General features: G+C 70.8%; 50 protein-coding genes, 2 tRNA genes and 1 pseudogene (2 of these 53 running past the window's edge). 14 read left to right on the plus strand and 39 right to left on the minus strand.

The window, feature by feature from the left end; all coding sequences use genetic code 11:
• Nucleotides 1–820 carry the 5' portion of a WD40/YVTN/BNR-like repeat-containing protein gene (locus ACIGJO_RS16875; RefSeq protein ID WP_399958543.1) on the minus strand. 326 nt of this gene lie to the left of the window's left edge, so the window shows 820 of its 1,146 coding nt (coding positions 1–820); it begins with the start codon at nt 818–820; its stop codon lies off the left edge, out of view.
• Nucleotides 821–1,004: 184 nt separating this feature from the next.
• Between ACIGJO_RS16875 and ACIGJO_RS16880 the strand changes: the two genes are divergently transcribed.
• The gene (locus tag ACIGJO_RS16880; protein ID WP_399958546.1) at nt 1,005–1,421 is read left to right on the plus strand and encodes an SsgA family sporulation/cell division regulator; all 417 of its coding nucleotides are present in this window, start codon (nt 1,005–1,007) and stop codon (nt 1,419–1,421) included.
• Nucleotides 1,422–1,479: 58 nt separating this feature from the next.
• Here the strand turns inward: ACIGJO_RS16880 and ACIGJO_RS16885 are convergent, their stop codons facing one another.
• Nucleotides 1,480–1,884: an ATP-binding protein gene (locus ACIGJO_RS16885; RefSeq protein ID WP_399958549.1), complete on the minus strand. Its 405-nt coding sequence runs from the start codon at nt 1,882–1,884 to the stop codon at nt 1,480–1,482.
• A gap of 219 nt (nt 1,885–2,103) precedes the next feature.
• Between ACIGJO_RS16885 and ACIGJO_RS16890 the strand changes: the two genes are divergently transcribed.
• The 4 genes from ACIGJO_RS16890 (at nt 2,104) to ACIGJO_RS16905 (ending at nt 6,775) form a co-directional block, all read left to right on the plus strand.
• Entirely contained in the window at nt 2,104–2,955 is an 852-nt protein-coding gene (locus ACIGJO_RS16890; protein WP_399958552.1) for a Scr1 family TA system antitoxin-like transcriptional regulator, read from the plus strand.
• Between the two features lie 11 nt (nt 2,956–2,966).
• The gene (locus tag ACIGJO_RS16895; RefSeq protein ID WP_399958555.1) at nt 2,967–3,158 is read left to right on the plus strand and encodes a hypothetical protein; all 192 of its coding nucleotides are present in this window, start codon (nt 2,967–2,969) and stop codon (nt 3,156–3,158) included.
• Nucleotides 3,159–3,330: 172 nt separating this feature from the next.
• Nucleotides 3,331–5,670 carry an ATP-binding cassette domain-containing protein gene (locus ACIGJO_RS16900; RefSeq protein ID WP_399958557.1) on the plus strand — a complete coding sequence of 780 codons (2,340 nt, stop codon included), beginning with the start codon at nt 3,331–3,333 and terminating at the stop codon, nt 5,668–5,670.
• Nucleotides 5,671–5,800: 130 nt separating this feature from the next.
• On the plus strand, nt 5,801–6,775 hold the full coding sequence (locus ACIGJO_RS16905) for an acyl-ACP desaturase (protein WP_399958560.1): 975 nt from the start codon (nt 5,801–5,803) through the stop codon (nt 6,773–6,775).
• 102 nt (nt 6,776–6,877) lie between these two features.
• Here ACIGJO_RS16905 and ACIGJO_RS16910 read toward each other — a convergent pair whose 3' ends face one another.
• The 13 genes and pseudogenes from ACIGJO_RS16910 to ACIGJO_RS16970 form a co-directional block, all read right to left on the minus strand.
• A complete protein-coding gene (locus ACIGJO_RS16910) occupies nt 6,878–10,261 on the minus strand; it encodes a hypothetical protein (protein WP_399958563.1) in 3,384 nt (1,127 codons plus the stop codon).
• Between the two features lie 92 nt (nt 10,262–10,353).
• A pseudogene (locus ACIGJO_RS16915) lies at nt 10,354–11,752 on the minus strand (SDR family oxidoreductase).
• Nucleotides 11,753–11,768: 16 nt separating this feature from the next.
• Nucleotides 11,769–11,841: transfer RNA gene (locus ACIGJO_RS16920), tRNA-Ala, on the minus strand.
• 18 nt (nt 11,842–11,859) lie between these two features.
• Nucleotides 11,860–11,931 (minus strand) — tRNA-Trp (locus ACIGJO_RS16925).
• 94 nt (nt 11,932–12,025) lie between these two features.
• Nucleotides 12,026–12,280 (minus strand): WhiB family transcriptional regulator, encoded by a 255-nt coding sequence (locus ACIGJO_RS16930; RefSeq protein WP_266925784.1) that lies wholly within the window; start codon nt 12,278–12,280, stop codon nt 12,026–12,028.
• Nucleotides 12,281–12,403: 123 nt separating this feature from the next.
• Nucleotides 12,404–13,204, minus strand: a complete 801-nt coding sequence (locus tag ACIGJO_RS16935; protein WP_399958566.1) for a VOC family protein — start codon at nt 13,202–13,204, stop codon at nt 12,404–12,406.
• 409 nt (nt 13,205–13,613) lie between these two features.
• Nucleotides 13,614–14,687, minus strand: coding sequence for an LLM class flavin-dependent oxidoreductase (locus ACIGJO_RS16940; RefSeq protein WP_399958569.1), 1,074 nt, complete (start codon nt 14,685–14,687; stop codon nt 13,614–13,616).
• 5 nt (nt 14,688–14,692) lie between these two features.
• A complete protein-coding gene (locus tag ACIGJO_RS16945; RefSeq protein WP_399958572.1) occupies nt 14,693–15,586 on the minus strand; it encodes an ABC transporter substrate-binding protein in 894 nt (297 codons plus the stop codon).
• The gene (locus tag ACIGJO_RS16950) at nt 15,587–16,381 is read right to left on the minus strand and encodes an ABC transporter ATP-binding protein (RefSeq protein WP_399958575.1); all 795 of its coding nucleotides are present in this window, start codon (nt 16,379–16,381) and stop codon (nt 15,587–15,589) included.
• Nucleotides 16,378–17,205 carry an ABC transporter permease gene (locus tag ACIGJO_RS16955; protein WP_399958578.1) on the minus strand — a complete coding sequence of 276 codons (828 nt, stop codon included), beginning with the start codon at nt 17,203–17,205 and terminating at the stop codon, nt 16,378–16,380. Before ACIGJO_RS16955 ends, ACIGJO_RS16950 begins: the two co-directional genes overlap by 4 nt.
• A complete protein-coding gene (locus ACIGJO_RS16960; RefSeq protein WP_399958581.1) occupies nt 17,202–18,221 on the minus strand; it encodes an NrtA/SsuA/CpmA family ABC transporter substrate-binding protein in 1,020 nt (339 codons plus the stop codon). The genes ACIGJO_RS16955 and ACIGJO_RS16960 overlap by 4 nt, the downstream gene beginning before the upstream one ends.
• Entirely contained in the window at nt 18,218–19,306 is a 1,089-nt protein-coding gene (locus tag ACIGJO_RS16965; protein WP_399958584.1) for an ABC transporter substrate-binding protein, read from the minus strand. The genes ACIGJO_RS16960 and ACIGJO_RS16965 overlap by 4 nt, the downstream gene beginning before the upstream one ends.
• Nucleotides 19,307–19,632: 326 nt before the next feature.
• Entirely contained in the window at nt 19,633–19,749 is a 117-nt protein-coding gene (locus ACIGJO_RS16970; protein ID WP_399958587.1) for a putative leader peptide, read from the minus strand.
• A 185-nt stretch (nt 19,750–19,934) separates the two neighbouring features.
• Here ACIGJO_RS16970 and ACIGJO_RS16975 point away from each other — a divergent pair, with 185 nt between their 5' ends.
• Complete coding sequence (locus tag ACIGJO_RS16975) at nt 19,935–20,717, plus strand: IclR family transcriptional regulator (protein WP_399958589.1); 783 nt, start codon at nt 19,935–19,937, stop codon at nt 20,715–20,717.
• Between the two features lie 13 nt (nt 20,718–20,730).
• Here the strand turns inward: ACIGJO_RS16975 and ACIGJO_RS16980 are convergent, their stop codons facing one another.
• Nucleotides 20,731–21,777, minus strand: a complete 1,047-nt coding sequence (locus ACIGJO_RS16980; protein ID WP_399958592.1) for a multicopper oxidase domain-containing protein — start codon at nt 21,775–21,777, stop codon at nt 20,731–20,733.
• 284 nt (nt 21,778–22,061) lie between these two features.
• Between ACIGJO_RS16980 and ACIGJO_RS16985 the strand changes: the two genes are divergently transcribed.
• Both ACIGJO_RS16985 and ACIGJO_RS16990 read left to right on the plus strand, forming a co-directional pair.
• Nucleotides 22,062–24,500 (plus strand): ThuA domain-containing protein, encoded by a 2,439-nt coding sequence (locus tag ACIGJO_RS16985; protein WP_399958997.1) that lies wholly within the window; start codon nt 22,062–22,064, stop codon nt 24,498–24,500.
• Nucleotides 24,497–26,734, plus strand: coding sequence for an OmpL47-type beta-barrel domain-containing protein (locus tag ACIGJO_RS16990; RefSeq protein WP_399958595.1), 2,238 nt, complete (start codon nt 24,497–24,499; stop codon nt 26,732–26,734). The genes ACIGJO_RS16985 and ACIGJO_RS16990 overlap by 4 nt, the downstream gene beginning before the upstream one ends.
• Before the next feature lie 356 nt (nt 26,735–27,090).
• Here the strand turns inward: ACIGJO_RS16990 and ligD are convergent, their stop codons facing one another.
• On the minus strand, nt 27,091–28,146 hold the full coding sequence (ligD, locus tag ACIGJO_RS16995; protein WP_399958598.1) for a non-homologous end-joining DNA ligase: 1,056 nt from the start codon (nt 28,144–28,146) through the stop codon (nt 27,091–27,093).
• Nucleotides 28,147–28,222: 76 nt separating this feature from the next.
• Here ligD and ACIGJO_RS17000 point away from each other — a divergent pair, with 76 nt between their 5' ends.
• A complete protein-coding gene (locus ACIGJO_RS17000) occupies nt 28,223–29,284 on the plus strand; it encodes an ATP-dependent DNA ligase (protein WP_399958601.1) in 1,062 nt (353 codons plus the stop codon).
• Here ACIGJO_RS17000 and ACIGJO_RS17005 read toward each other — a convergent pair.
• From ACIGJO_RS17005 to ACIGJO_RS17085, 17 genes are all read right to left on the minus strand, one after another.
• The gene (locus ACIGJO_RS17005) at nt 29,273–30,475 is read right to left on the minus strand and encodes a lytic murein transglycosylase (RefSeq protein WP_399958604.1); all 1,203 of its coding nucleotides are present in this window, start codon (nt 30,473–30,475) and stop codon (nt 29,273–29,275) included. The two genes, ACIGJO_RS17000 and ACIGJO_RS17005, sit on opposite strands and share 12 nt — an antisense overlap.
• Before the next feature lie 20 nt (nt 30,476–30,495).
• On the minus strand, nt 30,496–31,200 hold the full coding sequence (locus tag ACIGJO_RS17010) for a hypothetical protein (protein ID WP_399958606.1): 705 nt from the start codon (nt 31,198–31,200) through the stop codon (nt 30,496–30,498).
• Between the two features lie 37 nt (nt 31,201–31,237).
• Nucleotides 31,238–31,768, minus strand: coding sequence for a hypothetical protein (locus ACIGJO_RS17015; RefSeq protein ID WP_266925754.1), 531 nt, complete (start codon nt 31,766–31,768; stop codon nt 31,238–31,240).
• A gap of 58 nt (nt 31,769–31,826) precedes the next feature.
• Complete coding sequence (locus ACIGJO_RS17020; protein WP_399958608.1) at nt 31,827–32,474, minus strand: hypothetical protein; 648 nt, start codon at nt 32,472–32,474, stop codon at nt 31,827–31,829.
• Between the two features lie 23 nt (nt 32,475–32,497).
• Entirely contained in the window at nt 32,498–33,010 is a 513-nt protein-coding gene (locus ACIGJO_RS17025) for a hypothetical protein (RefSeq protein ID WP_399958611.1), read from the minus strand.
• Nucleotides 33,007–34,263, minus strand: coding sequence for an MCE family protein (locus tag ACIGJO_RS17030; RefSeq protein WP_399958614.1), 1,257 nt, complete (start codon nt 34,261–34,263; stop codon nt 33,007–33,009). The genes ACIGJO_RS17025 and ACIGJO_RS17030 overlap by 4 nt, the downstream gene beginning before the upstream one ends.
• On the minus strand, nt 34,260–35,423 hold the full coding sequence (locus ACIGJO_RS17035) for an MCE family protein (RefSeq protein ID WP_399958617.1): 1,164 nt from the start codon (nt 35,421–35,423) through the stop codon (nt 34,260–34,262). The genes ACIGJO_RS17030 and ACIGJO_RS17035 overlap by 4 nt, the downstream gene beginning before the upstream one ends.
• Entirely contained in the window at nt 35,420–36,577 is a 1,158-nt protein-coding gene (locus ACIGJO_RS17040) for an MCE family protein (RefSeq protein ID WP_399958620.1), read from the minus strand. Before ACIGJO_RS17040 ends, ACIGJO_RS17035 begins: the two co-directional genes overlap by 4 nt.
• A 1-nt stretch (nt 36,578) precedes the next feature.
• Complete coding sequence (locus tag ACIGJO_RS17045) at nt 36,579–37,598, minus strand: MCE family protein (protein ID WP_399958622.1); 1,020 nt, start codon at nt 37,596–37,598, stop codon at nt 36,579–36,581.
• The gene (locus ACIGJO_RS17050) at nt 37,595–38,626 is read right to left on the minus strand and encodes an MCE family protein (RefSeq protein ID WP_399958624.1); all 1,032 of its coding nucleotides are present in this window, start codon (nt 38,624–38,626) and stop codon (nt 37,595–37,597) included. The genes ACIGJO_RS17045 and ACIGJO_RS17050 overlap by 4 nt, the downstream gene beginning before the upstream one ends.
• Nucleotides 38,623–39,936, minus strand: a complete 1,314-nt coding sequence (locus ACIGJO_RS17055) for an MCE family protein (RefSeq protein WP_399958627.1) — start codon at nt 39,934–39,936, stop codon at nt 38,623–38,625. Before ACIGJO_RS17055 ends, ACIGJO_RS17050 begins: the two co-directional genes overlap by 4 nt.
• Complete coding sequence (locus ACIGJO_RS17060) at nt 39,936–40,739, minus strand: ABC transporter permease (protein WP_266925736.1); 804 nt, start codon at nt 40,737–40,739, stop codon at nt 39,936–39,938. The genes ACIGJO_RS17055 and ACIGJO_RS17060 overlap by 1 nt, the downstream gene beginning before the upstream one ends.
• A 3-nt stretch (nt 40,740–40,742) precedes the next feature.
• Nucleotides 40,743–41,609, minus strand: coding sequence for an MlaE family ABC transporter permease (locus tag ACIGJO_RS17065; protein ID WP_399958629.1), 867 nt, complete (start codon nt 41,607–41,609; stop codon nt 40,743–40,745).
• Nucleotides 41,606–42,592: an ATP-binding cassette domain-containing protein gene (locus ACIGJO_RS17070; protein ID WP_329946724.1), complete on the minus strand. Its 987-nt coding sequence runs from the start codon at nt 42,590–42,592 to the stop codon at nt 41,606–41,608. Before ACIGJO_RS17070 ends, ACIGJO_RS17065 begins: the two co-directional genes overlap by 4 nt.
• Nucleotides 42,593–43,212: 620 nt before the next feature.
• Nucleotides 43,213–44,670 carry a DUF6801 domain-containing protein gene (locus ACIGJO_RS17075; protein WP_399958632.1) on the minus strand — a complete coding sequence of 486 codons (1,458 nt, stop codon included), beginning with the start codon at nt 44,668–44,670 and terminating at the stop codon, nt 43,213–43,215.
• Nucleotides 44,671–45,049: 379 nt separating this feature from the next.
• A complete protein-coding gene (locus ACIGJO_RS17080; protein ID WP_399958634.1) occupies nt 45,050–45,721 on the minus strand; it encodes a hypothetical protein in 672 nt (223 codons plus the stop codon).
• A gap of 535 nt (nt 45,722–46,256) precedes the next feature.
• The gene (locus ACIGJO_RS17085) at nt 46,257–47,189 is read right to left on the minus strand and encodes a hypothetical protein (protein ID WP_399958636.1); all 933 of its coding nucleotides are present in this window, start codon (nt 47,187–47,189) and stop codon (nt 46,257–46,259) included.
• Nucleotides 47,190–48,035: 846 nt separating this feature from the next.
• Between ACIGJO_RS17085 and ACIGJO_RS17090 the strand changes: the two genes are divergently transcribed.
• From ACIGJO_RS17090 to ACIGJO_RS17105, 4 genes are all read left to right on the plus strand, one after another.
• Nucleotides 48,036–49,250 carry a helix-turn-helix domain-containing protein gene (locus ACIGJO_RS17090; protein ID WP_399958638.1) on the plus strand — a complete coding sequence of 405 codons (1,215 nt, stop codon included), beginning with the start codon at nt 48,036–48,038 and terminating at the stop codon, nt 49,248–49,250.
• Nucleotides 49,251–49,451: 201 nt separating this feature from the next.
• Nucleotides 49,452–49,718: a hypothetical protein gene (locus ACIGJO_RS17095; protein ID WP_266925722.1), complete on the plus strand. Its 267-nt coding sequence runs from the start codon at nt 49,452–49,454 to the stop codon at nt 49,716–49,718.
• Between the two features lie 152 nt (nt 49,719–49,870).
• The gene (locus tag ACIGJO_RS17100; protein ID WP_399958643.1) at nt 49,871–50,698 is read left to right on the plus strand and encodes a hypothetical protein; all 828 of its coding nucleotides are present in this window, start codon (nt 49,871–49,873) and stop codon (nt 50,696–50,698) included.
• Between the two features lie 55 nt (nt 50,699–50,753).
• Nucleotides 50,754–52,844 (plus strand): MDR family MFS transporter, encoded by a 2,091-nt coding sequence (locus ACIGJO_RS17105; protein WP_399958645.1) that lies wholly within the window; start codon nt 50,754–50,756, stop codon nt 52,842–52,844.
• Between the two features lie 2 nt (nt 52,845–52,846).
• Here the strand turns inward: ACIGJO_RS17105 and ACIGJO_RS17110 are convergent, their stop codons facing one another.
• The 5 genes from ACIGJO_RS17110 to ACIGJO_RS17130 form a co-directional block, all read right to left on the minus strand.
• Nucleotides 52,847–53,434 carry a GNAT family N-acetyltransferase gene (locus ACIGJO_RS17110; RefSeq protein ID WP_399958647.1) on the minus strand — a complete coding sequence of 196 codons (588 nt, stop codon included), beginning with the start codon at nt 53,432–53,434 and terminating at the stop codon, nt 52,847–52,849.
• 43 nt (nt 53,435–53,477) lie between these two features.
• Entirely contained in the window at nt 53,478–53,924 is a 447-nt protein-coding gene (locus ACIGJO_RS17115) for a YchJ family protein (RefSeq protein ID WP_399958649.1), read from the minus strand.
• A 114-nt stretch (nt 53,925–54,038) separates the two neighbouring features.
• Nucleotides 54,039–54,848, minus strand: a complete 810-nt coding sequence (locus ACIGJO_RS17120) for an SAM-dependent methyltransferase (RefSeq protein ID WP_399958651.1) — start codon at nt 54,846–54,848, stop codon at nt 54,039–54,041.
• Nucleotides 54,849–54,930: 82 nt separating this feature from the next.
• A complete protein-coding gene (locus tag ACIGJO_RS17125; protein WP_266925713.1) occupies nt 54,931–55,167 on the minus strand; it encodes a DUF397 domain-containing protein in 237 nt (78 codons plus the stop codon).
• Complete coding sequence (locus tag ACIGJO_RS17130) at nt 55,167–56,027, minus strand: helix-turn-helix domain-containing protein (protein WP_399958654.1); 861 nt, start codon at nt 56,025–56,027, stop codon at nt 55,167–55,169. Before ACIGJO_RS17130 ends, ACIGJO_RS17125 begins: the two co-directional genes overlap by 1 nt.
• 205 nt (nt 56,028–56,232) lie before the next feature.
• On the opposite strand from ACIGJO_RS17130, the gene ACIGJO_RS17135 reads away from it, so the two are divergent.
• Nucleotides 56,233–56,436: the beginning of an anti-sigma regulatory factor gene (locus ACIGJO_RS17135; protein ID WP_266925709.1), read on the plus strand. Its footprint extends 255 nt past the window's final position; only the first 204 of its 459 coding nucleotides appear in the window; its start codon is at nt 56,233–56,235; its stop codon lies beyond the right edge, outside the window.

Genomic DNA, 56,436 nt, shown 5'->3' on the forward strand with positions numbered 1-56,436 from the left:
GGAAGGCGACGCCGAAGACGCCTCGCGCCGGGTCCCCCGCCGGGATGGCGGACTCGGCCGCCGTCCAGGTCCGGCCGCGGTCCCCGGAGTGCAGCACCCGTGCGGTGGCCGCGCCGCCGGTGGTCAGCCAGACGTCCTTGGGGCCCGAGCTGACCAGGCACTGGCCGCTCGCGGCGAAGCCCGCCTCGCCCGGCTGGGCCGCGGGCATCCCTGCGGAGGGCAGGACCTTCCAGTTGCGTCCGCCGTCCGCCGTGGACAGGATGCGGAACTTCCCGTCCACCGGGTCGCTCATCGCCAGGCCGTGCCGGCTGTCGAAGAACGTCATGCAGTCGTAGAAGGCGCGGGGGTCGGCGTTACGGAACGACTCCGTCCAGGTGGCTCCGCCGTCATCGGTGCGCAGGACCCGGGACGCGTCGCCTTCGCCGATGGCCAGCACCACCGCGCGGCGGCTGTCGAAGGCCTCGATGTCGCGGAATTCGAGGTCCGCCGCGCCGGGCGGCGACACGGTACGCCAGTTCCGGCCGCCGTCCGCCGTCCGCAGGACCGTCCCCTTCGTTCCCGCGACCCAGGCGGTGTCGCGGCTGACAGCGGCGAGCCCGCGGAAGCGTGCGTCGGTTCCGGTGCTCGTGAGCCGCCAGCCCCGTGCCGCTCGCGCCGCCTGTGCCTGTGGTGATGCCTGTGCCGCGTGGGCTGTTGGCCCCGCAGGCAGCGTCTGTGCTGTCGGTGCCGCCTGCGCTGTCGGCACCGCCAGTGCGGCGGTCACTGCCGCCCCGCACATCGCCAGCGACATCAGCCGTCTCGTCTTCCCCATGGCCCTCATGGCGCTGGAAGTTAACCCACGGGCGGCGGTCAGTCCAGGGTGCGGCACCCGGAACCGCGCGCCCGCACGGCGGCGTCGTGTTCGGTGACGCAGCTCACGCCACCCGCCAGTGCACGGATCCCGGAGTTCCGTCGTCTACTCCAATGCCGGGAGCCGTTCACCCAGCAGCGAGAGGGAGCAGGTCTTGTCCAGCGTTATCGAGCAGTCCGTGCAGGCCCGCATGGTCGCATCCGCTCCGCAGATGGAGACCCTGCCCGCCACCTTGCAGTACGACCGCAAGGACCCGTTCGCCGTACGCATGGCCTTCCCGGCCCCGGCGACCCTGGGAGGTACGGAGGTGTCGTGGGAGTTCTCCCGTGAACTGCTCGCCACGGGCGTGGACGCACCGGCCGGTGTCGGGGACGTACGGGTACGGCCGTTCGGTTACGAGCGGACGGTGCTGGAGTTCCATGCCGTCGAGGGCATCGCGATGGTGCATGTGCGCACGGCCGAGCTCCGGCACTTCCTCAAGCGGGCCCAGGACATGGTGCCGGCCGGTGACGAGCACCGGTTCCTGGACCTCGACCGCAGCCTCACCGATCTGCTGGGCGGTGCCTGCTGACACCCGGCGCGGGTCGGCGCCCGGGTCACAGCGGGTGACCTTTCTCCTCCGCAGGGCGCTAACGGTGAAGTAACGCCCAGGTCTTGGAACCGCCCGAGGGAGTCATCGCGGGGGCCAGCCCCCAGTCCCCGCCGCGCTCGTCCACGGCTGCGGCCAGCAGCCACATGCTCTCGCTGCGACGCTGACGGCATTTCTCGTGGCGCTCGGCCACGTCGTGCGCCGGGTGCTGGTCGTAGAGGGTGATGCGCAACGCGTCGAACTGCCAGTGGACCTTCAGTACCATCTCGCGGTCGGGCGTGAACCGGTAGGCCGCCGCGACCAGTTCGGACGCCGCCAGGACCGCCGTCTCGCACAGGTCGGCGAGTCCATGTCTCTCCAGCAGTTCACGCACCGCGCCGCGGGCCAGCCCCGCGCAGTACGCACCGCCCGGCAGGGCGAAGGAATAGCTGAGATTGTCCGGCACCGGTGGGCGGGGTCCCTCGGGAAGGGAGGCCGGGAGGCCACGGAGTGCGCCCTTCATCCAGATACTCACATTTCTCGTACATGTGGGGGGCGATCACACACAGGCACGGTCGCCCCGTGTGAGACTTGCGCTACCGACCGTAGCTCACACCGGAGCACAGTGCTACTACTTGTGTGGTTCCGGTCATTTCGCCGATCCCTCACCCGGAAGGACCTCACCGTGCCGCCCAGGAGCACCCCGACGGCCAGACAGCAACGCCTCGGCTACGAGCTGCGCAAGCTGAGGGAACAGTCCGGGATGTCGGTCCAACAGGCCGCCGCCCTGCTGGGAGTCGACCGCACCCGCATCCCGAACATCGAGTCGGGGCGCTTCGGCATAAGTTCCGAACGGGTACGGACCCTGGCCTTCAATTACGGCTGTCCCGACTCCGGACTGGTGGACCTGCTCGCCGAGATGGCGCAGGAACGGGCCAGGGGGTGGTGGGAGGAGCACCGCGGACTGCTCCTTCCGGGCCTCCTCGATATCGCCGAACTCGAATACCATGCAGTGGAGTTGAACACATCGACCACAACCCACATCCCCGGCCTGCTGCAGACCGAGGAACACGCGCGGGCGGTGTTCGACACCGCCGATCCCCAGCTGCCGGGACCGGACCTGCTCGCCCGGCTGTCGCTCCGGCTGCGCCGACAGGAGGTGCTGGTGCGGGAACGTCCCCCGCTGTACGAGGCGGTGATCCACGAAGCGGCGCTGCGCATGCAGTTCGGGGGTCCCAAGGTGAGCGGCGCCCAACTGGCGCACATCCTGGACCAGTCGGAGCGGGACCGGATCACCGTCCGGGTGATCCCCTTCACGGCAGGCGGTTTCCCCGGAGCCGGGCAGTCCTTCACCTACGTCGGCGCCGCGGTCGCGCACCTCGACACCGTGCAGCTCGATTCCTCGCACGGCTCGATGCTGCTGGACTCCGATATGCAGCTACGCCGCTACCGGGGCCTCCTGGACCGGCTGCGCTCGCTCGCTCTGCCCGTCCAGGAGTCACGCGACTTCATCAGATGCATAGCCCAGGACCTCTGAGGAGAGAGACCATGACCGAAATCAGCTGGGACGAAGCCTTCTGCAGCGAAGGCGCGAACTGCTTCCGCTTCGGCCGGGACGACCAGGGAAGGGCCTACATCGGGTCCACCACCGACACCGGTACATACGTCAGCGACTCCATGGAGGCGCTGCACGCCCTGATCGCCGCGGTGAAATCCGGCGCCGCGGACCATCTGCTCTGATCCGCCCCATCCCCCCACCGCTCACCACCGCGAACGCCCCGTGCCCCGTGCGACGCTGCTCCGAGTACGCCGACAGCTCTGAGCAGCCCCCCACCGGGGGTCCGCCGGTGCCGGCCGCCGCCCTGATAAATCCCGACAGAAGTTGTCCGGTACCCCGGTTAGCTTCGCGGGCATGGAACAGAAAGCGGACCGGAACATCATCATCACCGGGGCGCGCGAGAACAATCTCCGCGATGTCTCCCTCACCCTCCCCAAGGGCCGTATCACGGTCTTCACCGGGGTCTCCGGCTCGGGCAAGTCCTCCGTCGTCTTCGACACGGTCGCCGTCGAATCGCAGCGGCAGCTGAACGAGACCTTCACCTGGTTCATCAGGAACCGGCTGCCGAAGTACGAACGGCCGCATGTCGAGTCCGTCGAGAACCTGTCGGCGGCCATCGTCGTCGACCAGAAGCCGCTGGGCGGCAATGTGCGCTCCACCGTCGGCACGATGACCGACATCTGGTCGGTCATCCGGGTGCTGTTCTCCCGGCACGGCACCCCGAGCGCCGGTGAGGCGACCGCGTACTCCTTCAACGACCCCCACGGGATGTGCCCTCGGTGCGACGGGGTGGGACGCACGGTCCGCCTGGACCTCGACCGCGCCGTGGACCCGTCGAAGTCACTGAACGAGGGGGCCCTGCTGCTGCCCGGACTCTCGGTCGGCAGCTGGGAATGGAATCTGTACGCCGGATCGGGGCGCTTCGACAACGACCGGCCGCTCGGGGAGTACACCGAGGAGGAACGCCGGCTCCTCTTCCACGGAGCGGGGTTCAAGGTCCGCCTGGATCTGCGGACGGGCTCGGCCGACATGCGGTTCGAGGGCATCGTGGACCGCTTCAACCGGCTCCACCTGAACCGGGACACCGGGTCGCTCTCCGAGAAGCGGCGCGAGGCCGCGCGCCGCTTCACCGTCGAGGCGGTGTGCGACTCCTGCGGCGGCGCCCGGCTCAACGCGGCCGCGCTCGCCACCCGTATCGACGGGCTCTCCCCGGCCGACTACGGGAGGATGGAGGTGGACGACCTCATCGGCGTACTGGCGAGGATCGAGGACCCGGTGGCGGCACCGGTCGCCCGTGCCGCCCGCGAGCGCCTGGAGCGGCTGGCCGGGATCGGGCTCGGCTATCTCAGCCTGGACCGGGAGACCACCACACTGTCGGGCGGCGAGGGGCAGCGCCTCAAGATGGTGCGCCATCTGGGGAGTTCGCTCACCGGTCTGACGTTCATCTTCGACGAACCGAGCGTCGGTCTGCACCCGCGCGATGTCGGACGGCTCAACGACCTGCTGGTACGGCTCCGCGACAAGGGCAACACCGTACTGGTCGTCGAGCACGACCCGGATGTGATGGCCGTCGCCGATCATGTCGTGGACATGGGTCCGGCGGCCGGTGCGGAGGGCGGGCACGTCGTCTTCGAGGGGACCTTCGAGCGGCTGCGGGCGGCCGACACCCTCACCGGCCGGTGCCTGCGCCGCCGCATGCCGCTCAAGGAGACCGTCCGCTCCCCCGTCGGGTGGCTGCCGGTGTCCGGCGCCGCCCTGCACAACCTCAAGGGCCTGGACGTGTCGTTCCCCGCGGGCGTGCTGACGGCGGTGACCGGGGTGGCCGGTTCCGGCAAGTCCACCCTGGTCTCCGAGGTGTTCACGGCGGCGTACCCGGAAGCGGTGGTCATCGACCAGAGCGCCATCACCGCCTCGTCCCGCTCCACCCCGGCCTCGTACATCGGCGCGCTGGACACCATCCGCAAGGTCTTCGCCAGGGAGAACGGAGTCGACGCGGGACTGTTCAGCTTCAACTCCTCCGGGGCCTGCGCCGAGTGTGCCGGGCGCGGCCTGATCTTCACCGACCTCGCGTTCATGGACCCGGTCACCACGGTCTGCACGGTGTGCGAGGGACGCCGGTTCCACGACGACGTGCTCGGGCACCGGGTCGGTGGCAGGTCCATCGTCGACGTACTGGACATGACGGCGTCCCAGGCCATGGAACTGTTCGAGGATCCGGCGCTGCTGAGGAGACTGCGGACGCTCGACGAGGTCGGACTCACCTACCTCACCCTGGGCCGGCCCCTCGGTTCGCTCTCGGGCGGCGAGCGCCAGCGCATCAAGCTGGCGACCCGGCTGCACCGCACCGGCAGCGTGTACGTCCTGGACGAGCCCACCACCGGTCTGCACATGGCGGACACCGGCGTCCTCGTGGACCTGCTGGACCGGCTGGTCGACGCGGGCAACACCGTGATCTGCGTCGAGCACAGCATGGATGTGGTCAAGCGGGCGGACTGGGTGATCGACCTCGGCCCCGACGGCGGCAGGAACGGCGGCGAGCTGGTCTTCGAGGGCACCCCGGCGGCGCTGTCGGCGCACCCCACCTCGTTCACCGCGGCCTGTCTGCGCCGGGACACGGACGGCGAAGCGGGCAGCGAAGCGGGCAGCGGACAGCCGGCCGGCATCAGCGGAACCGGGCTCCGTGCCCACCTGTGACCTGCACACATAACGGTACGTAAGCGGACGCCCCCGGGGACGGGCTTGGCTTCGGCCTTAACGTCGCTTTAACCTACGGTCACGTAACCTACGAAGCCGTAGGTAATTCTCCCGTCCCCAGGAGCTCCCCGTGACGATCACCTCTCCCCACCTCGGCAGTTCGAAGGCGTGGACCGACGCCCAGCTGCTGTACGCGCTGGAAGAGGTGGTGGAGAAGGAACTCAACCGCCATCTCAAGGTGGCCAAGGACTGGATGCCCCACGAGTACGTCCCGTTCTCGGACGGCCGGAACTTCCCCGGTGTCTTCGAGGACGGCGACCCGTGGGCACCGGACCAGTCCAAGGTGACCGACATCGGCAAGATCGCGTTGGTGGTGAACCTCCTGACCGAGGACAACCTCCCCAGCTACCACCACGAGATCGCCTCCCTCTTCGGCCGCGACGGCGCCTGGGGCACCTGGGTGCACCGCTGGACGGCGGAGGAGGGCCGGCACGGGATCGTGATGCGTGACTACCTGCTCACCTCGCGCGCCGTCGACCCGGACAAGCTGGAGCAGTTCCGCATGGCGCACATGGCGGAGGGCTTCGAGTCGGACAACCGCCACTCGATGCTGCACTCCGTCGCGTACGTCGCCTTCCAGGAGCTGGCGACCCGGGTCTCGCACCGCAACACCGGCCACCAGTCGGGCGACCCGGTCTGCGACCGGATGCTGGCCCGGATCGCGACCGACGAGAACCTTCACATGGTCTTCTACCGCAACCTGCTGGGCGCCGCGTTCGAGCTCGCCCCGGACCTGACCATGCAGGCCGTGCGCGATGTCGTCGTGAACTTCCGGATGCCCGGACACGGCATGCCCGGCTTCGAGCGGGCCGCCGCGCAGATGGCGATCGGCGAGATCTACAACATGCGCATCCACCACGACGACGTGATCCAGCCGGTCCTGCGCTTCCTGAAGGTCCTCGACATCGACGGGCTCGGCCCGGAGGGGCTGAAGGCGCAGGAGGAACTGGGCCTGTACATGGGCGGACTGGACGTCGAGGCGTCGAAGTTCGACGAGAAGCTCGCCGCCCGCAAGGCGCGGATGGCCGCACGCGGCCGGTCCTGACCACTACCGACCGGTCCTGACCGCTCCAGGCCCGGTCCGCCGAGCGCCGGACGCCCCGCACCGCGGGGGCGTCCGGCGCTCGCGCCGTTTTCCCCCCGCCCGTCATTCCGGTGCGGTCACCTCCGCGTACGCCACGTCCCGTACATCGGCCGCCGGGTGCTGGCGCAGCATGCGCAGCCGGGTGCGCCAGGGGCCCGTCCAGCCGGTGCGCCGGCCGCCGGCCACCGTCAGTTCCGCGGCGAACAGCCCCTCGGCGGTGTCGCCGCTCTCCGTGAGGCGTGCGGCGACGACGAGCAGGGTGTCGAGGTCGCCGGACGGCGCCGTGTCCGGAGCCGCCGTCCGCCGGCCGAGGGTGCGCGCGGTACGGGCGGCGAGCACCGGACGCCCGTGGTGCAGCGCGGCGAGCCGGACCAGCGCGGAGTGCACCGGCTCCGCCTCCGCGTCCAGGTCCACGGCGTGCGCGAGCAGATCGGCGGCCTGCGGCACGAGGTCCCGGTAGGCGGCGAGGACCTCCCCGGCGGCGCTGAGCACCGGCCGTGTCCGCCCGCGCCGGGCCGCGGTCCGCCGGCCGAGCGTCTCGGCCAGGTACACCACCCGCTGCCGGGCGGGCCTGTCCCGCTCCGCGCCCGCCTCGTCGGCCGTGTCGTCGGTGGCCAGTGCCGTCAGTACCCGGTTGAGCGCGTCCGCCGCCTCCGGGGCCTCCCCGGCGGCCCCGATCAGCGCGTCGGCCGCGGACCGCCAGGTCCCGCGCCGGTCCAGGAAGGCGATCGTGTCCACCAGGAGGCCGCATGCCTCGGGCGCCCACGGCAGCCAGCGGGCGAGCGCGTGGTGGCCCCGGGCGGCGAGTTCCTCGTCGTCGGTGTCGCAGACCCGCCGGACCAGCCGGGCGTACCGCTGCCGGTGCCCGGCGGCCAGTTCCGCCGGATGTGCGCGCAGCACGGCGGAGCGCAGCGCGCGGTCGCCGCCCGCCGCGTCGGTCATCACCTCCCACATGCGCTCGTCGTCGAGCAGTGCCGTACCGGACGCCACGCAGGCGGCCCGTACATCGGGGTGCTGGTCGGGAAGCCCGTACGCGTGGGCGAGCAGCGCCGCCGCGCGCGCGGTGGGCAGCCGGGCCGCCGCCAGCCGCACCACTTCCTTGCGGCTGGTCACCTTGCCGGTGCCGGGCGCCATGTGCGCGGCCAGCAACTCCTCCAGCCGGGACGGCCGTACGAGGAGGGCGGCCCGGCCCGCCGCGTGGACCGCGACACGGGCGCGGTCGTCCCCGGCGTGCGCCAGCAGGCCGGGCAGCACCTCGGCCGGGCTGTCGGTACGGGCGAGGGCGGCGAGCGCCGCCTCGGCGAGCACGACGGTGGGCGAACCGGTCCAGGGGCGCAGGGCATCGGCGCCGATCCCCGGCAGACCGGCCAGCTGCTTGATGGCCACCGCCCGGGACCACAGCGGCAGTCCCTCGTCCCGGGCGGTCCGTTCCAGGTCCCGCGCGGCCGCCCGGTGCTGACGCGGCACCCAGCGGACCGCGTCGGCGCCCACGGGTACGGTCCAGGGGGTGGCGCGCCCGAGGAACCGTCCCCAGGGCGGTGTCTCCCCGAGGAAGCGGTCGAGCAGATCGGTACGGCGTCCGGTGAGCACCCGCTGCACGGCGGGCAGGGCCGCCGCCGAGGGGTCGCGGTCCAGGACGCGTTCGACACGCTCGTCCTGGGGCGCGGACGGCTCCAGCCACAGCCCGATGGCGGCGCGGGCGCCGGAGTCGTCGCCGTACAGGACGGCCTGCCGGAGCAGTTCCTGGAGGCCGGGCATGGCGGCGGCGCGGCGTCCGACGGCCCGGGTGAGGGCCAGGACGAGCCCGTAGTCCGACCGTTCGGCCCCCGCTTCCAGCCAGGGCCGCAGGGCCTCGAACACGGTGTGCTCCTGGCCTCGGCGCAGGGTCCGGTCGAGCCGGCCGAGATCGGCGCTGCCGCTGTTCCCGGTGATCCGGACCAGGGTGCGCAGGGCCCAGTTGAGCAGGGCGCGCTGCCCGGTGACCGCGTGTTCGCGCAGGACCGCCACGGCGAAGGCGCTGAGCGCCGACCGGGTCGCCGCCGAGGAGTCACGGGCCTCCACCGCGTCGGCGGCGATCCGGTCCAGCAAAGGTTCCACGGCGTCCGTGCAGAGCGCGGGCGGGGTGGCGAGCAGGGCGCGCAGCGCGGCGGAGCGGACCGGGTCCTGTTCGTTGCGCAGCCGGAGCATGTCGTCGAGGACGGTGGCGACGGCGGCCGGGTCGGCGGAGCGGCCCGCGTTGCGTATGAGCAGCGACCAGCCTTCGGCGCGGTCGTCGGCGGCGGGCGCGCGGGTCGCGGCCAGCAGCCGTTCGCGTACCTCCGCGACCGGCAGATACGACTCGGCGAGCAGCACCGTGTTCCGGTCGGCGCCCCGGTCCCGGGCCCGCGCGGCCATCCGGCGGGCCACGGCCGCCACATGGCTCCGGGGCAGCACGTCCAGCAGCGTGGTGTCGACGGTCCGGGCCGTCCCCTCGCCCCGGCTGCCGAGGACCTCTTCGCAGAACGCGCCGCGGCGGCCCGGCGGCAGGGCCAGGATCAGCCGGGCGAGCAGATCCCCGGAGTCCGCCGCGGTCCGGCCGAGTTCGACGAGGAGCGCGTCGGGGACCGTCCGGGCGAGGCGGCGCAGCAGGACCCCGCTGAACACTCCGCGCGGGGGCAGCGCGAACCCGTCGGGTCCGAGGAACAGCCGTACGAACCGGACCGGGTCGGCGGCGAGGAGCCCGCCGAGCCCGCGGCGCACCGGGAGTGCGGAGGGCCCGTGGAGCTCCAGGAGGCCGAGGACCCGGTGCGGGAGGTGCGCCGCGGCGGCGGTCACCCCGCGGTCGTGGCCGTACCACTGCCACCATGCCTCTCGCCGTGTCCCGGACCGCGCCGCCAGGTCGCGTTCCGCGGCGTCGAGGAAGGGGCGGGGGTGGCGGGCGCCGAGCGAGCTCCAGCAGCTCACGGAGCGGAACAGTCCGGGCAGCAGGCGGTCCACCACCGCGGCCGAACAGCCGGGCAGCAGACGGGCGGCCTCGGTGTCGCCCCAGGTCTCCCGCAGGGGGCCTATCAGCCGGTCGGCGAGGCCGGTGCGGCGGTCGGCGACGATCGCCCGGATCAGATGACGGCGTACGGCGGCCGGCGCGTCGTCGAGCGCCGCCTCGTAGGCAGCGTCCGGTACACCGAGGCTGCGCGCCACCCGCAGCGCCACGCCCCTGACCCGCGGATCCCCGTCGGCGATCCTCGCCCCGATCCACCCGGCGTCGCCGCCCGCGGCCGCCGCGACGACGGCGAGATGACGCTCGTACGGATCGCCGCCCTCCAGCTCCTCCAGGACCGGCCGCAGCACCCCGTCGGCGGCCAGGCGCCGTGCGCGCACGGCGAGTTCCCGCATCCGCCGCGGATAGGGCAGGGGTTCCAGGGCGTCGAGGAGAGTGCAGGCCAGGACGAGGGGCTGGGCGTCGGTCATGGGGTGATTCTGCCGTGCCGGACAGGATCACCCCAGAGGTTTACGCACCGTATCCACAAGCCGCCCCGTCCCTCGGGACGGGGTCCCGGGGGTCACCACGCCGCCTCCTCGTAGTCCTTGAGGAAGACACCGGACAGAGGCGATCCGGCCTCGCCCCGCACGATCGGGTCGTAGACCCGGGCCGCTCCGTCGACGATGTCCAGCGGGGTACGGAAGCCTCCCGCGGCGAGCCTGCGCTTCTTCGGCGCCGGGTTCTCGTCCGTGATCCATCCGGTGTCCACGGCGCACATGTGCACGCCCTGCGCGGCGAGTTCGGCACCGCTGGTGCGGGTGAGCATGTTCAGCGCGGCCTTGGCCATATTGGTGTGCGGATGCCCGCCCGTCTTGTTGCGCACCGCGAACCGCCCTTCCACCGCCGTCACGTTGATGATGTAGCGGCGGGGCGCCGGCGCGGCCAGCAGCAGCGGCAGCAGCCGGTCGCAGAGCAGCGCGGGTGCCAGCGCGTTGACCAGCTGGGTCTCCAGGAGTTCGGCGGGGTCGAGCGAACCGATGCGCGCGGACCAGGAGTTGACGGGTGCGGTGTCCGGCAGCAGCCCGGCCTCGTCGGCGTCGGGCAGCAGGAGGGCGAGGGCGCCGCGGGCGGACGGGCCCTCGACGGCGGACATCGGCGCGTAGCCGGGCGCGCCGAGCACACCGGGCGGCAGTTCCCCCCGCTCCCCCGCGGTGAGCAGGGCGTAGGCCCCGGGGGGCCGCCGTACGGTCTGCGCCGCGTTGTTGACCAGGATGTCGAGCGGTTCACCGGCTTCCCTGAGGCGCTCGCAGAGACCGAGGACCTGGCGCGGGTCGCGGAGGTCCACGGCGAGCACGGTCAGCCGGCCGAACCATTCCGGGCTGTCGTCCACGGCCCGGAACCGGCGCAGCATCGTGCGGGAAGCGGGTGGTGACGAGGAGTTCGGCACCGTCCCTGAGCATCATCAGGGCGAGCTGGAAGCCGATCTTGACGCGGCCTCCGGTGAGCAGGGCCCGGCGTCCGGACAGGTCGGTGGAGAGCCGCCGGCGGGCCCGGTTCCGCGCGGAACAGCCGGGGCAGAGGCGGTGGTAGAAGGAATCGACCTGCCGGTAGGGCGACTTGCAGATGTAGCAGCGGTGCGACCGGTTCAGGACACCCGCGGGAGCGGAGTCGTCGGGCGGCGTGGCGAGCGGTGCGTCCTCACGCCGTCCGAGGGCGCCCGTGGCGGTGGCCGAGACGACGGCGGCGTCCGCCTCGGCACTCCGGGCGCCGAGCGCCTTGCGGCGTTTGACCCGGCCGTCACGGGTGAAGGAGGCGGCGATCTGCTCGGCGCGGAGCCGGACCGGGTCATCGGCGGGAAGCGCGCGGAGCCGCCCGACGAGCCGGCTGAGGTCCGCCAGCTCCTGATCGGTGACCCGCGTGCCGGTGCGAACGTCCTCGTCCGCGCGGTCACGGTCCCGTGCCGCCGCGTGCGGATCCATCGTCCTGCTCCCCCCGTGACCCCCGCCGGATTCGAACCGGCGTCCTTCCGTATGCCATACGGACGCGTCTGCCTCTGCGCTACGGGGCCCCGAGGGGAGCCGGTCTGCCCGGACAACCGGATTCGAACCGATGTGTCCGGTTCTGGAGACCGGTGCGCCTGCCTCTGCGCTACATCCGGGCATGGGGCAGATACTAACGAACAGTTACCGCCGCGTCCTCATGATTATGTCCATGGGTACGGGATACGTACGGGGATACGCACGGGGGCGGGGTCAGGCCCTGTCGCGCCCGACTCTGCGCAGGTGCTCGCGCTCCTTCTCGGAGAGGCCGCCCCAGACGCCGAACCGCTCGTCGTTGGCGAGTGCGTACTCCAGGCAGGCCACCCGTCCCTCGCAGGCGTTGCACAGTTGCTTGGCCTCGCGCGTCGAGCTGCCCGGGGCCGGGAAGAAGAACTCGGGCCCGGCCTGCGCGCACAGCGCGGTCTCCTGCCAGGCGAGCGCGTCGTCGGTCACGGTGTTGATCAGCATGGGCCTCACGGTGCCCGGTCGCGATAAACGACCGATCAACGATTCATCAATCCGGGTGACGGCACGGGCGGAACGGGCCCGCCAGGGGCGTCCGGTGCGCGCCCGCCCCTGTGTCCCGGACGGTCAGCCCGCCTGCCTCGGCTCGGGCTTCATCACCGCGAAGACCGCACCGTAGGGGTCGGCGAGATTCGCCATCCTCCCCACCTCCGGTACGTCCATGGCCGCCAGGGTCTCCCTGCCGCCGAGCCGCGCGGCCTCGGCCACCGTGGCATCGACGTCGTCGACCGTGAAGTACGGCAGCCAGTGCGGGCCCAGCGCCGCCTGGGCCGGTGAGTCCGCGAAGGGGACCAGGCCGCCGAAGCCCAGGTCGGGTCCGGTGCCGGCGGTGCGCAGGACGGTGTACGCGTAGTCGCTGCCCTCGAACGGCATCTTCTCGGTCTGCCAGCCGAAGACCTTGCGGAAGAACGCGGCCGCGGCGGGCACGTCCGGGGTGTAGAGCTCGGCCCAGAGGAAGGAACCCGGGTCCCCGATGACACCGAGTCCGGGATTCTCCTTCGGCTGCCAGACACCGAAATACGCCCCGGCGTTGTCGTTGAAGCCGGCCATGCGGCCGAACTCCATGACGTCCATCGGCTCGAACGGCACGGTGCCGCCCGCCTGCTCGACCTTTCGGGCCGTGGCGGAGGCGTCGGAGGTCTGGAAGTAGACCGACCACGCGCTCTTCGACTCGCTGTCGGGGACCGTCATCACACCGGCGGCCGTACGGCCGCCCAGCATGTACATCCCGTAGCCGCCCGTCTCGGGGCCGCCGGGGAGCAGGTCCCAGCCGAACAGGCCGCGGTAGAAGGCGGTGGCGCCGTCGAGATCGGGCGTGCCGAGGTCGATCCAGTTGGGGGCGCCGTCGACGAACGTCGGACTGGACATGTGTGCTCCTTCAGCGAGTCCCGTTGTCCCGCTTGTCCTCCTGCGCGGTCTTGTCCCTGACTCTCCGAGTCTGGCACCGGACACGGACGGCCGCAGTCCGCGCGGGGCCGGGGGCACCGCGCGGACCCCGGGGGCGGGGAGCGGCGCGAAAGGCGCGGGCGCCCCGGCGCAGGGCCGACTCCGGCCCCGCGCCGGAGGGTGGAAGCACTCGGCCGATGGGGTGAGGAGCTGCCCCCGGGCCCCCGCGCGGGCCGGTGTCACGACCGTGCCGGGACGGTCCGGGCCGTCCGGACACGGTCGTGATGATCGCGTGTACGCCATGCCGGCCAGCGTAGGGGCGGCCGTCCGGGGCGGCCGAGGCGTTGCGGCGGCGCGTCGCCCTCCTCTTCGGCTCAGCGGCTCTTCGGGCTCAGCGGCGTACGCCGAGGGCCGGGAGCACCGTCTCCGCGACCCGGTAGGCCTCCTCCAGCAGCGGGTTGCCCGAGAGGATGAAGGTGTCGGCCCCGAGGTCCTGGAACTCCCGCAGCCGTTCGACGACCTGCGCCGTCGACCCGACCACCGCGGTTCCGGGACCCGGACGGAACAGGCTCATGCCCGGCCACATATTGGGGTGGACCTCCAGTTCCCGGGCCCTGGCGGGCACCGTGCCGCCGTGCTGGCGGAACTGGCGCTGCCAGCCGACCCCGTCCTCCCCCGCCCGGTCGCCGAGCTGCCGTGCGTACGTCGCCTCGCTGGTGACGTCCAGGAGCCGGTCGGCCGCCGCCCAGGCCTCGTCCTCGGTGTCACGGACGATGAGGTGGAGCCGCAGACCGATGCGGAGCGTGCGGCCGTACGCGGCGGCCCGTGCGCGCACCCGGTCCAGCTTCTCCTTGAGCAGGTGCGGAGGCTCGCCCCAGGTGAGGAACACATCGACGTGCTCGGCCGCCATCTCGATGCCGGGCGCGGAGGAGCCGCCGAACCAGAGCGGGATGTGCGGGTCCTGGACGGGCCTCAGCTCACGGAAGGAGGCGCCCGCGTTCTTCAGGTCGTAGAAGCGCCCCTGGTGGTCGAAGACCTCGCCCGCGGTCAGCCGCTTCACGATCGACCAGTACTCGGCGCTCAGCGCGTACCGCTCGTCGTGCTCCACATGGAGTCCGTACTCCTGGAGGGACTTGGTCGAGCCGTTGACAACATTGAAGCGCAGCCTGCCGCCGAACAGCGTGTCGAAGCTCAGGGCCATCTTGGCCAGCAGGGTCGGTGAGATCAGGCCCGGGTGGACGGCCAGCAGCGGCTTGAACCGGGTGCTGGTGGAGGCGGCGAGCGCGCTGCCGAGGGGCCAGACGTCGTACAGGTCGGTGGCGAGCAGCGCACCGCTGTAGCCGAGCTGTTCGACCGTACCGGCGAGCCGGCTCAGATAGCCGAGGTCGACGGGCCGGCGCCCGGCGGGCTCCCAGGGGTAGGCGCCCTCGCGCGGGATGATGTACCAGAGGACTTCGGTCGGCATGGTGCTCAGGCCGCCTTCGTCGCGGAGCCGGACGGGCGGGCGACGGCCGTGGCCACGGTCACGGGCCGCTCGATGAAGCCGGTGCGGTGGAAGATGTCGGCCGCCTCCTGCTGCTCGGCGAGGAATTCCTCCGTCACCGCCTCGATCCGCCAGGGCAGCGCACGCAGCGCGCTCTCCCAGTCGTCGGCCTCGCCGCCCAGGTCGGCGGCGGCGATCTCGGCGGCCCGGCGCGGGTGGGCGGCCGCCCAGTCGTCCGCGCGCTGAAGGGCCCGGCCGAGCGCCTCGACGACCTCGGGCCGGCTCTCCGCGAAGCCGCGGCGGGTGAAGAACACCGACCGGTCGGTGATGACGTCGCCGGTCCGCACGAGGGTGCGCAGCCCGCCGGTGCGGCGCGCGGCGGCGAGCTCGGCACCCTGGGCGACCCACGCGGTGATGTCCCCGGTGCGGAGGAGCTGTTCGCTGTCCGGCGAGCTCCGTACGGCGGTGATGTCGTCGGCGTACGAGAGACCGGCGTCGTCCAGCGCCTTGGCGATGAGGTGGGTCTGCCAGGAGCCGACCGCCAGGTGGACGACCGCCCCCTTGAGGTCGGCGACGGTACGGAGCGGGCTGTCCTCGGGCACGAGCAGGGCGCCGTGCTCGGGGCGCGGGGCGGAGACGGCGGTGTAGACGAGGTCGTGGCCCGCCGCCTGGGCGGTGACGGGCGGGGTGGAGCCGGTGCCGCCGAAGTCGATGACGCCCCGGGTGAGGAGTTCGCCGGTGCGGACGCCGTTGCTGTACGGGTGGAAGACGACGCTCTCCCCGAGCGGGGCCAGCTCCTCCTGGGCGAAGCCCAGCCGGGAGAGGTGGTACAGGTGGAACAGGGACGGGTTGCTGCTGTGGACACCGATGGTGACGGTCATTCAGATCACTCCGATTTCGGTACGTTCGGGAGCCGGTGCGGGACCGGCGGCGGGCGCGGAGGGCGGGGCCGGGGACGTGGCCGGGGGCGTTTCGACCCCGAGGTCGTGGAGCAGGCGTCTGCGCAGCGCGACGAACGCGGGGTCACCCGGATCGCGCGGCCGGCCGACGGCGACCGGTTCGTCCGTGACGAGCCGCCCGTCGCGCAGGACGGCGACCCGGTCGGCCAGCCGTACCGCCTCGTCGACGTCGTGGGTGACGAACAGCACGGCGGGGCGGTGCCTGCGGCACAGTTCACCGACCAGGTCCTGCATCTTCAGCCGGGTCAGCGCGTCGAGTGCGGCGAACGGTTCGTCCAGCAGCAGCAGTTCGGGCTCCCGGACCAGGGCGCGGGCGAGCGCGACGCGCTGGGCCTCACCTCCGGAGAGGGTGGCGGGCCAGGCCTCGGCGTGCCGTTCGAGGCCGACTTCGGCCAGCGCCCGCAGGCCGTCGGCGGAGCGGCCGCGCGGCAGGGCGACGGTCACATTGGCGAGGACCTTCTTGGACGGTACGAGGCGGGGTTCCTGGAAGACGACGGTGCGGGCCTCGGGGACCAGCACCTCTCCCCCGTCCGCGCGGTCCAGGGCCCCCAGGATGCGCAGCAGGGTGGTCTTCCCGCTGCCGCTCGCCCCGAGCAGTGCGACGAACTCGCCCCGGGCGATGTCCAGTTCCAGGTCGTCGAGGACGGCGCGGGCGCCGAAGACCCGGCGCAGTCCCCGTACGCGTACGGCGGGCGCGGTCGTCGCGTGGCCGGTCATCGGGAGGCTCCCCGGGGGGTGCGCCACGGCATCAGGACACGTTCCAGCAGCCGTACGGCGATGTCGGCACTCAGGCCCAGCAGGCCGTAGACGAGGATGCAGACGGCGAGGATGTCGGTGCGCGCGTAGCTCTGGGCCTGGGACATCAGATAGCCGATGCCCTCGGTGGCGTTGATCTCCTCGGCGGCGATGAGCGCGATGACACTGAGGGTCATCGACAGGCGCAGTCCGGCGAGCAGGGACGGCAGGGCGCCGGGCAGGACGACCTCGCGGACGATGCCGAGGCGGCTCATGCCGAAGCTGCGCATCGCCTCGATGAGCTTGGGGTCGGTGTCGCGCACGCCGCTCGATGCCGACACGTACATCGGGAAGGTGGTGGCGACGGCGATGAGCAGGATCTTGGCGGTCTCGTTGATGCCGAACCAGACCATGAACAGCGGCACCAGGGAGAGGAACGGGATGGTGCGCAGGGTCTGGAGCGAGGAGTCGAGCAGCTCGTCACCCAGCCGGGTGAATCCGGTGGTGATGCCGAGGGTCAGCCCGGCGGCCAGTCCGATGAGCAGGCCGAGACCCGAGCGGGTCAGGGAGGTGGTGAGCGCGTCGGGCAGCTGTCCGTTGCCCCACAGCTCCCCCACCGCGCGGACGACCTCGGCGGGCGATGCCAGCACGTCCGCGGTCAGGACTCCGGTCGCCGATGCCGTCCACCACAGGGCGAGCAGGGCCACGGGGCCCAGTGCGCGGACCGTCAGGGAGTGGACGCGGCTGCGGGGCCGGCGCACCTGCGGGCGCGGGGTGACGAGGGAGGCGGTCGCGGTGTCGCTCATGTCAGCTTCTCGATGTCGAGGAGATGGGCGGCGACGTCGACCTCGGTCCTGGTGACCTTCTGTTCGGCGTAGAAGGCGGCGACGTCCTTGAAGCGGGTGATGTCCTCGGGGCCGATCGGGTCGACCGTGCCGCCCTGGGCGGTGAAGCCGGTCTGGACCTCCTTGGCCCTGCCGGTGACGGCGGTGGGGCCGACGTCGGTGAAGACGTTCAGATAGGCGGCCGGGTCCCGCTTCTCCTTGGCGCTGGCCTCGTGGAGGTAGCGGTAGAGGGCCCTCACGACGTCGGGGTGCTGTTCGGCGAAGTCCGTACGGACGGCGTTCAGGCTGTAGTTGTCGGAGCCGATGGCGGTGCCGTCGGCGACGAAGTGGGCCTTGCCGCTGCCGATCTCGGCGACCGCGTAGGTGGCCCAGACGGCCCAGGCGTCGACCTTGCCCGCGTTGAAGACGGCGGCGGTCTGGTCGGGGCGCAGATAGACGCGCTCCACCCCGTCGGCCGGGATGCCCGCCTTGGCGAGGGCCTTGAGCAGCAGGTACTCGCCGGTGCCGCCCTGGTTGACGGCGACCTTCCGGCCGACGAGGTCGGCGACGGTCTCGATGCCGGAACCGTCGCGGACGAGGATGCCCTCGCCCGCCGCGTCCGGGTCGACGGCGGTGAAGAACGTGAAGCCGGGGCGCTGGGCGAGCGAGGTGATGCCGGAGGTGATGGAGCCGGTGGCGATGTCGAGCTGGTCGGCGTTCATCGCCTGGGCGGCCGGGGCGAAGGGGCCGGCGCTGCCGGTCCACCGCACCTTGGCGCCCACCTCGCCCAGCGCCTTGTCGAGGCTGCCGTCCTTCTTGCCGAGGGCGAGGACTCCGGAGTTCCCGGGGTCGGGGATGCGCACGGTGACCGTGCCGCCCGCACCGGAGCCGGTGGCGCCGTCGCCCCCGGATGTCCCGCATCCGGTGAGCGCGAGAAGCGCGGTGGCCGTGAGCAGGGCGGGGAGTGCGGCCTTGCGGAGTGGTCGGGTCATGTTCATGTGGCGGGAGTCCTCGGGGATCGGGAGGCGGGAGGAGTTCGGATGCCGGGGGTGCCGGCCGGGGCGGTGTCCGGACCGGCGGGGGCGGGGCGCGCGCCGTTCAGGGCGGCGGCTCGGCGGAGCGGTCCGGGGTCGGCCCAGGCGGCGATGTCGACACGGCCGTGCAGGAATCCGTGGGCGTGCAGCGCGGTCTCCTGCTGGGCGAGCAGGGCGAGGCGCCGCGGTGAGAGATCGGGGTGGAGGGCGAGGTGGGTGCCGGGGCGGTAGGCGCCCGCGACACCGTCGGCACCGGCCCCGGTCTCGGCGCCGAGGATCCGGGCCACATCGTCCGGCCGGCCGGTGGCCCAGTCGGCGGCCCTGAGCAGGACGGCGAGGAACCGGTCGACGAGGCCGGGGTGCTCGTCCAGAAGGTCCTGGTGGACGGTGATCGGACGGGGGGTTCCGTTGTTGACCCGGAAGTGGCGGTCGGGCAGTTCGTCGAGTTCGACGGCGACCTCCGCACCGGAGCGCCGGGCCGCCTCGACCGCGAGTGCGCCCTTCACGTACACCGCGTCGACGTCCCCGCGCCGCAGCGCGGCGAGCTCGGCGGCCCACTGCCCCTCGTGCCCGTCGGCCGGGACGTCCACGGGTACGGCGTCCGCGAGGCCCAGTCCGACGGAGGCGAGCGCGCCCTCGAAGCCGCGCAGGGCCATGGCCCGCCAGAAGTCGATGGCGATGCGGTGCTTCGGCACGGCGATCCGCAGTCCGCGCAGCGCCTCGGCGCCCCGGATGCCGGAACCCGGCGCGACGAGCACGCTCTGGCGCTCCTCGATCCAGGTGAGCCCGATCAGCCGGGTCCGCTCGCCCCGTGAACGTGCCCACAGGGCGGGCACATTGCCGCCTTCGCGGAACAGCGCGGAGTGCTCGTGGGTGAAGTGGGCGGCGCGGTCCGCACCGGGGGCGACGTCCTGGAGCGAGCGCACCTCGATGCCGTCGGGGGCGAACTCGTCGCCGAGCCAGCGGAGATCGGCGGCGACACCGGTGGCGGTGGGTACGGGACAGCGGGTGAACCAGAGTGTCCGGGGCCGGACGGCGGCATGCGTCATGGGGTCATCCCGGAGGGTCGGAGAAGGTCGGGGTCGGGCCGGGTGCGCCCGACCGGACCGGTCGGGCGCCGCGCCGCGTGCAGGGCGCGGGAAGGGAAGGGGAAAGGGGCAGGGCGGGGTACGGGCGGGACATCACCCGTGGCGCCGCGGCCGGGCCCCGGGGCGGCCGGATCACCCGCGGACGGGCGCACGGCCGTCGCGGGGGCGCGGCGGGGGCGGTCAGGGGGCCCGTGGGAGCCCCGGGGTTTCCGGCGCGTCCCGGGGAGAATCCGGGAGGGGCCGGGAGTACCCGGGCGGGCCAGGAGGTTCCGGAAGGGGTCCGGAGGTCAGCGACAGACCGCGCTGGAGACACGCGCCAGGTCGATATGACGGCGCAGTGTGAGAGCGAGCGGCACCGGAACGGCGGTGGCGGGGGCGGGTATCGCTCTGCGTCGGCCGGCCATGGCGCTGCTCCTTCCGGCTCGTCGGTGGTGGTGGCCGAAGCCTGCCACGGATGCGAGCACCCCGACAACTCGCTTCCCATGATGTGGGATTACATATGAACAGAGTGTTTCGTGACTCTGTCGGCAGGTCATTCGGCTCCCGTAATGTGGCAAGCACCATCCGAGGAGCGGAGAGTGGACCCGAGATGACCGAGGCCGCGGCAGTACGTGCTCCGGGCGGAGCCCAGGCGGTCCGGCGCGCGCTGGACGTCCTGCACTGTTTCCACGACAACGGCCCCGACCTCAGCGCATCCGATCTGGCCCGCCGTCTGGAGCTGTCGGTGTCCACGGCCCACCGGCTGGCCCGTACGCTGCTGGGCGCGGGCTTCCTGGAGCAGGACCCCCGCACGTCCCGGTACCGGCTCGGCCCCGCGGTGACCGAGCTGGGCCGGCTCTCGTACCACCAGCGCGGGCTGCACCTGGCCGCCCCCGAACTGGCCGATCTGGCCGAACGCACGGGCGCCACGGCCGATTTGGCGCTGCGCAGCGGTCCGCACGCGGTGATCGTGGCGGGCGGTTCGGTGGCTCCGAGGGTGGGGCTGCGCAGACCGCTGCACTCCACGGCGCTGGGCAAGGTACTGCTGGCGTGGGCGCGGCCCGGCGAGGGCGGCCCCGGCTCACTGCCGCCGCTGCCCGCCTTCACCGACCGTACGATCGTCGATCCCGCCGCGCTGCGCGACGAGTTGGCTCGCGTCCGGGCCGATGAGTACGCGCTCAACGACGGCGAGTCGGCGTACGGGGTACGGACGCTGGCGGTTCCGGTGCTGGACGGCGCGGGGCACGCGCGCTTCGCCCTGGCCGTACGGGCCACGCCCGCGGTGATCACCCCGGAGCGGACCGGCCGGCTGCTGGCCCAGGCCCGGTCGTGTGCGCGTGCCCTGGAGGTGCTGCTGCTGTCCCCGGCCGAGCGGCGGCCGGCCGGGGAGTGACCCCTGACCCGGCTCAGTGCCGGTGCGGCTCCCCCTCCGCCTTGCCGGTCCCGCCGGTCCCACTGGTCTCATCGGCCTTGTCGGCGGGGCTCTTCGCGCTCGGGGTGTGATGCGGTTCGTACCCCGGGATCGTGCCGTCCGGCTTGGCGACCAGCAGCAGTCCGGCCATGCCCATGTCGGAGTGGCTCTGGACATGGCAGTGGTACATCCAGGCACCCGCACCCACGTGTTCGCCCGCGAGGATCTGGAAGCCGAAGGAATCGGCGGGACCGCAGATCTTCGTGTCCACCACCCGGCTGGGGTCGTCCGGACCGGTGAGCAGCCCGGTCCGGTTGTCCGCCCAGCGATGACCGTGGATATGGAAGGTGTGGTAGTACTCGCCGTGCGTGATCATCACGACCTCGACCCGGTCCCCCACCGTAACCTCGAAGTTCGGGCTCTCGTGGGCGGCCTTGTTGTTGATCGTCATGTCGTTGAAGACGATCGTGATCGTCCTGTCCGGCAGGATGTCGCCCTGCCGCCGCACGACCAGCGGCCCGTACAGCCCCTTGCGGATGCCGCCCGTGCCGTGGTCCGTGCCCACGACATGGTCGTGATAGTGCCAGTAGCCGGCGCTGCCCGGCCGCCAGGTGCCGTCCTTGCGGCGGCCCGGGGCGTGGGTGCGCCAGGTGTAGGTGCGGGTTCCGCCCGGCTCGACATGACTCCTGTTCATCCGGGTGCCGTCGCTCGCGATGTCGTAGTCCACGCCGTGGACATGGAGGCTGGCGTCGGCGTCCGTGGTGTTCTCGAACTCGATGTGCAGGGTGTCGCCCTCGTTGATCTCGATGAGCGGCCCGGGGACCGTCGCCTTCCCCTTCTCGAAGCCGTAGCCGAGGGAGCCGTCCGCCAGCTTCTCGGCGTACATCTTCAGCCGGCGCACCACACCCCCGGCCGGGGCCGTCCTCGGCGGGTTCTCGGCCGAGGACGCCTCGACAGCGCCCAGCGACAACGATGTCACCCCGGTCGCCGCCGCCGCCGCGCCGCCCACCAGCATCCGCCGGCTGAAGGTCCTTCGATCCATGCCGAACTCCCCAATGCGTGAAGGAAATTGCTGAGGCCCAGAGTCCTGTGGGGCACGGGAGACCCCCGGGACGGCCCATACCGTAGCCGGGGGATCATCGTTTATCCACACCCAGGACAAAGTTAGTGCGAATGCCGCCATAGCTATTGGCGTGCCACGAAAAGAGGTCTAGCTTCATGCGCTGTTGCAGTGACCGAAGAGTTGCAGTGACCAAGAGGGTGGGTGACCACATGCAGCGCACACCGCACCACCGGTCCAGATCGCGACGCGGTTTCGCGGCGGTCCTGGCGACCGGCGCACTGACCGCGTCCCTGCTGGGCGGCAACGCCGCCGGCGCCAGTCCCGGTCCGGAGCCGGCGGACAGGCTTCCGACAACGTTGTCCCTTCCGTCACCACCTGGCGGGGCCAACGTCAAGGTGCTGGTGTTCCACGCATCGGCGGGCGACGAGTCGCCGACCGTGGACGCCGGTATCGCGGCGATCGAGAAGATCGGGCTGAGCGGTCCGGAGGCCGGACGTTTCCGGACCGTCGCCACGGACGACGCCGGGGTGTTCACCAACGCCAAGCGGCTCGGCACGTTCAACGCGGTCGTCTTCCTCACCGGCGGCGGCGATGTCCTCGACCCGGAGCAGGAGGCCGGTCTCGAGGCGTACATGGAGGCGGGCGGAGGGTTCCTCGGCATCCATGACGCGGCGCGTACCGAACCGTACTCGGACTGGTTCACCGGTCTGGTCGGGGCCCGGCCGGCCGCGAACAGCCCCACCGCCGTGCAGCGGGCGACGGTGGAGACCGGGGACCGGAGCCATCCGGCGACCAAGGGTCTGCCGCTGGAGTGGAAGCGTCCCGACAAGTGGCTGAACTGGACGAAGAACCCGTCCGGCGATGTGCACACCGTGGCCCGGGTCCGCGAGCTCACCTACAAGCCCGGCGCGAGCGCCAACGGCTGGGACCACCCGGTCTCCTGGTGCCGCGACTACGACGGCGGCCGGTCCTTCTACACCGCGATGGGCGGCACCGCCGACAGCTTCGCCGAGACGGACTTCCGCGACCATCTGCGGGGCGCGCTGGCCTGGACGTCCCGGCTCTCCCGGGCCGACTGCACCGCCACGATCAACAGCAACTACAAGGCGGAGCGCCTCACCCAGCCCAACCAGCCGGGTCGCAACGACCAGATCGGTGAGCCGCACGGGCTGGTCACCGCCGCCGACGGGCGGGTCTTCTACATCGGACGCGGCGGTGCCGACAGCAGCCGGCCGGTCGTCATCGACTGGAAGGACCCGGACATCGGCAAGGGTCTGGGCGAGATCCACGTCTACGACCCGAAGACCGGGAAGGTCACGCTCGCCGGTGCGCTGACCGTGTTCGGGAACAAGGGCGGCGGCGACGAGCTGGTCAAGGTCGAGGAGGGGCTGCTCGGCATCGAGCTGGACCCGGACTTCGCGTCCAACGGCTGGGTGTATCTGCACTACACACCGCACGCGAAGATCGACCGCGACAAGCGGATGGCGGTACGTCAGGTCTCCCGCTTCACCTTCGATCCGGCCACGGACAAGCTGGACCTCGCCTCCGAGAAGGTGCTGCTGAGCTGGCCGGTCCAGATCCACAGCTGCTGCCACGCGGGCGGAGGCATGGCCTGGGACTCCCAGGACAACCTCTACATCGCGACCGGAGACAACAACTCCTCCGGCTTCAGCGGCGGTTACTCGGGCAACAACCCCCAGCCGAACTACAAGGGCGTGTCCTTCGCCGATGCCCGGCGCACCGCGGGCAACACCAACAACCTCAACGGGAAGATCCTGCGGATCCACCCCGAGGACGACGGCACGTACACCCTGCCCGAGGGCAATCTCTTCACGGGCAGGGAGCCGGACGAGGGCGGCGGCAGGACGCGCGGCGAGATCTATGTGATGGGCGTGCGCAACCCGGCCCGGATCTCCATCGACAAGTCGACCGACACGCTGTACGCGGGCTGGGTCGGCCCGGACGCGGGCGAACCGAGCACCACCTGGGGACCCGCCAAGTACGACACGTTCGCCGCGATCACCAAGCCGGGCAACCACGGCTGGCCGTACTGCATGGGCAACAAGCAGCCCTACCGGGACCGTAATCTGCCCGACCCGGCCAAGCCGCTGGGCTGGTACGACTGCGACGCCCCGAAGAACGAGTCGCCGAACAACGACGGTCTGGTGAACCTGCCGCCGGTCACCTCCAACACCATCTGGTACTCGCCCCAGGGCGGCGGCGTGGACTACCCGCGCGACGCCGACGGCGTCCCGAGCTACCGGGCCGAGGAGCAGAAGCTGCTCCTGCCCTGGCTCAAGGGCGGCGGCCAGGCCACGATGAACGGCCCGGTCTACCGGTACGACGCGGCGAGCACGAGCGCCGGCAAGTGGCCCGCGTACTGGGACGGCAAGTGGTTCGTCGGTGACTTCTACGACGCCGACCAGCCGCGGCACGCCGTGCTCACCGACCCGAAGACGGTCGGCAAGGGCGGTCTGCCCACGCACGCCGAGTCCCTGAAGAAGATCATCCCGGTCGGGGCGGAGGGCATCCGGAACCTGATGGACTGGAAGTTCGCTCCGGACGGTTCGCTGTACGTCCTGGACTACGGGCGCGGTTTCTTCACCTCCGACTCCAAGTCCGCGCTGTGGCGTGTGACGTACAAGGGCGGCGGTCCGACCCCGGCCGCCGCCGACCTGGCCAGGAAGGCGGCAGCCCAGTGAGACACCCCTCGCGCCTCGCACGACGGCGATACCGGCCCGCCCGGCTGTGGCTCGCCCTGCTGGGATCGTTCCTGATGGTCCTCGGACTGAGTTCGACGGCGGCGTACGGCCGAGGCGACGACTGGTCCCCGGCGGCGGCCGACCAGGTCCTCACCTGGACCGCCGGCGACCCCATCGACCACTATCTGTCGGCCCCGAAGACCGCGGTGGCCGGCAGGGCGACCATCGTCTTCGAGAACAGCACGGCGACCGGGAACACGACCGGGATGCCGCACACGCTGACGTTCAGCGTCTCGGACCCGGAGTTCAACAACGACGTCCAGCTGAACATCCTGGCCAACCCGAGCGACAGCGCGGGCGGCAAGCACAGCGTCGACGTCACCCTCACCCCCGGCCGGTACTTCTACCACTGCACCATTCCGGGCCACGGGTCGATGCAGGGCATCCTCACGGTGACGGACGGCGGTGGCGGTGAGGACACCACCGCCCCGGAGACCTCCGCGAAGGTGGACGGCGACAAGAACGCCGACGGCGCGTACATCGGCCAGGCCACCGTCACCGTGGCGGCGACCGACGAGGGTTCCGGCGTCGACCGGGCCGAGTACGCCCTCGGTGCGGACGGCGCCTGGCAGCCGTACACCACGCCCGTCGTGGTCGACCGGGTCGGGACCCACACAGTCCGCTACCGGGCCACCGACAAGGCCGGCAACACGGCGCCGGAGAAGGCCGTCGACTTCGCCGTGGCCTCGCCGCCGACCGACGACACGACACCGCCGGAGACCTCGGCGACCGTGTCGGGCGAGAAGGACGGCCAGGGCGCGTACCTGGGCATGGCGACGGTCACCGTGACCGCGTCCGACACCGGTTCCGGCGTCAACACCATCGAGTACGCCCTCGGCGCGGACGGTGCCTGGCAGGCGTACACCGCTCCCGTGATGGTGCACGAGGTGGGAACGCACAAGGTCCGCTACCGGGCGACCGACAAGTCGGGCAACGCGGCCGCGGCGAAGGCCGTCGACTTCACGGTCGTCGAGCCGCCCTCCAAGGACACGACCGCGCCGGAGACCTCGCTGACGGTGGAGGGCGACAAGAACTCGGACGGCGCGTTCATCACCAGCGCCAGGGCCACCGTCACCGCGACCGACGACGACTCGGGCGTGGACACGGTCGAGTACTCCCTGGACGGCGGACCGTATCTCGCCTACACCGCCGCCGTGATCGTCGACCGGGTCGGGTACCACACGTTCGCCCACCGGGCCACGGACAAGGCGGGCAACACCTCCGAGGCGAAGCGGATGTCGTTCACCGTGGCGCAGAGCGGCGGGGTCCCGTCGCCGAACTGCCCGGAGTTCGACGAGCGGCTCACCGTCATCGTCGGCACCGTCGACACCGGCGTCCCCAACCGGATCACCCGCAACCGCTGCACCGTCAACGAGCTGATCGAGGACGAGAAGGACTGGTCCTCGCACGCCCTGTTCCTCAAGCACGTGGACAAGGTCCTCGACAAGCTCCTGACGGACGGGGTGATCGACACCCGCGAGCACCGGAAGATCTACCGGGCGGCCAAGGAGTCCGGCATCGGGAAGCCGGGGCAGTCCGAGGGCTACACCAAGCTCTTCGACGGCACCGCCGCGTCCCTCGCCAAGTGGCAGCACGTGGGCGGCGGGAAGTTCGGGCTCAACGAGGAAGAGGGCTCGATCACCAGCTCCACGACGGTGGACGGCATGGGCATGCTGTGGTTCCCGGCCCGGAGCTACGGGGACTTCTCGCTGAAGCTCCAGTGGCGCGACGACGCTCCCGCCGCGGGCAACGCCAACGGCGGAGTGTTCGTCCGCTTCCCGAACGTCCACGACAACCCGGAGGAGTCACGTCCGGAGTGGGTCGCCATCAAGTACGGCCATGAGATCCAGATCAACGACCGGCCGGACGGCGACATGTACAAGACGGGCTCGGTCTACGGCTTCGACCGGGTGGGTCTCGGCGGCGCCGGCGTCACGCCCAAGGGCACCTGGAACGACTACGAGATCCGGGTGGTCGGCCAGCACTACTCCATCCACCGCAACGGTGTCCTGCTGAACGAGTTCGACAACAACGGCGGACAGCTCTTCGAGCCGCCGCGGGGCGACGACCCGGGCACGGACGGACGGCGGTTCGCCGCCGGCTACATCGGGCTCCAGGTCCACGGCACCTCGGACGTCATCTCCTACCGCGACATCCGGGTCAAGGAGCTGTAGACCCGCTGTGCCTCAGCCGGCCGCGGCCGCATGCTCCGGCGTGCGGTCGCGGCCCTGGGGGTGCCGGTGCCGCCACACCCAGAACACCGTGCAGGACACCAGTGCCCAGCGCCCCATCAGTGTTCTGAACATCGCGAAGACCATGTCCGAGGTTCACGATCGTGAACACCTTCTGGTCCTCCAGCGCCTGCCCGGCCAGCGCCGGGTGGGGTAGGAGCGCAGATCGGGCGAGGCGTCCAGGGCCATGATGAAGAGCAGCACGGTCGCGGGCAGATACGGCGACCTCCTGTACCGATCCCACAGGTCCCGGCGGGTCGGCGGCCGTCCGTGCGCGCCGTGCGCCGGTCCCGCTCCGCTCATGCCCCGGCGCCGTCGCCGCCGTCCGCGTGAGCGCCGCCCTCGCCGTCCTCGTGCCGGGCCCGGCTGGGCTGTACGCGTTTCGGTTCGCCGGGCATCTTCGGATACTCCGGCGGGTAGGGCATGTCGCCCAGCCCGCGCTCCTTCTCGTCCCGCTCCGCGAGCTCCAGCAGCGCGTCCAGCCGGAACGCGTGCTCGTCCATGTCGGCGTGGACGTCGCCGAGTTCGGCGTACCTAACCGGCAGCGTCCTGAGGTCGAAGTCCCGGGGCTCGGCCGAGTCGATCTCCTCCCAGCGCAGCGGGGCGGAGACCGGCGCGTGCGGGAAGGGCCGTACGGAGTAGGCAGAGGCGATGGTGCGGTCGCGGGCCGTCTGGTTGAAGTCGACGAAGATCCGCTCGCCGCGCTCCTCCTTCCACCAGGCGGTCGTCACCCGCTCCGGCATACGCCGCTCCAGCTCGCGTCCGGCGGCGATGGCCGCGCGCCGCACCTCGGTGAAGGTCCACTCCGGTGCGATGGGCACGAACACATGGATGCCGCGGCCGCCGGAGGTCTTGGGCCAGCCCCGCAGCCCGTGGTCGTCGAGGACCGAGCGCAGTTCGTGGGCGGCGGTGACGGCGTCGGCGTAGTCGGTGCCGGGCTGCGGGTCGAGGTCGACGCGCAGTTCGTCGGGATGGTCGGTGTCGGCGCGCCGTACCGGCCAGGGGTGGAAGGTGAGGGTGCCGAGGTTGGCCGCCCAGATCACGGCGGCGAGTCCGGCGGGGCTGATCTCGTCGGCGGGGCGTCCGCTGGGGAAGGCGATCCTGGCCGTCGGAATCCAGTCGGGGAGGTTCTTCGGCGCGCGCTTCTGGTAGAAGAAGTCCCCCTCGACACCGTCCACGAAGCGCTGGAGCGTGGTCGGCCGGTCGCGCAGGGCGCGGGCGATGCCGGGTCCCACGGCCAGGAAGTACTCGGCCACGTCCCTCTTGGTGTAGCCCTTCTCGGGGAAGTACACCTTGTCCGGGTTGGACAGCCGTACGGCTCGTCCGTCTGCGTCCAGTTCCACCGCTGCTCCCATGACGGCCACCGTAGGCCGGTCGCACATATGCCGCATATCGGGAGACGGGGGGCGGTGTGTGGGCAACAATCGGCCCATGGACCTGCCGGTGATGCCGCCCGTGAAGCCGATGCTCGCCAAGTCCGTGTCCACGATCCCGCCGGGCATGCAGTACGAGGCGAAGTGGGACGGCTATCGCGCGATCGTGCACCGCGACGGCGACGAGGTGGTGATCGGCAGCCGCACCGGCAAACCGCTCACCCGCTACTTCCCCGAGCTGGTCACGGCGTTCCGGGACAGTCTGCCGCCCCGCTGTGTGATCGACGGGGAGATCGTCGTCGCCCACGAAGGACGTCTGGACTTCGACCGGCTGAGCGAGCGCATCCATCCGGCGGATTCACGGGTGCGGCTGCTGGCCGAGCAGACCCCGGCCAGCCTGATCGCCTTCGACATCCTCGCGGTGAACGACGATTCGCTGCTCAGCACCCCCCAGGCGGACCGCCGGTCCGTGCTGGAGGCGGCGCTCGCCGATGCCGCGCCGCCCGTGCACCTCGCCCCGGCGACCACCGATCCCGAGGTCGCCCGGCAGTGGTTCGAGCGGTACGAGGGCGCCGGGCTCGACGGTGTCGTGGCCAAGCCGCTCGATCTGCCCTACCGGCCCGACACCCGGGTGATGTTCAAGATCAAGCATGAGCGGACGGCGGACTGTGTGGTCGCGGGGTACCGGACGCACAAGAGCGGCCCGGTCGTCGGCTCGCTGCTGCTCGGCCTGTACGACTCCGGGGGCTTCCTCCAGCACGTCGGGGTCTGTGCGGCGTTCCCGATGAAACGGCGCGCGGAGCTGGCCGAGGAACTGGAACCGCTGCGCACCGCCTTCGCCGACCATCCCTGGGCCGCCTGGGCCGACGCGGCGGCCCATGAGGGCGCGCGGCTGCCCGGGACGCAGAACCGCTGGTCGGGCAGGAAGGACCAGTCCTGGGTGCCGCTGCGCCCGGAGCGGGTCTGCGAGGTGGCGTACGACCACATGGAGGGCGACCGGTTCCGGCACACCACGCAGTTCCGGCGGTGGCGTCCGGACCGCACCCCCTCCGGCTGCACCTACGGGCAGCTGGAGGAAGTGGTGCGGTACGACCTGGCCGAGGTGCTGTCAGGCGGCTGACTCCGGCTCGCCCGTCGGCGTGGCGCAGGGGTCGTCGGTGTTGCCGGGGTCCGGGGTCGGCGTGGGCTCGGACGGGTCGGGAGACGGGGAGTCCGTGGGGCAGCCGGGGCCGGTGGGGCCGGGATCGGTGGGCGTGCCGGTCGGATCGGGGCTGGGCCCGGGGTCCGTGGGGCCCGTACCGGTCGGGTCGGGGCTCGGGCCGGGACCGGTGGGCGTGCCGGTCGGATCGGGGCTCGGGCCCGGCGAGCCGGTGTCCGTGGGGCGGGGCGAGGCGGAGGGGCCGGGGGTGCGGGTGGGCTGCGGTCCGATGACGATGCCGCCGCCCGGACTGCCGGGGCCGCCGACGGGGGCCTTGGGCCCGGCCGGTCCGCCCGCCCCGGGGCTCTTGGGGATCACGCCCCCGCCGTCGGCCACCGGGTGCGTGCCCGCGCGGTAGAACTCCAGCCACGACAGCACGGTGCGCAGATAGGTGTCCGAGTGGTTGTAGCTGAGGACCGCCCGGTCCAGATCGCCCCGGACGGACAGATCGCGGGTCCCGGCGCAGAGGTAGTGCCCGGCCGCGAGGGCCGCGTCGAAGATGTTGTTCGGATCGCGCCGGCCGTCGCCGTTGCCGTCCTTGCCCCAGTGCGCCCAGGTCGAGGGGATGAACTGCATCGGGCCGACCGCCCGGTCGTAGGTGCTGTCGCCGTCGTACGCCCCGTTGTCGGTGTCCCGGATCATGGCGAAGCCCGCCCCGTCGAGCACGGGGCCCAGGATCGGGGTGAGCGTGGTGCCGCGGGCGTCGACGCGGCCGCCGCGGGCCTGGCCCGACTCGACCTTGCCGATCGCCGCGAGCAGCTGCCACGGCAGGCTGCAGCCCGCGTCGCTCCGGCCGAGGGCGCTCTCGGCCCTGCGGTAGGCCGCCAGCACGGTGGCCGGGATACCGGCCTCGGCCCAGGAGGTGGCGACCGCCGGACTCCGTTTCGCCCCCGGCTCCGGTGGCTTCGGGGTCTTCAGCGGCGGCAGTTCGGTGTGGTACGAGTCGTCGTTGGGCACCTGGGTCCACACCACGTCGTCCGCGGCGGCGGTCTTCTCGGCGGGCCGCGCCGGGCCGGCGAATCCCGGCGCCTGGGACGCGGTGAGCGCGGCCATCGCGGCGACGGCCGTGGCCGTCGTGGTGAGTCCGCGGCGTACGGTGCCGTTGAACCTCATGTGTGCTCTCCTCCCCCGGGTCACTGCGTGAAGGTGTCGATGCCGGCGATCCGCCAGGAGTCGCCCCGCCGGACGGCGTCCACGGCGAACATGGCCGCCGCGTAGGTGGTCTCCTCGGCCTTGCCGGTACGGGTGTTGCTCTGGTCGGCGAAGATCAGCAGCCGGGCCCGGTCGCCGTCGAGGACCTCCACCCCGCTCTCGGTGACCGTCGTGGTCAGCACGAGCTTCTGCTTCGGCGCCTGCGCCCGTACCTCGGCGAGCATGTTCTCGTGCTGTCCCACCGCCTTGCCCACGAGGTAGGTCCGCGCCGCGCGCTCGGCCTTGGCGGGCGAGGCGTAGTCGTACGAGAACACGGCGCCGACCGCCTCGGTGATCTGGCCCTTCACCTCACTGGTGCGGCCGATGTCGGTGAGCGCGGTGTTCTGCCGGGAGGGCTCCCCCCGCAGGCTCGCGGCGGAGGTGAACGCCCAGGCGGCGAAGGCCCCCAGGAGCACCGTCGCCGCGCACAGGATGGCGGGCAGCCGGATCCGCAGGCGCGGCGGCCGGCGCTTCGGCCGGCTCTCCGGCTCGGCCACATGCTCCTCCGCGGCCTCCGCCTGCGGCTGTCCGGCCGCCTGCTCCGGTTCCGGCGCGGTGGGGGTGGCGGATTCGGTGGTGGTGGTGCGTTCCGCGGCGGCGGTGGCCAGCCGGCGCTGACGGTTGACGAGGTGACGGGTCGTCGACATGTCCGGGATCCTCTCGGGGGCGGTCGGGGGTGGGTGGTCAGCCGGCGGTGTTGCCGACGGGCGCCTGGCCGAGGGCGCTGAGCTTCCATCCCTGCGAGGTCCGGGTGAGCTGTCCGAGCATCCGGCTCTCCTTCACCGCGGGCTCGCCCTTCGGCGCGGTCACGGTGACCCGGACCGCCACCATGACTCCGGCCCGGCCGGCCCGGTCGTCGAGCTCGGTGACCGCGCCGGAGAGGACCTTGGCGGTGCTGACCGTCTTCGCCGCCTCGATCTGCTTGACGAACTCGTCCCTTCCGTCGATGAGTTGCTTGTGCAGATCGCCGGTGGTGGAGCTCTCCCAGCTGTCCAGCCCCTGTTCCAGCTTCCGGTGGTCGAGGGTGTTCATGTTCTGCACGGCCTGTTCGCCCGCGGCCAGGGCGTCGTCGCGGGCCTGCGCGTACGCCGCCGAGTCGTCGTGGGAGGCGTCGTACCGGGACCAGCCGCCCCAGCCCGCCGCGACGGCCGCCACGGCCGTGAGCGCGATCGCCACCGTCACCAGCACATTCCCCGTCGTCCGTACCCGTGCCATTGCGTGCCTCTCCCCTGCCGGCTGAGCCGATCTGAGCTGTGTGCGTTGCCTGCGTGCGCTATCTGGAGGTGATCGCGACGATTCGCCAGCGTCCGTCCCGGAGTTCGGCGGTCACCGAGAGCTGCGCGGCCGCCGTGGTGGCGGCCTTTCCCTCACGCTCGTAGACCTGGTCCAGGAGGACGAGCAGATGGGCGCTGCTGTCGGTCAGCCGGGTCACTCCGGCGCGTACGACATGTGTGGTGAGCGTCAGTTTCTGGTCGGCGGCCTGCTTCTCGACCTGGCCGAACAGCGCCGCGTACTGCTGGAGCGCCTTTCCCGCCAGGACCTCCTTCGCCGACTCCTTGGTGACGGCGGTGGCCTGCGGGCTGTACGAGAAGACCTTGCCGAGCGCGTTGCTGACATCGCCCACCACCCTGCCGGTGGCGGCGGAGTCGCTCAGCGCGCGGTTGGAGGTGGCGGGGGTGTCCCGCAGCCGCTGTCCCTCGGCGAAGAGCAGGCCGCCCGCCGCGAGCAGCGCGCACACCAGGACCGCGCCGAGGATCCGGGGCCATCCGCGGACGCCGCGGGGCGCGGGGTCCCCGGCCCGCTCCCGCTCCTTCGTCTCCTGCGCCGCCCCGTCCCGCTCCGTGCCGCCGTCCTCGGCGTCCTTCCCGGCGCTGTCCTCGACGCCGTCGCGCTGCCCGTCCCTGGTGCCCGTGCTGTTCACCGTCGCTGTTCCTCCCCGCTGCCTCATCCGGCGCCCCCGACCCCGATCGCCGTGAGCGCCCCGACCTTCCAGCCGTCCGCCGTCCTGTCGAGCGTGGCCTCGAAGCGTTTGCGCTGGGTGCCCGCCTTTCCGGTGCGCGGGGTGACCTCGATGTCGACGGTCGCGATCAGCCGCGCCGTCCCGGTCCGGTCGTCGAGCGCGGTGAGCGCGGCGTCGGTGACCTCGGCGCGTGCCGTGGTCCCGGACGCGGTCAGTTCGCTCGCATCCGTCTTCCGGGTCCGCTTCAGCTCCTCGTGCAGCGGACCGGCCGAGGAGTCCAGCCAGGAGCGCAGCCCGGCGTTCACGCTCCCGGCGCTCGCGCCGTCCAGGCTGTTCAGCGCGGCGAGGTGCCGGCGCCCCTCGGAGAGCGCGGTGTCGCGGCTCTTGGCGTACGCGAGGGTGTCGTCGCCGCGCGCCCGCGCGTACGACCAGCCGCCGAGTCCGCAGACGAGTGCGGCGACGAGCAGGACGGCCCAGCCGGTCACGCCGCGCTTCATTCGTCTCCTCCCAGTCCCAGCAGTCCGGCCATGCCGTCGGCCTGGGGCGTGCTCCGTGCCGTGACGCCCGGCGCTCCGGGCAGCCGCTGGGCCGTGTCCGTGCCCCGGAACACCTGGCCCGCGGTGGCCGGCGCCGGCAGGGGGCCGCCCTTGGGGGCGTTCGCGCTGCCCCGTACGTTGATGCCCGTGCCGGGCGACGAGGTGCAGCGGGCCCTGGTGTTGAGGGCGGGCGCGGCCGAGGTGTCGAGTCCGTTGCGGTAGACCGTCGCGCCGTATCCGGCGGTGCAGGGCAGTGGTTCGAAGAAGGTGACCGACATCCCGAACCGGGCGCCGTCCTTGTCCACCGCTGTCGCACCCGCCGCGGCGACGGCGGGCAGCTTCACCAGGAGCTCCTCCAGGCCGCGCTGGCGTGTGACGGCGACCTCGGAGGTGGTCAGGAGGTTGGCGACGACGATGCCGAAGCCCGGGTCGAGGTCGCGCAGCAGCCCGCTGATCTGCCCCGCCGCGTCCGGCGCGGCCGCGATGAGCCGGCGCAGGTCGGTGTCGGACCCCTTGAGCTCGGCCGCCAGTTCCTCGGCGCCGGAGGCGAAGCCCTTCAGGGCCTCGCCCTGTTCCGCCTGCGTGCGCAGCACCGTCTCGCCGTCGGCCATCAGCCTGGTGGTGACGGGCAGCGACCTGTCCGCCGCCTCGATGAACTCGCCGCTGGTGTCCAGGAGCACCTGGAGGTCGTCGCCGCGGCCGCTGAACGCGGTGCCGAACTCGTCGACGACCGTACGCAGGTTCTCCAGGTCGACGGAGGCCGCCAGGTCGTTGACGCCGGTGAGGACGTCGGTGGGCGGTGCGGGGATGGTGGTGTCGGCCTGGTCGATCACCGAACCGTTGCCCAGGAAGGGGCCATCCCCGCGGGTGGGGCGCAGGTCGACGTACTGCTCGCCGACCGCGGAGAGGTTCGCCACGACGGCCTTGAGGCTGTCGGGAATGGGCGGTGAGTCGTTCTCGATGCGCAGTTCGGCCTCGACGCCGTCGTCGGTCAGCTCGATGGGTCCGACCCGGCCGACGGAGACACCCCGGTAGGTGACGTTGGAGTGGGTGTACAGGCCGCCTGTCTGCGGGAGTTGCACCGTGACGGTGTAGTAGCTGCGCAGTCCGACGTAGTGGCCGAGGTCGGCGTAGCGCACTCCCAGATAGCCGAGCACGAGGACCGCGATGACGAGGAAGGCGATGTTCTTGAGCCGGATGGCGAGAGTGATCATCGGGTGCTCCCCTGCGTGGTCCCGGGGACTGACGGCAGCGGGAGCGGGAGGGTGTCCGGGACCGGCTTCCCGCCCCCGCCGGCGGTGGGCTGCGGGGGCACGGGGTCGCCGGGAGTGAGTGCCGGGATGATCTGGGTGCCGGGCAGCGCCGTCACATCGAGATAGACGTTGAGATAGTCGCCCTTCACGCCGCGTAGCACCTCGTCGGTGAACGGGTAGGTGAGCAGCACCTGGAGGGAGTCGGGCAGATCGTTGCCTGAGTCGGCGAGGGCCTTCAGTGTCGGGGCGAGGGCCTTGAGGTCGGCGATCATGTCGGCCTTGCTCTTGTTGATCGTGTCGACGGCCACCGTGGAGAGCGTGTCGAGCGAGCGCAGCATCGTCAGGAGCGAGCCGCGCTGTTTCTCCAGGACCTTCATGCCGGGGCTGAGGTCGGTGAGGACGGTGCCGATGTCCTGTTTGCGGGTGGCGAGGGTGGTGGCCAGCCGGTTGACGCCGTCGAGGGCCTGGGTGATGTCCTCCTTGTGGCCGTCCAGGTTGGTGACGAGGGTGTCGACCCGGTTCAGCATCGAGCGGACCTGGGGTTCCTGTCCGGCGAGTGCCTTGTTCAGCTCGGTCGTGATGGTCTTCAGCTGGTTGACGCCACCGCCGTTGAGAAGCATGGACAGGGCGCCGAACACCTCCTCGACCTCCGGGTTGCGGTTGGTGCGGACGAGCGGGATGCGGTCGCCGTCGGCGAGGGAGCCGCGGGCCTTTCCGCCCGGCGGCGGTGAGAGCTGGATGAACTTCTCGCCGAGGAGGCTGGACTGTTCCAGGTGCGCGAAGGCGTTGCCGGGGAGTTCGATCCTCCCGTTGACGCGCATCGTGACCTTCGCGGTCCAGCCGTCGGGGCTGAGGGAGATCTTGGTGACGCGGCCGACCGAGACGTCGTTGACCTTGACCGAGGACTGCGGGGCCAGGCTGAGCACGTCCCCGAATTCCGCGGTGATCTCGTACGGGTGGTCGCCGAGGTCGGCGCCGCCGGGCAGCGGCACCTGTTCGATACCGGTGAACACCGGCGCGTCGACGCTGGTCACCACGAGGGCGACACCGACTCCCGCGGCGACCACTGCGGCGAGCGCACCGACCGTCCGGGGTCCGGGTCCGCGCAGGGCACGGCTCATCGGTTCGCCCCCTTGCTGTCCGGCCCGGTGTCCGGTTCCTCGTTCCTGGCGGGTTTCTTCCCCGGCGTGCCGTAGACGGTGCCGATCTCCGGCAGCGGCAGGACGGGGAGGGCCTTTCTGCGCGTGGCGTCCACCGGGGCGAGCCCGGTCAGGGAGGGTGTCCCCGGGCGGTTCTCGGGTTCGACGAGCGGCCCTCCCATGGACAGTTCGTTGAGGTTCGTGCGCCCGTTTAGCGTCCGGTTCGCCGGGTCGTAGGCGTTCAGGACGTTGCCCGCCGCGAGGGGCAGGGTGTCCATGGCCTCGGCGAGCGAGGCACGCTGGTCGACCAGGGTCTGGGTGAGCGGCACCAGGGCGTCCACGTTCTCCTTGAGGGAGCCGCGGTGCTTCTCGATGAAGCTCTTGACCTGGCCGAGCGCGGTGCCGAGTTCCTTCAGTGCCGCGCTGAGGTTCTTCTTGTCGTCGGCGAGGAAGCCGGTGACCGAGTTGAGCTGTTGTTCGGCGGTGCGGACGTTGCTGTCGTTGTCCTTGAGCATGGTGGTGAAGGTCTGGAGGTAGGACAGCGTGTCGAAGAGGTCGCCGCTGCTCCTGTCCAGGGTCTTGGTGGCCTTGCCGAACTGTTCGATGGAGTCGCCGATGGCCTTGCCGTTGCCGTCGAGGTTCTTGGCTCCGGTGTCCAGGAGACCGGCCAGTGCTCCGTCGGCGTTCGCCCCGCCGGGGCCCAGCGCCGTGGAGAGCTCGGTGATCGACTCGTAGAGCTGGTCGACCTCGACGGGCGTGGCGTTGCCCGCGGCGGGCAGTACGGCGTTGTCGGCGAGCCGGGGCCCTCCGTCGTAGGCGGGGGCGAGCTGGATGTAGCGGTCGGCGACGAGACTGGGGGCGACGACGACCGCGTGGGCGCCTTTGGGGACCGCGATGCCCCGGTCGAGCCGCAGGACGACCTTGACCTCCTCGCCCCGGGGCTTGACGGATTCGACCGTGCCGACCCGTACGCCGAGAATCCGCAGGTCCGATCCGGCGTACACGCCGGTGGCCTGGTCGAAGTAGGCGGTGATGGTGGTCTTTCCCTCTTCGTCCAGGGCCATCACCCCGGTGGTGGCCGCGACCGCGACGACCGCGAGTCCGGCGCCGATGCCGACGATGCGCGTGAGTCTCATGTCAGCGGCCGCCTTGCTGCTTGGGAGGCATGCATCCGGTCGCCGGGGGTGTGCCGGCGGGCAGGTAGTTCTTCGGGACGACCCCGCAGACGTAGTTGTCGAACCAGCGCCCGCTGCCGAGGGTGTTGCCGACGAGGCGGCTGTACGAACCGGTCATGGCCAGCACCTTGTCGAGACTCTTGCGGTTCTTGATCAGTACGGCGGTGACCCGGCCGAGCGAGTCCAGGGTCGGCTTGAGCTGCTTGTCGTTGTCCGCGACGAGCCCGGTGAGCTGGGTGCCGAGATTCCTGGTGCCGGTGAGCAGCAGATGGATGGAGTCGCGGCGCGCCTGGATCTCGCCGAGCAGCAGGTTGCCGTCCTCCAGGAGGGTCTCGAAGCTGCTCTTCTTGTTGGCGAGGGTCTTGGTGAGCTGCTTGCTGCCCTTGAGGAGGGTGGCCAGCTGGGCGTCCCGTTCGGAGACCGTCCTCGACAGTGCGGAGAGACCGTTCGCCGCGCTGCGCACATCGGGCGGGGAGTCCTTGAACGTGGCGGAGATCGCCTCGAAGCTCTTGGCGAGCTGGACGGTGTCGATCTCCCCGATGGTCTCGCCGAGTCCGTTGAACGCCTGGGTGACGTCGTACGGTGAGGTGGTGCGGCTCGCCCTGATGCGGGAGTCCGGGTCCTGCGGGGCGTTGCCCAGCGGGTCGACGGCGAGGTACTTGTCGCCGAGGAGCGTCTTGATGGCGATGCCCACGGTGGAGGAGTTGCCGATCCAGGCGTCCTTCACCCTGAAATCGACCCTCACCCGGGCTCCGTCGAGGGAGACCCCGGTGACCTCGCCGACCTTCACTCCGGCGATCCGCACCTCGTCGCCGTCGGCGAGTCCGGCCGACTCGGTGAAGTCGGCGCTGTAGGTGGTGCCGCCGCCGATGAAGGGCAGCGAGTCCGCGCGGTAGGCGGCGAGGCCGACGAGGGCCAGGACGAGGAGCCCGACGATGCTGACGGCGACCGGGTTGCGTTCCCGGATGGGTGTGATTCTCATGCCAGGCACCTCGGTTGGGTGATCGCGATGCCGGTGGGCGGTGCGCTGCCGTCGTCGGTCGTGACCGCGCTGACCTTGGCCTCGCAGAGATAGAGGTTGAGCCAGGAGCCGTAGGAGGTGAGGCGGCTGATCGCCGCCATCTTGGCCGGTGTCTTCTCCAGGAAGTTCTCGATCTTCGGCGTGTTCTTGCCCAACTGGTCGGTGAGCCGCCCCAGTTGCTTGATGTCTTCCTTGAGCGGCTTGCGGCCGTCCTCGAAGAGTCCGGCGGTGACCGTGGTGAGCGCGCCCATCGCCGTCACCGCTTCACCGAGCGGCTTGCGGTCGCCGGAGAAGCCCGTGACGAGCTTCTGGAGGGTGACGACGAGGTCGTTGAAGCCCGCCTCCCGGTCGTTGACCGTCTTCAGCACGGTGTTGAGGTTCTCGATCACCTCACCGATCACCTTGTCCTTCGCGGCAACGGTGCTCGTCAGTGATCCGACGTGCTGGAGGATGCTGTCGACGGTTCCGCCCTCGCCCTGGAGCACCTGGACGATGGACCCGGCGAGCTGGTTGACGTCCGGCGGGGACAGTCCCTCGAACAGCGGCTGGAAGCCGTTGAACAGCTGGGTCAGGTCGAGGGCCGGGGTGGTGCGGGCGAGCGGGATCGTGTCCCCGGCGGCGAAGCTGGCCCCGACCGGGCCGGCGCCCTGGTCGAGGTCGACATAGCGCTGGCCGACCATGTTGAGGTACTTGATGGAGGCGGTCACCGACGCGGGCAGCTTGCGGCCCTTGCGCACGGCGAAGGTGACCTCGGCGAGCCGTTTGTCGGCGACCTCGATGGACTCCACCTGGCCGACCTTGACCCCGGCGATCCGGACGCTGTCCCCTTCGATGAGCCCGGTGGCGTCGGTGAACCTCGCCTTGTACGAGGTGGTGTCCCCGACCCCGGTGTTGGCGATGGAGAGCGCCAGCACGGTGGTGGCCAGGACCGTCACCAGGACGAAGACGATCGATTTCGTGAGCGGTCCCGCGAGGGAGCGGCGATTCACTTGAGCTTCACCTCCGCGCCGCGGAAGGCCGGACCGATGAGCACGCTGCTCCAGTCGGGCAGGGTCTGCGGCTGGACTTTCAGTGAGGGAGCCACCAGTTCGTTGACGAGCCGGGACTCCTGCGGTGAGTTGGGCAGGCCGAGAGCGGTGTCCGGGGACCCGCCCGCGGTGACGCCGGCCGAGGTGCCCGGCCCGGCTGCGGCGGGGCGGTCCGCCCGCGCCGTCCGGGCATCGGCGGTGGGCACGTGCCGGCCGACGTACGGCACCGAGTAGCAGTGCGGGCCGCCGGTGGCCTTGTAGACGGGAGTGTCCCGGCCCGCCACGTACTTCCCCTTGGAGGGGACCGATTTGACGGTCACATGCAGTCCCGGCTGGTTGGTCCCCTTGCCCAGGGCCTTGTCCATGGCGGGCACGAATCCGGCCACGGTGCGCAGGGTGCAGGGGAAGGAGTCCGCGTACTCGGCGAGGACCTCGAGCGTCGGCCTGCTGGAGGCGGAGAGCCTGATGAGGTTGTCCTTGTTCGCCCGGAGGAAGGTGGTGATGTCCTGCGCGGAGGCGGTGGTGGCCCCGTACAGGTCGGCGAGCTCGGCCTGCTGCTCGGCGATGGTGCCGCTGGTGGTGGTGAAGTCGGTCAGCGCGTCCAGGACATCGGGCGCGGCGTCGCCGTACACCGTGCTCACCTTGACCAGTTCCTTGATGTCGGCGTTGAGCGTGGGGAGTTGGGGGTTGAACTTCTTCAGGTGGGCGTCGAGCGTGACCAGGGTGTCGCCGAGCTTGTCGCCGCGTCCCTCCAGCGCCTGGGAGACGGCGTTGAGAGTGGCGGAGAGCTTCTCCGGCTTCACCGCGGTCAGCAGCGGCAGCACGTTGTCGAGGACCTGTTCCAGCTCGATGGCGTTGCTGGAGCGGTCCTGCGGGATCACCGCTCCGGCGCGCAGCGTCCTGGTGGAGGGGACCGGCGGGGGGACGAGTGCCACGAACCGTTCCCCGAAGAGGGTGGTGGGCAGCATCTGGGCCGTGACGTCGGCGGGGATCTGTCCGAGTTTGCCGGGGTCGATGTCCAGCGTGAGACGGGCTCCGTCGTCCTCGGCGGCGATGTCGCGCACCTGGCCGATGACGACTCCGCGCAGTTTCACGTCGGCGTTGTCGTGCATCTCGTTGCCGACGGATCCGGTGCGTACGGTCACGGTGGCGTTGTCGGTGAAGTCCTTCTCGTACACCGAGACCGACACCCACACCAGGACGACGGGCGTGAGCAGGAACGCGACTCCGGCGAGTCTGCGGCGGACCGTCCGTGTGCTCCGGGGAATCATCAGCCGGCCACCTTCACGGTCGTCGTGGCGCCCCAGATGGCGAGCGAGAGGAAGAAGTCGGTGACGCTGATCAGCACGATCGCGTTCCGCACCGACCGCCCGACGGCCACCCCCACCCCGGCGGGGCCGCCGGTGGCGTGGAAGCCGTAGTAGCAGTGGGCGAGGATCACCAGCACGCTGAAGATCAGCACCTTGAGCACCGACAGGAGCACGTCGTCCGGGGAGAGGAAGAGATCGAAGTAGTGGTCGTACGTTCCCGCGGACTGGCCGTTGAAGAGGATCGTGATGTAGCGGGAGGCGACGTAGGAGGAGAGCAGCCCGATCGCGTACAGCGGAATGATCGCGACGACTCCGGCGATGATCCGCGTCGTGACGAGATACGGCATCGACCGGACGCCCATCGCTTCCAGCGCGTCGACCTCTTCGTTGATCCGCATCGCCCCGAGCTGGGCGGTGAAGCCCGCGCCGACGGTGGCGGAGAGGGCGAGACCGGCGACGAGCGGGGCGATCTCACGGGTGTTGAAGTAGGCGGAGATGAAGCCGGTGAAGGCGGAGGTGCCGATCTGGTTGAGTGCCGCGTACCCCTGGAGGCCGACGACCGTCCCCGTGAAGAGGGTCATCGCGATCATCACGCCGATGGTGCCGCCGATGACCCCGAGTCCGCCGCTGCCGAAGGCCACTTCGGCGAGGAGGCGCTGCACCTCTCTGAGGTAGCGGCGCAGGGTACGCGGAATCCAGACCAGCGCCCGTACGTAGAAGGTGAGCTGGTCGCCCGATCTGTCGAGCCAGCTGAGCATCGGCATCGGTCAGCTCCCCTTCGCGGGGACGATCTGGAGGTAGATCGCCGTGAGGACCATGTTCACGAAGAACAGGAGCATGAAGGTGATGACGACGGACTGGTTGACCGCGTCACCGACCCCCTTGGGGCCGCCCCGGGGGTTCAGTCCCCGGTAGGCGGCCACGATCCCCGCGATGAAGCCGAAGATCAGCGCCTTGAACTCGCTGATGTACAGGTCGGGCAGCTGGGCCAGGGCGGAGAAGCTGGCCAGGTAGGCGCCGGGGGTGCCGCCCTGCATGATCACGTTGAAGAAGTAGCCGCCGAGGGTGCCGACGACGGAGATCAGCCCGTTGAGCAGGACGGCGACGAGCATGGTCGCCAGGACCCGCGGGACGACCAGGCGCTGGATGGGCGAGACGCCCATGACCTCCATCGCGTCGAGCTCCTCGCGGATCTTCCGGGAGCCCAGGTCCGCACAGATGGCCGATCCGGCCGCCCCGGAGATCAGCAGCGCCACGATGATCGGGCTGGCCTGCTGGATGACGGCCAGCACACTGGCGCCGCCGGTGAACGACTGCGCCCCCAACTGCTGGGTGAGCGAGCCGACCTGGAGGGCGATGACCGCGCCGAACGGGATGGAGACGAGTGCGGCGGGCAGGATCGTGACGCTGGCGACGAACCAGAACTGCTCGATGAACTCCCGCAGTTGGAAAGGCCTGCGGAAGATGGCCCGGCCCACCGCGAGGCCGAGCGCGAACAGCTTCCCGGTCTCCCGCAGCGGGGCGAGCAGCCGGGCCGGGGCCTTGTTCCCGGGCGTCTCCGTCCGGGGCGCCGGGGGCGCGGAAGCCCCGGTCGTGGGCGGCTCGGGAGGCCGCACCGGCATGGGGGCCGTCACGGGCGCGCACCCCCCGCGGCAGGCGTGTAGCTCTGCATGATGGCCGTACGGGCGGCCTCCGGCAGCTGACCCATCATCGACATGACGCGCTCGCGGCGGCGCAGCGCACCCTGGCGCACGGGCATGCCGGGAGACGGCTCCAGCTGCGGTACGACGGTGCGTGGCCCGGTGTCGTAGCCGGCGCCGCCGTCCCGCTGCTCGGCCGCGAGGGTGGCGGCGTCCTTCTCCTCGGACATCCCGATGGGGCCTTCCCGGCGTCCGGCGAGGAACTGGGAGACGACGGGGGTGTCGCTGGTGAGCAGCACCTCGCGCGGTCCGAAGGTGACGAGATTGCGACAGAACAGCATGCCCATGTTGTCGGGGACGGTCGCCGCGATGTCGAGGTTGTGGGTGACGATGAGCATCGTCGCGTCGATCTGCGCGTTGAGATCGATGAGGAGCTGGGAGAGGAACGCGGTACGGACCGGGTCGAGTCCGGAGTCCGGCTCGTCGCAGAGGATGATCTGCGGGTCCAGTACGAGGGCACGCGCGAGACCGGCGCGCTTGCGCATGCCGCCGGATATCTCGCCCGGGAGCTTCCCCTCGGCGCCGAGAAGTCCGACGATGTCGATCCGCTCCATGACGATGCGGCGGATCTCGGATTCCTTCTTGCGGGTGTGTTCACGCAGCGGGAAGGCGATGTTGTCGAAGAGCGACATCGAGCCGAAGAGGGCGCCGTCCTGGAACATGAGCCCGAACAGCTTCCGGGTCTCCATGATTTCGCGCTCGGGGCTGTTCACCATGTCGACGCCGTTGATGAGGACGCTTCCCTGCTCGGGCTTGAGCAGTCCGATGATGGATTTCAGGAAGACGGTCTTTCCGGTGCCGGAGGGGCCGAGCATCACGCTCACCTCACCGGCCGGCAGTGTGAGACTGACGTCCTGCCAGATGTTCTGTCTGCCGAAGGACTTCGTCAGGCCCTCGACGACTACTTCGATTCCCATCGGACCTCCTTCGAAGTGGTCGTGAACGTAGTCATCTTCTCTGCGCTCCGGCTCTGAGAAACCCAATGGCGGATCGTCACTCGTGCACCAGGAGGCGCACGCTATGTCCGTCGAAACCGCCAGGACAAGCCGTTGAACAGCGGAAATCGACGAACGAGGTGCCGGAAGTGGATCACTTGTCATTCGATGACAAATCCGCCCCCTGCTTTTGTCGCGATGTGCGCAAGTGCTCCGGCGGCCGAGCCGGGCCCTGGCCTGCACAGCCGGCGCGCGGGGCGCCCGAACCGGCCCCCCGCGTACACCGAACGAGCAGGTGCCGAGGGGTCCGGGTCACTCATCGGGGACGCTACGGCCGAGTAACCTGGCTACGCAATACCGGATACGAAAATTTCTGCGAGGCGATCAGGCGGCCACGATTACTTGTCGGCAGATGATTAATCGGCGCGTGAAACCTGTAAGAAAGTGAGGAATCATCGCGGAGACCGAAAGAATGCCGGGCAGGGCGCCTTCCCGCGCCGTCACGGTGTTTCCGCACAGCCCCCTCCACGCCGATGAGCCCTTCCGGTGAGGCTTCACCGGAAGGGCTCATCACATGGGTCGCGCAAGGGGCTCGGCGAAGGTCAGCGCTCCGGCTTCGGCACCTTCGGGGGGCAGTCGGGACCATCCGGGTTCGTGGAGACGCACAGGGGTGCCTGAGTCATCTTGATGTAGTTCCCGCCCCCCGAAATGGAGGCCGTGAGCAGCGGATCCAGGTCTTCCCCGACACCGCATCCCTCGAAGGACGGAATATACGTGTTTCCGTCCATGGTGCCGCCGTACTGAACGGTGTACCCGGCGCGCGGATAGGTCGTCCCGAATGCCCTGAGTGTCTGCTCGATCGGCTTGGAGGCCCGGCAGTTCGGCCCCACGTCGAGGGACACACCGTTGACCTTGACGTCCTTGACGCGCAGCTCGAACTTGGCGGTGATGGTGGTGTATTCGGGGTATCGCGGATCGACGATGAGGTCGTTGATGGTGAGGGAGTCGATGCTGGCCGTCGGGCCGACCTGACTCAGGATCATCGTCGCCGTGGTCGGCATGAAGCCGAACGAGAGGAACGTGCCCCGCGAAGGCGGCAGCTGCCGCTTGCCCTCGTGCTCGAACTCCGCGCCGCTCAGCACCCGTACGGTCTTCATGCACGGGTCGTTGGTGTACTTCATCATCATGGTCACGTTCGTGCGGGCGGGACCCAGCAGCGCCGCGCCGTTCAGCTTCTTGACGTTGGTGAACCCCGTCACGAACGCTTCGGAAGGGGTGGGGAGTTCCATCGAGAAGGGGCACGGCTCGACCTCGCCCTCGCCCTCCTCCTGTTTCCTGTCGGCCTCCCGCCGCGCGTCGTCCAGCTTCTCGCGCTGGCCGGGCGGGAGCGCGTCGTCGCGGTCGGGGTCCGCCGGCGGCTGCCCGACGGGTTCCTCCGCCGGCGTGCCGCTGATGGGCAGCGTGGCGAGGACGGTGTCCGCTCCCGCCGCCGGGCGGCAGGTCACGTCGATGCCGCTCGGCGCGGCGGGTGAGCCGTCCGCCTTGAGCGGGCTCAGCGTGAACGTCAGGTCCGAGGCCGTCAGCGTGGCCCTTCCCGGGGAGCCGAACGTGGCCGTCGGGACCGGCCCGGCCGCCTCCAGCCTGACGCTCTCGCGCCCGGCGATCTCCTGCGCGGGAGCCGCCAGGCCGGACCAGTCGGCCCTGGCCGAGTCCGTCCCCGCGGTGTACTGGACCGCGAGCTGGGCGAGGGCGGAGACCGCGGTCGCCTCCAGCTGCTCCAGGTCGCCGAGCACTCCCCTCGGCAGGTCGAGACCGACCGTCACCTCACGGGCGGCCACGGGGTCGCCCACCTTGCCGCTCGCCGGGTAGCCGGCCGCGACGACCGCGGTGACCGTGCGGCTGCCGGAGGGGAACTGGCAGTCGTAGTCGACGGCGGTCTCGGACCGCTGCCCGTCGGCCGCCGACTGGGCACCGGGCAGAAAGGTGGCGGCGACGACGAGGAGACCGCCCGCGGTCATCCGCGCCGTGCGGCGGGGGGCCCAGCGTGCATTGGCTGCCATACGACTCTGCCTTCCGGACTCGATTGTGCGACTGTCCCGGGAGCAGGCGTCCGTACGCGCCGCACCGGGAACGCCCGGACGTGCGCGGCCGTCCGGAGCAAGGAAATCCACCGCGCCGTAAGGGAATTGACCAGGCGCCCACAGCTGCTTACCGGTGGGTACCGTACGCGGCGCCCGAGATGCTTGGGAAGCGCTTCACGCGCCGCACTTCCCGGGCGGGGCGGGAACAGGAAGCGAGTGACAAGAATCGCCGAGCACCTTGTCAGTTCGTGAGTATTTCCGGTGTCCTCGCCGACGGGGCCGGCCCGGCCGCAGGAACTGCGGCCGGGCCGGAGCACTCGGGTGATGCGACAGGACCCGAGCGGTCACCGTGCGCGGATCAGCTGTAGGTGATGACGGGCGAGCCGCCGGCGGCGGACACCACGTTGTAGGTGCCCTTGAAGGTCGCCGTCGCGCCCACGATGCCGCAGCCGCCTCCGACCTTGCTGCCGATGGTCAGCAGACGGGGGCTGGTGGCCGCCGGAGCCACGGCCAGCGTGCCGTTGGAGCCGCCGGCGCTCGGGTTGTTGTAGACGCTGTCCACCGTGCCGGTCACCTTGAAGGTGCACGGGCCGAGGACGCTGGAGCCGGTGACCGTGGCGGTGATGCCGCCGACCCAGCCCGTGGTCTTTCCGGTGCCGTTGGTGCCGGAGCCCGCGGTGTACCCGCCCGGGGTGTTGCCGTTGATGGTCCACGGCGTGGCGGCCGTGACGGTCCACGTGCTGCCGAACGGGCCGGTGCACGGCGCGTTGAACGAGGCGGAGGTGATGTTGGCCAGGACCGGCCCGGCGACGGGCGAGGCGGGCACGTTGCCGTTGGCGGAGGCGGTCGCGCACTGGATCACGTTGCCGACATTGTCCGTCAGGGTCGTCACACCGGCCGTGCCGGTGAAGTTCCCGGTCGGCGTGATGTTCCAGGCGGCGCTGGGGCCGGCGATCGCGGACGGGGTGGCCAGGGCGACCGCGGCAGCGGCGGCAGCGGCGGCGGTGATGATTCGCGTCTTCTTGAGCATGGAACTTCTCCTGTCCCGTTGGGGAATTGGTCCGTCAGGGTTGCGCCGAAATGACACAGTCCTGTCCGGCACGGTTATCTGGGGGAAGTACTCCCGTTCACGGACGAACGGGCCGCAGCTGAGCGTGAACCAGTCGATTGCCTTTTGGGGCGGCTCTCCCGGGCAGTTTTCGTGCCAGGCGGTCCGATGCAGTTCCCGCAATGAAGCCGGTCCATGTGGCGACTCAATGACTACTGACCGGTACTTTACTGCGCCAATTCGGAGTTGAGAAGAGGTGGAACAGAAATCCTGTTCCGCTTTCTCATATTTACGGGCGCGCCATCGCGTTTCCCGGCGCCACCGCGTTTCCGAAGGCCACCGTATTTCCGATGGCCACCGCGTTTTCGATGGCCACCGCGTTTCCGATGGCGCGGCCGCGGACACCCGGCGGTGGCGGCGGGAGACCGTCCCCGACCGCCGACGATCACCTGCGCGCCCTCACCGGCCGCCCACCGCCGAGGAGGTCGCAGCCCCGCGGCCCTCGGCGGAACACCGTTTACTTCAGGGCCGAATGCCAGAACCGCGAGAGCTCCTTGCCCTCGTTCGGCGCGAGGCTCGCCGGGGTGTAGGGGCTGGCGAAGTACGTCGAGGTGCTGTTGAGGGTCACGCTGTTCTTCCCCGACGCCGAAGGAAGTCCGGTCTTGAGGTTCACCGCCCAGTCCAGCAGCCCGGCCCCGCAGCCGCTGGCACCCGGAACGGCGAACGCGGAATCCCCCTGGTCGGCGCCGTCGAAGGTGTACCGGCCCATCTCGCCGGCTTCGTCGCGGGGCCCGTTCGCCGCGAACCGCTGGAGCGAGAGCGAGGGCTGGGTCAGATTCTGCGGCTTGAGCAGCACCGGGTTGGCCGTGGTGCCGATGTAGCACTTGTCACCGAGGAACGGGTTCTTCAGGTGAATGCGGACCGGGATGGTGAGAATGGGCTGACCGGTGGAGAACGCCGCGGTCATCTGGAAGTCCCGGGGCGCACCGGCCGGTTCGATGGTCGCCGTCACCCGGTTGAGGTCATTGTCCGTCAGCTGCCGGCAGATTCCCGAGATCACGGGAATTCCGTTCGGGCACATCAGCCCGAGCAGGCCTCCCGGAATTTCGGCGGAATCGGCGATGAGTGCCCCTTCGGGCGGTGCGACCAGCGAGGTGGTGCCGTCATTGTGCTGGATCACGCCGAGCTGCAGATCGCTCTTGCCGGTCGGCACCACGGACTTGCCGAGCGTGATCGATCCGGTGGCGGAACTCGACGAGATGCAGGTCGCGACATCGGTGACGCCGTCCGCGGCCAGCATGGCGGGCGCATCCACCGGGCAGCGGTCGAAAGGCGCCCAGTCGCCGTTGAGCTGTGTGGCGGCGGTGGCCGAGCCGGTGGAAAGCAGAGCGGTGAACGCCGTGAATGCGGCAAGCATCCCCACACGGGTTCTGGTGGAAACGGGTCTCATGTCGTCCCCTCTTGTCGGCCGCCACATCAGCGGCCTCGTGCACGAAGTTGTTCGGTGGCAACGTCTGCCGCGCCGAGGACGGCGATCGCCGACGGTGACCTGTCAGTGGTGCCCCGGGTTGACCGAAGGCGGGAGCTCCGAGCGTCAAATTTCGGGCAGATTTCACGTCCGAATTGACCGAGGCGTGATGTTACTCGCGGGAAACAGGGCGACACAATCCGTCCGCCTAAGATCTTTTTCGCCGCCCGGATTTTGATCCGGAAATGAGTATCGCCGCGTGCGCCTTTTATCAAGGGGTGCGCAACCGAGTGCGCCCGCCGAGGCGGAACAGGGCGCTCCGGCGGGCGGAACCCGCTCCTCGCGCACACGGGACGGAGCCGGGCGGCCGGGCCCGGGAGTCCGTACGCGTACCGCCTGGCCTGCGCACCGGCCGCCGCCCCCGGCGGAGCGGGGCGGGGCACCGGCGAGAACCGGCCCGCACGCGTACCCCGTGGTGAGCCCCCTCCCCGCCGGTCACCCCGAACGGCGCCCGCACCCTCCGCCGGCCGCCCTCATGTACGCGCCGACAGCCCTTCGCCCAGAGCGAGATGGGTTTGTTGTCACCATCCGAGCACGCGGCCGAAATTCATTGTCCGAAAGCGAGTATTACCTCCCCACCTGCACGGAAGACCCACAACGCGCCGACGATGTGTGCCCCCTGCACTCCGATCTTGTCCAAGTGGTGGGCACGGTCTCTGACTTGGTCTATCTTCATCGCGGACTTGGTACGCACCTGTCGGTTCGTGGGAGCGCTTCCCCCCACCGCCTCACCCCACCACCGGGCGCCGAGAGCAAGGGGAATACGTCATGCCACATCTCATACAGCCGTTGGACACCGAAGACCCGCTGGGGCCCCTCCCCCAGGAATTCGCCGCCATGATGCGGCCCGAACTGCCCAGCCTCATCAAGGAAATCGGTATAGAAGTCACCCGGGCGTATCCGGAATACGCCCGCCTGCTCGACGGTCCGAACGGGCTGGCCATCCGGGTGGGTGTGGAACAGAGCCTTTCGTCCTTCGTCGATCTGGTGGCGGAGCCCTCCGCCTCCACCACGCTCCGCGACGACATGTGCCGTCGTTTCGGAAGGTTCGAGGCGTACGAGGGAAGGAGCATGGACTCCTTGCAGGGGGCCTATCGCCTGGGTGCCCGGGTCGCGCTGCGACGGGCGAAGAAGGTCGGCCGGAGTTACCACCTCTCCCCCACCCTCATGCTGAGTTTCGCCGATGCGCTCTTCACCTATGTCGACGAACTGGAAGCCCTTTCCCGCGAGGGGTTCCTGGAGGTGCAGTCGCAGTCCGGCGAACAGGGCGAGGCCATGCGCCGCCGTCTCCTCCATCTGATCCTCGCCGGACGCCCCGTACCCCGCAGCGCCATCGCCGATCTGTGCGAGCAGACCGGCTGGGTGCTGCCCGAGCAGGTCACCCTGATCGCCGTGCGCGCCCCCGCGGCCCTGGAGCGGCTCTGCACGGACCGCGACATCCTGGCCGACCTCAGCGATCCGCAGCCGCACTTACTGATCCCGGGGCCGGTGGACGAGGCACGAAGATCGATGCTGGCGCAGGCTCTGCCCACCGCGCACGCCGCGATCGGGCTGACCGTCCCCACGGCCCTGGCCTCGGACTCGATCCGCTGGGCCCGCAGGGTGCTCGAACTCGTCGACGCGGGCGTGATCGACGACACGCCGTTCGTCCGGTGCGAGGACCATCTGATCACCCTGTGGCTGCTGTCCGACCCGTCCCTCCTGGACCAGCTCGCCCAGCGGGAGCTGGCCCCGGTCGCCAAGATCAGCGCCAACCGCCGCGAGCGGCTGATCGAGACCCTGAGGATCTGGCTCGACACCCGCGGCACGGCGGCCCAGATGGGCGAGCTGCTCGATGTGCATCCGCAGACGGTCCGCTACCGCATGCGCAATCTGGAGACCATCTTCGGCGAACAACTGGTCGATCCGGAGGCCCGGTTCTCCACCGAGGCGGTGCTGCGCGCCCTGTCGCTGCGGGCCCGCAGCGACACCAAGCGCTCCTGAGTCCATGCACGTGCGGTGGTGGCGAGTCAACTTACCCACGCGTAAGGGGAAATAGACGGTCAGTCCCAAACGGTTGCGACACGGAGACGTACCCAACGAGAAACCCGGAACCGCGTCCCGTACACATGGAGGAGCCGGCCGCCCACCAGGCGGCCGCGTCCACGTACCGCCTCCTGGCCAACCATCCGAGAGGGAACCCCCATGACCGCCTCGCATCTGCTCGTCCCCGTGCCGATCCCGGACCGGGTCGCCGCGCTGATCGGGTCCTGCATCCCGCCGCACATCCTCCAGGCGGAGTTCGACGCCGACTGCGCGGCCCGTGAGGTCCGCCGCTTCCGCGGTCCTCGCCTCGGCATCGAGGACCAGGCCGACCGCGAGCAGGCCCTCGCCGAACTGGCCCGTGCCAACAAGGTGCTCGCCGCCCACCACCCCCGCCTGGCGGTGCGCCCCGGTTCCGGCTTCGCGTAACGGCGGGGACCACCGGTGAAGGCGGGCGGGAACGGCGCATACGATGCGGTCGGCTCCCGCGGCGCGGAGGCCGGGACGCTCCGGGGTCATGAACGGGCCGCGCCGCCGGGGTCATTGGTCATCCATCGGCCCACGCCCCTTGGGGGAACGCCATGCCCGCCCCTCCGCGGACTTCCGTCCTGCTTGTCACCGATCTCGCCTACGAGGCGCGCGGGCGCCGATACTGCGACGAGGACATCTTCCTGGCCGCCCGGCTGCGCGAGGAGTTCGACGTCGCGCTGTGTCATCCGCTGGACGCGGCGGCGCTGCTGACGGGTTTCGACACGGTCCTCATACGCAACAGCGGTCCGGTGCTGCACTACCAGGAGGCGTACGACGCGTTCCGCGAGCGGGCGCGGGAGCTGGGGAGCCGGGTCTACAACCCCCTCGGCGGGCGTGGGGACATGGCGGGCAAGCAGTATCTCGTCGAGCTGAGCCGCGCGGGATATCCGGTGATCCCGACGGTGGACCGGGCGGTGGATCTGGGGCTGCTGCCGGAGTCGGCCGAGTACGTGGTGAAGCCGAAGCTGGGGGCGGACTCGGTGGGGCTGCGCTTCGTGCGGGAGCCGGAGCTGCCGGAGGACGCCGAGGGGACGCTGCTGGTCCAGCCGCGGATCGGCTTCACCCACGAGGTGTCCTTCTACTTCGTCGACCACGACTTCCAGTACGCGCTGTACGCCCCGGACCCGGAGCGCCGGTGGGTGCTGGAGCCGTATGTGCCGAGCGCGGCGGATCTGGAGTTCGCCCGGCGGTTCATCACGTGGAACAGCCTCGCGTACGGCATCCAGCGGGTCGACGCCTGCCGTACGGCGGAGGGTGAACTGCTGCTCGTCGAGCTGGAGGACCTCAATCCCTATCTCTCGCTCGACCGGGTGGCGGAGCCCGTCCGCGAGGCGTTCGTGGCCCGGCTGACGCGGTCGCTGCGGGAGCTTCCAGCCTGACCCGTCCGGCGGCGGCCCGCATGCGGCCGGTGCGGGCCGGTGTGAGGGTGCAAGCGTGACCACTGCCAGCGAGACCGCCCCCGCCGCGCAGAGTGCCGCCGCGCCGCCCGTGCTCGACCCGCGCCGCCGCAACATCGTCTTCGCGACGATCGTGCTCGGGATGCTGCTGGCGGCGCTGGACCAGACGATCGTCGGAACGGCGCTGCCCACGATCGTCTCGGACCTCGGGGGCGCCGCCCATATGTCCTGGGTGGTCACGGCGTATCTGCTCGCCGAGACGGTGGCGACGGTGCTGGTCGGGAAGTTCGGCGACCAGTTCGGGCGGAAGCTGATCTTCCAGGTCTCGGCGGTCATCTTCATCACCGGTTCGTTCCTGTGCGGTCTCGCGTCGAACATGCTGCTGTTGATCATCTGGCGGGGCATGCAGGGCATCGGCGCGGGCGGGCTCATGGTCACGTCGATGGCGCTGATCGCCGATGTGATCCCCCTGCGGGACCGCGGCAAGTACCAGGGCGCGATCGGGGCGGTCTTCGGTATCTCCACCGTCATCGGGCCGCTGCTGGGCGGCCTGTTCACCGACCATCTGACCTGGCGCTGGGCCTTCTACGTCAATGTGCCGATCGCGATCGTGGTGGTCATCGCCGCCGCCCGCAACATTCCCTCCGTGAAGGCGGCCGGGCGGCCGGTCATCGACTACCTGGGCATCGCGCTGGTAGCGCTGGGGGCGAGCGCCCTGATCCTGGCGACGAGCTGGGGCGGCAACGAGTACGCCTGGGGCTCGCCGGTCATCATCTCCCTGTTCATCGGCGGGCTCGTCGCCCTGGCACTGTTCTGCGTGGTGGAGACCCGGGCCGAGGAGCCGATGCTGCCGATGCGGCTGTTCCGCAATCCGGTCTTCACGGTCTGCTCGATCCTCAGCTTCATCGTGGGTTTCGCGATGCTCGGCGCGATGATCTTCCTGCCGACATACCTCCAGTACGTCGACGGGGACTCGGCCACGGTGTCGGGGGTGCGCACACTGCCGATGGTCATCGGCCTGCTGGCCGCGTCGATCTTCAGCGGCAATGTGGTGAGCAAGACCGGTCAGTACCGGCTGTTCCCCATCATCGGCTCAGCGGTCATGGCGGTCGGGCTGTACCTTCTGTCCCGGATGGGGCCGGAGAGCGGGGTGTGGCGGGAATCGCTCTACATGCTGGTGCTGGGGCTCGGCATCGGGCTGTCGATGCAGGTGCTGACGATCGCCGTGCAGAACACCGTCGACTACTCCGACCTGGGCACGGCCACCTCGGGCGTGACCTTCTTCCGGACGCTCGGCAGTTCCTTCGGCACGGCGGTGTTCGGCACGATCTACGCCAACGCGCTCAAGCCCAATCTGGCCGACGGGGTGGCCGGGGCGGTGCGGGCGGGCGGCGATCCCGCGGTGCTGGTCGAGGCCTCGCAGAACCCGCAGGCCCTGCACGGCCTGCCCGGCGCGCAGTCGGCGCCGCTGGCACAGGCCTACGCGGACACGCTGCACACGGTCTTCCTGTGGACGGTCCCGGTGGCCCTGATCGGGTTTGTCGTGGCCCTGTTCCTGAAGCAGGTGAAACTGCGGGACTCGGCACGGGCCGGCTCGACGGACATGGGTGAGGGGTTCGCCCAGCCCAGTGCCGGGGACTCCGCGAGGCTGCTCGAATTCGCCGTGGCCGGGATCCTGCACGGCGCGGGCCCGGACACGGCACGGCGGATCGTCGCGGAGTCCGACACCCGGCTCGACATGGCGGGGGCCTGGGCGGTGATGCAGGTCGACCTGTTCACCCGGATGGTCGGCCATGCGGGCCTCGGCCTGATCGCGGCCCGGCACCGGATTCCGCCCGAGGTGCTGGTGCCGGTCTTCGACCGGATGATCGAGGAGGGCTATCTGACCGGGGACGGCCGGCTGTTCACCCACACGGCGGCGGGCCGGCGCGAGGCCGCGACGATCTCCGGCGCCTGGGCCCAGTGGCTGAACGCCAGGCTGGCCGAGGACGGTGCCCGGCCCGACGACCGTCAGCTGCGGGCCGCCGTCGATGTGATCGCCAAGCGGCTGCTGGCGGAGGACCTGGCACAGGAGCTGTCCCCGGCCGCCCGGCCGGGCGGCTCGACGCGGGTGGGCGCCCCGGCCTGAGGTCAGACGTGCTCCCAGGACCGCGGCCGGGTCTGGGTCTCCCACTCCTCGCGGAGCAGCGACAGGAGCGCGGAGTCGTAGCGCCGGCCCCGGTGCAGGCAGGCCGAGCGCCGGACGCCCTCCTGGACGAAGCCCGCGGCGGCGAGGACGGCGAGCGCGGCGTTGTTGTCGGTGTGGGTGACCGCTTCGACGCGCTGCATCGGCAGTTCGCCGAAGGCCAGGTCGGTCAGGGCGGCCAGGGCGTCGACGGCGTGCCCCCGGCCCCGGTGCTCGGGGGCCAGCAGCAGGTACGCGGCCGCGGTGCCGTCCGCGATGTCCTCGTCGAAGAGCGCGATATGGCCCGCCGGGGTGCCGTCCGGGAGGAGAACGAGGAAGTCGTCACGGCTCCGGTCGTCGGTCCAGCGTTCGATGCGCTCGCGGAGCTCGTGCAGCGAACCGGGCCAGATGCCGATCTCATGGGCGGCGACCGGGTCGGCGCGCCAGTGCTGGATCAGCTCGGCGTCGTCGGGCTCGATCGGGGTGAGGGAGACGGTGCGCCCTCGCCAGGGGCGGGTACGTACGGTCTCCGGCTGCGCGGCGTCCTCGCTCATGTGCGGATCGTACGGCCGGGCCGGTCGCGCCCGGTACCGGTTTTCAGTCGACGAAGACGGCCGTCGCGTAGACCCAGGCGCCCTGGTGGCGCACGAACCGGCTCTGCTCGTGGAGGGAGTCGGCCCGCCCGTGGTCCATGTAGTGGGCCCGGAAGGTGACGGTTCCGGTGGTGTGGAACGTGCTGCCCTCGGTGGTGTCCAGGATCTCCAGGCGTACCCAGCGCATCCCGGGGTCGAACTCGACGGCGGGCGGGCGGGTGTCGGGGTGCCAGGTGCGCAGCAGATACGCGGCGTCCTGGAGGACGAAGGCCGTGTACCGGGAACGCATCAGGGCCTCGCAGGTCCGCGCGGCGGCGCTGCCGCTGTGCAGACGGCCGCAGCAGTCCCCGTAGGTGGCGGGCAGACCGCAGGGGCACGGCGAATCGGCGGTGACCTGTGGGGTCCGCGCCTCGGCGGCGGGCCGCCGGGGTCGGGAGGTGCGTCGTGACATGGGTCCATTGTGACCGGTGACGGCACCCACGGGCGGGCCGGGGCCGGGCGGGCCGCGGCCGGGCGGCTCGGCCGGCCGGTCGTGGGTGAGGGGTCGGGGCTCGCGGGCGAGGGGTCAGGGCTTGCGGGCGACTCCCGCGTAACCGGGGATCGGCTCGTCGCCCGGGACGTCGATGACCTCGCCGAGCTCCGGGTGCCAGTCGGCGGAGAGCGAGACGCCCGGCTCCACGAGGTCGAGCCCGTCGAAGAAGGCGGTGAGTTCGGCGCGCGTACGCGGGCGCAGCGTCATCCCGCGCGCCTTGTACATGGCACGCGCCTGCGCCGCGCCCTCCGGGTTGAAGTCACCGGTGGTGTGCGAGAGGACGAGGTAGCTGCCGGAGGGAAGCTGTTCCACGAGGCGGTCGACGAGTTCGCGCGCACCGTCCTCGTCGTCCAGGAAGTGCAGCAGCGCGAGCATGGACAGCGCGATCGGCCGACCGAAGTCGAGGACCTTGCCCGCCTCGGCCAGGATCGTCCCGGGCTCGCGTGCGTCGACCTGGATGTACTCGGTCGCGCCCTGGGGGGTGGAGCGGAGCAGGGCCGCGGCGTGGGCGAGCACGATCGGGTCGTTGTCGCAGTAGACGATGCGCGCTTCGGGGGCCGACCGCTGGGCGATCTGGTGGAGGTTGGGTTCGGTCGGTATGCCGGTGCCGATGTCCAGGAACTGGCGCACCCCGTTCTCGGCGAGCCAGCGGGTGGACCGGTGCATGAACGCCCGGTTGACGCGGGCCATGTCACGGCCCCGGGCGTCCACGGCGAGCAGCTGCCGGGCCATCTGTTCGTCGACCGGGTAGTTGTCCTTGCCGCCGAGAAACCAGTCGTACATCCGCGCGGGATGCGGCTTGCTGGTGTCGATCTCGATGGACTGGGGGTCCTTCCCGGTCATGGCACGCTCCGTAAGTAGTAGTCCGTACGCCGACGATCACAGAGAGCAAAGCGGTCTGGGGCCGAGGATATGCGCCGGCGTGTCAGGTGAGAAGGAAGTCCGCCTGCCCCGCCTTGGCCCCCTGGATGAACGCGGCTATCTCACCGTTGGAGTAGATCAGCGCCGGACCGTCGGGATCCGCGGACTGGCGTACCGCGACCCTGCCGTCGGCCAGCTTCATGGCCTCGATGCAGTTGCCTCCGTTGCCTCCGCTCCACGGCTTGTACCAGCCCTCGGAGCCGAGTTCGGCGGCCGGCATGCCGTTGTAGATGTGGTTCATCACAGCTCCTTGCGGAAGTCCCGGAGGATTTCCTTCGTGCGTTGTGCAGTAGCGGCCTGAGCCGCCATGCGGTCCATGACTTCGAGGTAGGAGGCCACCTCGGGGCGCGCGTCGAAATAAACGGCGCCGGTCAGGTACTCGCTGTAGACCATGTCGGGCAGTTCGGGAACGGCGAACCGGAAGAGTACGAAGGGTCCGTACGTGCCCGGGTGGTGACCGGTCGCGAACTCCGCGATCTGAAGCGTGACATGGGGCATCTCGGTCGCTTCGAGCAGTTTGTCGATCTGCCCGCGCATCGCGTCGACGCTGCCGACCGGGCGGCGCAGGACGGTCTCGTCCATGATCACCCAGATCTTCGGCGCATCGCCCTTGGCCAGCAGTGCCTGCCGTTCCATCCGCAGCGCCACATGGCGCTCGATGTCCTCGGGTCTGGTCTGGCCGACGGCGCCGGTACGCATCACGGAGCGCGCGTAGTCCTCGGTCTGGAGCAGCCCGGGGACGAAGTGCGGCTCGTACATGCGCAGCAGGCTCGCGGCGCCCTCCAGGCTGACGTACATGCTGAACCAGTCGGGCAGCACGTCATGGAAGCGCTGCCACCAGCCCGGCTTGTTGGCCTCCTCGGCCAGCTCGACGAAGGCCTCGGCCTCGTCGTCGGCGATCCCGTACGCCTTCAGCAGGACCTGGACATAAGGGATCTTCAGCCCGACCTCGGCCGTTTCCATCCTGCGTATCGTCGCGGGGGCGACCCGGAGCACCTTCGCGGCCTGGTCACGGTTCAGGCCGACACGCTCCCGCAGATCCTGCAGGCGCTTGCCCAGAACGACCTGTCCCACGGTCGGGGCGGACCGCGGTTCGCTCACTTCAGACCTCCCCATGCGCTGTTTGGCAGCAGTGTGCCATGTGCGCGCCACCAAGGACACAGCCACTCTGAAATTTTCAGAGTGCCCCTTGCCAAGTGTTCATGTCAGGGGGAGAGTTGGCGAGTGAACCAGTTCGCGTAGTCACGCCCGCCCTTTTTCACAAGGGAACAAAGCGTGACGCAGCCCCCACTGTGAGGAATCGGTCGTGGCACCTGGCAGTGCGCTCATCCCCCGGCTCATGGACCTCAGCCCCGGGACGGAAGCGCTCCGTTACTGCTTCGCGCTGCCCGCGCAACCGGAGTCGGTGGCCGGCGCGCGGAAGCTGACCCGGGCCCGGCTCGACGCCTGGAAGCTGGACGGCGACACCTACGACGCCGCGATCCTCATCGTCTCGGAGCTGGTCACCAAC

The sequence above is a fragment of the Streptomyces sp. NPDC079020 genome, from assembly GCF_044542225.1.
Lineage (GTDB): Bacteria > Actinomycetota > Actinomycetes > Streptomycetales > Streptomycetaceae > Streptomyces.

Excerpts from the sequence above, each read along its gene's own strand:
- ACIGJO_RS16895 (WP_399958555.1), top strand. The coding sequence starts at position 2,967 with ATGACCGAAATCAGCTGGGACGAAGCCTTCTGCAGCGAAGGCGCGAAC.
- ACIGJO_RS16900 (WP_399958557.1), top strand. The coding sequence starts at position 3,331 with ATGGAACAGAAAGCGGACCGGAACATCATCATCACCGGGGCGCGCGAG.
- ACIGJO_RS16910 (WP_399958563.1), bottom strand. The coding sequence starts at position 10,261 with ATGACCGACGCCCAGCCCCTCGTCCTGGCCTGCACTCTCCTCGACGCC.
- ACIGJO_RS16930 (WP_266925784.1), bottom strand. The coding sequence starts at position 12,280 with ATGCTGATCAACACCGTGACCGACGACGCGCTCGCCTGGCAGGAGACC.
- ACIGJO_RS16935 (WP_399958566.1), bottom strand. The coding sequence starts at position 13,204 with ATGTCCAGTCCGACGTTCGTCGACGGCGCCCCCAACTGGATCGACCTC.
- ACIGJO_RS16940 (WP_399958569.1), bottom strand. The coding sequence starts at position 14,687 with ATGCCGACCGAAGTCCTCTGGTACATCATCCCGCGCGAGGGCGCCTAC.
- ACIGJO_RS16945 (WP_399958572.1), bottom strand. The coding sequence starts at position 15,586 with ATGACCGTCACCATCGGTGTCCACAGCAGCAACCCGTCCCTGTTCCAC.
- ACIGJO_RS16950 (WP_399958575.1), bottom strand. The coding sequence starts at position 16,381 with ATGACCGGCCACGCGACGACCGCGCCCGCCGTACGCGTACGGGGACTG.
- ACIGJO_RS16955 (WP_399958578.1), bottom strand. The coding sequence starts at position 17,205 with ATGAGCGACACCGCGACCGCCTCCCTCGTCACCCCGCGCCCGCAGGTG.
- ACIGJO_RS16960 (WP_399958581.1), bottom strand. The coding sequence starts at position 18,221 with ATGAACATGACCCGACCACTCCGCAAGGCCGCACTCCCCGCCCTGCTC.
- ACIGJO_RS16965 (WP_399958584.1), bottom strand. The coding sequence starts at position 19,306 with ATGACGCATGCCGCCGTCCGGCCCCGGACACTCTGGTTCACCCGCTGT.
- ACIGJO_RS16970 (WP_399958587.1), bottom strand. The coding sequence starts at position 19,749 with ATGGCCGGCCGACGCAGAGCGATACCCGCCCCCGCCACCGCCGTTCCG.
- ACIGJO_RS16975 (WP_399958589.1), top strand. The coding sequence starts at position 19,935 with ATGACCGAGGCCGCGGCAGTACGTGCTCCGGGCGGAGCCCAGGCGGTC.
- ACIGJO_RS16980 (WP_399958592.1), bottom strand. The coding sequence starts at position 21,777 with ATGGATCGAAGGACCTTCAGCCGGCGGATGCTGGTGGGCGGCGCGGCG.
- ligD (WP_399958598.1), bottom strand. The coding sequence starts at position 28,146 with ATGGGAGCAGCGGTGGAACTGGACGCAGACGGACGAGCCGTACGGCTG.
- ACIGJO_RS17000 (WP_399958601.1), top strand. The coding sequence starts at position 28,223 with ATGGACCTGCCGGTGATGCCGCCCGTGAAGCCGATGCTCGCCAAGTCC.
- ACIGJO_RS17005 (WP_399958604.1), bottom strand. The coding sequence starts at position 30,475 with ATGAGGTTCAACGGCACCGTACGCCGCGGACTCACCACGACGGCCACG.
- ACIGJO_RS17010 (WP_399958606.1), bottom strand. The coding sequence starts at position 31,200 with ATGTCGACGACCCGTCACCTCGTCAACCGTCAGCGCCGGCTGGCCACC.
- ACIGJO_RS17015 (WP_266925754.1), bottom strand. The coding sequence starts at position 31,768 with ATGGCACGGGTACGGACGACGGGGAATGTGCTGGTGACGGTGGCGATC.
- ACIGJO_RS17025 (WP_399958611.1), bottom strand. The coding sequence starts at position 33,010 with ATGAAGCGCGGCGTGACCGGCTGGGCCGTCCTGCTCGTCGCCGCACTC.
- ACIGJO_RS17030 (WP_399958614.1), bottom strand. The coding sequence starts at position 34,263 with ATGATCACTCTCGCCATCCGGCTCAAGAACATCGCCTTCCTCGTCATC.
- ACIGJO_RS17035 (WP_399958617.1), bottom strand. The coding sequence starts at position 35,423 with ATGAGCCGTGCCCTGCGCGGACCCGGACCCCGGACGGTCGGTGCGCTC.
- ACIGJO_RS17040 (WP_399958620.1), bottom strand. The coding sequence starts at position 36,577 with ATGAGACTCACGCGCATCGTCGGCATCGGCGCCGGACTCGCGGTCGTC.
- ACIGJO_RS17045 (WP_399958622.1), bottom strand. The coding sequence starts at position 37,598 with ATGAGAATCACACCCATCCGGGAACGCAACCCGGTCGCCGTCAGCATC.
- ACIGJO_RS17055 (WP_399958627.1), bottom strand. The coding sequence starts at position 39,936 with ATGATTCCCCGGAGCACACGGACGGTCCGCCGCAGACTCGCCGGAGTC.
- ACIGJO_RS17060 (WP_266925736.1), bottom strand. The coding sequence starts at position 40,739 with ATGCCGATGCTCAGCTGGCTCGACAGATCGGGCGACCAGCTCACCTTC.
- ACIGJO_RS17070 (WP_329946724.1), bottom strand. The coding sequence starts at position 42,592 with ATGGGAATCGAAGTAGTCGTCGAGGGCCTGACGAAGTCCTTCGGCAGA.
- ACIGJO_RS17075 (WP_399958632.1), bottom strand. The coding sequence starts at position 44,670 with ATGGCAGCCAATGCACGCTGGGCCCCCCGCCGCACGGCGCGGATGACC.
- ACIGJO_RS17080 (WP_399958634.1), bottom strand. The coding sequence starts at position 45,721 with ATGCTCAAGAAGACGCGAATCATCACCGCCGCCGCTGCCGCCGCTGCC.
- ACIGJO_RS17085 (WP_399958636.1), bottom strand. The coding sequence starts at position 47,189 with ATGAGACCCGTTTCCACCAGAACCCGTGTGGGGATGCTTGCCGCATTC.
- ACIGJO_RS17090 (WP_399958638.1), top strand. The coding sequence starts at position 48,036 with ATGCCACATCTCATACAGCCGTTGGACACCGAAGACCCGCTGGGGCCC.
- ACIGJO_RS17095 (WP_266925722.1), top strand. The coding sequence starts at position 49,452 with ATGACCGCCTCGCATCTGCTCGTCCCCGTGCCGATCCCGGACCGGGTC.
- ACIGJO_RS17100 (WP_399958643.1), top strand. The coding sequence starts at position 49,871 with ATGCCCGCCCCTCCGCGGACTTCCGTCCTGCTTGTCACCGATCTCGCC.
- ACIGJO_RS17110 (WP_399958647.1), bottom strand. The coding sequence starts at position 53,434 with ATGAGCGAGGACGCCGCGCAGCCGGAGACCGTACGTACCCGCCCCTGG.
- ACIGJO_RS17115 (WP_399958649.1), bottom strand. The coding sequence starts at position 53,924 with ATGTCACGACGCACCTCCCGACCCCGGCGGCCCGCCGCCGAGGCGCGG.
- ACIGJO_RS17120 (WP_399958651.1), bottom strand. The coding sequence starts at position 54,848 with ATGACCGGGAAGGACCCCCAGTCCATCGAGATCGACACCAGCAAGCCG.
- ACIGJO_RS17125 (WP_266925713.1), bottom strand. The coding sequence starts at position 55,167 with ATGAACCACATCTACAACGGCATGCCGGCCGCCGAACTCGGCTCCGAG.